This is a genomic window from Desulfuromonas sp. TF, from assembly GCF_000472285.1.
GTDB lineage: Bacteria > Desulfobacterota > Desulfuromonadia > Desulfuromonadales > ATBO01 > ATBO01.
In genome coordinates, this window is the sequence record NZ_KI421415.1 from 48427 (window position 1) to 95955 (window position 47529).

Sequence of the window (47529 nt, forward strand, 5' to 3'; positions counted from 1 at the left end):
GAGTTCGTACTGGTCGTAGCTTTCCAGGTCCATGAACACACCGTCATCTCCGGAAGGATAAAGAAACTGGCCCTTGCGCCGCTCGAAATCGGCTTCGTCTACCTTGTCCCCGGCCTTGAAGGTCTTTTCCAGGACCTGGCCGGTCAGGAGATTGCGGTACTTTGTCTTGACCAAGGTGCTGCCGCCCCGGGCCGAGGGAGACTGGGTGGTGAGGTCAACTACAATGCAGGGGGCCTGGTCGATCCGGATTACGAGACCGCGCTTCAGGTCGGCTGTGGTGATCATCTCTGAACTCCTCGAAATGGTTTTTGTTTCGTTGTGAATTTAGCATATCCCCGGCGTTCGACACAATCGCTCCTTGGCAAATTTTCGTGACAAGCCGGGAAATTTTGTGATTTAATGTAGTGTTTACCCCTGGTCGCAATTCCGATCGAAAAAAAAATCATAGAAGGAGAATCTCCCATGTATTCCTGCGCCGACCTTAAAAAGGGTCTCAAAGTCATGATCGACGGCGAACCTCACGTCGTCACCCAGTTCGATTTCACCAAGCCGGGCAAAGGCCAGGCCCTCTACAAGTGCAAACTGCGCAACATGATCACCGGCTCCCTTTTCGACCGCACCTACCGCAGCGGCGAAAGCTTCGAGCCGGCCAGTCTCGAAGAGCGGGACATGCAGTATCTCTACCAGGACGAGAACGGCTACGTCTTCATGGACAAGAAGTCCTACGAGCAGGTCCACCTTTCCGAGGAGACCCTCGGAGACGACAAGTACTTCCTGATCGACAACATGGAGGTAAGCGTCCTCATGCACGGCGACCGCGGCATCGGCATCACCCTCCCCAACTTCGTCAACCTGCGCGTCACCCAGTCCGACCCCTGGGTCAAGGGGGACACCGCCGCCGGAAACAATAAGCCGGCGACCGTCGAGACCGGCTACACCCTGCAGGTCCCCTCTTTCGTCGAGCAAGGAACCCTGATCCAGATCGACACCCGCACCGGCGAGTACGTCACGAGGGTGAAGGAGTAACTGCCGTGATCAGTGATCAGTGATCAGTGATCAGTGATCAGTGACCAGGGACTTGGGACTTGGGCGCGAGAATGACCATGGAAACAAATTGGGCGCTCGCCCGCAAAAGGCCGATACTTGAAGAGCGGGCCCGGATCGTTCAGGCAATCCGGGCTTTCTTCATCGAACGGGGCTATCTGGAGGTGGAGACCCCCCACCGCATCCCGGGTAACGCGCCCGAAGTACACATCGACGCGGCGGCCGCCGAAGGGTGGTTTCTCCACACCTCCCCCGAACTGGCCATGAAAAGGCTGCTGGCGGCGGGCTATCCCAGGCTGTTCCAGATCTGCCGGGTCTGGCGCCGGGAGGAGCGCGGGGGAAAGCACCTCCCCGAATTCACCATGCTCGAATGGTACCGGGCGGAGGTCGACTACCGGGCCCTGATGGAAGAGTGTGAGGATCTGCTGCGGAGCCTGATCCCGGACGGGTTCCTGATCTGGCAGGGGAAAAGGATCGAACTGGTTTCTCCCTGGGAACGGCTCACGGTCGCCGAGGCTTTTGATCGTTTTGCGACGGTCAGCCTCGAAGAGGCCCTGGCGACGGACCGCTTCGATGAGATCATGGCCTTCGAGGTCGAGCCGCACCTGGGGCGGGAAATCCCGACCTTCCTCACCGAATACCCCGCCGAACTGGCCGCCCTCGCCCGAAAAAATCCCGGCAATCCGAAGGTCGCCGAGCGCTTCGAGCTCTACATCGCGGGCCTGGAGCTGGCCAACGCGTTCTCCGAGCTCACCGATCCGATCGAACAGCGGCAGCGCTTCGAGCACGACGAGGCGGCCCGCCGGGCCGCCGGCAAGCCCCCCTACCCTTCTCCTGAAAAATTCCTTTCCGAGCTCGAAACCATGCCCGAAGCCGCCGGCATCGCCTTGGGCGTCGACCGGCTGGTGATGATCCTGACCGGCACCGAAAACATTGATCAGGTGGTAGCCTTCACTCCTGAATCGCTGTAGTCAGGCCGGCCAGCACCTCGCAGACCACCCTCCGCATCTCTTCCCACTCCCTCCGGTCGCCCGCCGGATGCTTCTGGTTCACCTCGATCTCGATTCCCAGGTAGGATGCCGGAGGAAACCGTCGGCGCAGGGTCGTCACCAAGCTGTCGGAAGTGCCCAGATAGGGATAGTTCCGGCGCACCCGGAGATGGGGAGCCGCCTGGCGCAGCCCCCGGTGGAGCTCAGCACAGAAATCAAGCTCACCCGGTCGGCGGGGGTCGTAAAGCAGCCCCAGGTCGGCCCGGCGCTCCATGCCGTCCCACTCGGGGGTGAAGGAATGGAGGGAGAGGTGAACGACCTGCGCGCCAGCCGCGATGTGAGCGGCGGCCTCCGCCGTCACCCCCTCCCGATAAGGGCGGTAGTATCGGGCCAGAATGCGCTCGCGCTCGGACTGCGGAAGATCCCGGGTGAACTCGGAGAAGAGGGTGCGGCTGCCGGGGGAGCGGTTCAAATCGACCAGGAGGCGGGTGACGGTCCCGGCATGGAGGGGGACCCCGAGCCTTTCGGCCAGCTCAGCGGCCAGGGGGAGGACGCCGATGTCCTGGCCGCGGTGACTGGCCAGAAGCTCCCCCGCTCCGGCGAACAGCTCTCCGTAGCGCTCCGGCACCCGGTTGCCGCCATGCTCGCAGCTCACCACCACCCGCCGCTCAGCCATGGAACATCTCCCCATTCTCCAGGCAATCGCAGAGACGTCCGTAGGTCTCCCGCAGACGTTCCGTCCCCGGGGTCGCCCCGAGGGCGGCGAGAAGGCGCCGGGCCAGCGTTCCCTTTTCAAAGATGGTTTCCAGAGCCGGCCGGTGTTCGTCCTCCGGCTTCAGGACCGCTTCCGCCAGATACCTCCACAGGTCGGCGGCGCTGCAGGAGCCGCCGGAGAACCCGAATAGTTCCAGATAATCTTCGTCCTCTATGACGGCATCTTCCCCTTGACGGATGGCCGCAAGGAGAATCCGCTCCAGGGCCGTGACCGGCCAGCGCTGCTGTTCGGCCAGGCTGCTCCAGCGCTCATCGGTCAGCGCCCGCACCACGGCGACGACGAGGGACGCTATCGCCAGGTCGGCCCGGGGACACTCCTGCACGTCGAGGACCCGGATCTCGATGGCGCTGCGCTCGAAGCGGGCGATGGCCCCCCGGGAGTTGAGCCACTCGCACTGCAGCACCCCCTGCGGATCGTGGGCGGCGATGTCCCGGTACATCGGCCGCAGGATGCGCTCCTCGTATTCAGCCCGGCTGAACACCGGCTCGGGGATGACCTGCGCGGCGATGGAGGGGATGCGCCGCTGGTTGTTGCGGTAGACCTCCAGGCGATTGTCGAGCAGGCCCGTCGGACGGCCGTCCATGACCGGAGAGGAGGCGGCCAGAGCCGGCAGGAGAGGAAGAACGAGACGGATGGCCGAATGCAGCCGGGCGAATTCGGCGTCGCCTGAAAAAGGCAGATTGATGTGCATGCTCTGCAGGTTGGCCCAGCCGTGGCCGTGGCAGCCGAAGATCCGGTCGTAGGCCTGGTAGATGGGGCCGTTGTCATGGGGCCAGAGGCGCATCTCGCGAATGGGGTCCATCCAGGGATGCATGGCGCCGGGCATCAGCCGGCCGCCCAGCGGTTCAAGCAGGGCATTGATCCTGCGGACGTCGGCCGCGAAGGAGTCCGCCAGTCCGGCCAACTTCGGCGCCGGGCCATTGGTCTTGAGCTCGATGACGTGCAGGACGAGTTCGTTGGACCAGGCCAGGTCACCCATCATCACCTCATCAACAAGCTCTCCGGCGGCCTTCTCCAGCACGGTGTCCGCCACCGGCAGGACGGCCAGAGAGCCGCTCTCCACGATCATATATTCCAGTTCGATACCGAAGCCCTCGAAGAGGCCCAGAGGTCTTGCCGAACTCATGCCCTTCTCCCCGCTTTTCTGCGCTCGATACGCTGCAGCATCACTCCCATGACCTGCCGGTACAGTCGATCCTTCTCCACCGCGTCTTCAAACCCGGCGTCGATGTTGGGATTGTCGTTGACCTCGATCACGTAGACCTTGCGCCCCACTGTCTTGAGATCGACCCCGTACAGCCCGTCGCCGATGAGATTGGCGGCCTTCAGGGCGGTGCGCAGCACGGCCGGCGGCACCTTTTCCAAGGGGAGGGTGTCGACATGCCCCTCGTCGCTTTTCTCTCCGCGGCTGTCCCGCTTGAGGATCTGCCAGTGCTTGCGCGCCATGTAATAGCGGCAGGCGTAGATCGGCTGACGGTCGAGAACGCCGATCCGCCAGTCGAAGGGAGTGGGGAGGAATTCCTGGGCGATGATCAGGTCCGACTTGTCCAGCAGCCTGTCCGCCGCAGTCTTCAGTTCCACCGGATTCTCCACCTTGACCACGCCCCGGGAAAAAGCGCTGTCGGGCTCTTTGAGAATGCAGGGGAGGGTCAGGGCGGACAGGATCTCTTCACGATTGCCCTTATGCACGATAAGAGTGCGCGGCGCCGGGACGCCGTTTCGCTCCAGAAGCTCGGCGAGAAACACCTTGTTGGTGCACCGGAGAATCGACTCCGGATCGTCCAGAACCACCAGCCCTTCTGCATCTGCTTTGCGGGCGAAGCGGTAGGTATGATGGTTGACGTTAGTGGTCTCGCGGATGAACAGGGCGTCGAATTCGGCCAGGCGCCCGAAATCCTCCTTCTCGATCAACTCGGCCGCCAGCCCCAGCTTCTCGGCCGCCTTGACGAACTTCTGCAGAGCCCTGGGATTGGAGGGCGCCTCCTCCTCCCTGGGGTCGACCAGGATGGCCAGATCGTAGCGGGCGGGCTTTTTTTTCGTCCCTCCACGGCGGCGGCCGCTGAAGTACTGCTGGGCGGCGTCCACCACGAAGTCCCTGTGGTCTTCTGGAATTTCGTTGGCGGAGATGGGGCCAAGGTGCTGCAGCTGCCATTTGCCGCTCTTCTCGTTGCAGACGAAATGGGCCCGCAGAAAGGGAGCCTGGAACATCTTGAACAACTGCAGGCTGAGCCGATCGTAACGCTTGGCCAGGTTGTGCCCGAAATAGACGCTGAGAACGAACTCGCGAGAAGCCAGAGGCGAAAGGCTCTTCTGAATCAGCTCGTCCAACTCATCGGCGACCCCCCGGATGATGCTCTGGGTCTTGAAATCCTGAATCGTCGCCACGCTGGGGAGGGGCTTGTGCCCGCGCGCCGCGGCCAGAAGAGAGACGTAATAGCCGAGACTCTGGTAGCGGTAGGAGCGGCAGAGGTTGAAGACCTTGACGAAGCGTATGGTCGAAAACTGAGGTTGGGTAAGATAGGCGCGCGCTGAGACCACCTCGACGTCGGGGATTTGGATCGGCCAGCGGGCCGGTTCATTGACGACGATCAGAATGGGCATGCAGGGAACCTCGTGAGCCCTTGCGAGGGCGGATAATGAGAAGATTGGCATCGTAGGTGAGCACCCCAAGCAGGATGGCGCCAATGGCCCGGTCGATACTGACTGGGTAATTCTGGACTTCCGCCATGGGATTGGGAAGCAGCGGATCGGCGATCAGTATGCTGCGCACCGTGCGGTCGTAGCCGTGCAGAACGACGAAGTGACCGGAAGGCTCGCCACGGATGTCGTCGAAATCTCCGTCGCGCCCGAATTCGCGGGGCGTACGGTAGAGGTAGGTGGCCGAAAGGCCGGTGATGATCGGAATGGACTTGCTGAGATGGCGGCGGATCAGGCTTCCGGTAAGGTCCTCGAAGCGCAGCTCCCCGCCCAGATCGAGAAATTCGAGGAAGGCCTCCGAGGCCACATGAAGCTTGGGATCAGGCTTGAAAGCCATCTGCCGGCGCAGCTTGTCCCTCAAGTCGACACCCGGCTCCACCAGCCAGGACGGATCGAAAAGCTGCAGTTTGTAGGTATAGATGGTGGCCCGGTAGCCGCGCCGCAGGGCGTGGCAGGCGAGAAGCACCGCCAGGGTCCCTCCCCCCTCAAGCATGGAAACCTCGGAGATGACGCGGGAGAGGGGAATATGGTCCTCGAAATAGGCATAGACTGCCTGCAGACAGGTCGGGCCGCAGGTGATCTCATCAGGCTGGGGCAGAATCCGAAACGGCAGACGGCTTCTCAAGGCGGCACCGCCAGGGGGGAATAAGGAAGACGCCGGGAAGGCGCTTCTTTGACTGCTTTTCATTATAACAAAAAGAAACCTGCCGGAGAAAGGTATTCCCCTAATCCTGAATGTCGGGATAGATCAGACGCTCCCCTCCGGGCGAAAGGATCTCGAGCCGGTCAGTCTCACTCTCGACGTAGTTCGGACCCACCGGCACTTTACCTTTGCCCCCGGGAAGATCGACGACATAATGGGGGATCGCCAGGCCGGAGACCGGCCCGCGCAGGGACCGCATGATCGCCACCCCGCACTCCAGAGGAGTGCGGAAATGGCCGGTTCCGGCGGTCAGGTCCATCTGGTGGAGATAGTAGGGACGCACCCGGATTCTGAGCAGCCCCTTCACCAACTCGGCCATCACCCCGGGATCGTCGTTGACCCCTTTGAGCAGGACGGTCTGGTTGCCGAGCTGAATGCCGGCGTCGGCGAGGCGGGCGCAGGCTTCGGCCGCCTCGGGAGCGAGCTCGCGGGGGTGGTTGAAATGGGTGTTGAGATAGAGGGGGTGGAAGCGCCGAAGCATGCGGCAGAGATTTTCCGTGATCCGCTCGGGGAGGGTCACCGGCACCCGGGTGCCTATGCGGATCACCTCCACGTGGGGGATGCGCCGCAAACGCTCGAGGATGTCCTCCAGGAGGAGATCGGACATCAGCAGGGGGTCGCCGCCGGAGAGGATGACGTCGCTCACCTGCGGGGATCGGGCGATGTAGTCGATGCCGGCGAGCACCTCGCCCAGGGAAACCCGCATCGAGGGGCAGCCGACCTTGCGCTTGCGGGTGCAGAAGCGGCAATAGGAGGCGCAGGTCCCCGAGACGAGAAAGAGGACCCGGTCGGGATAGCGGTGGACGATCCCCGCGGCAGGAGACAGGGCCTCCTCGTTGAGCGGGTCGATCGAGAGGCCGCCGTCGTCTAGTTCCCGGGGATCCGGGACGCACTGCCGCCAGATCGGATCGCCCGCTTCGCGGATCAATTCCAGATAGTGGGGGGTGATCCGCATGGGATAGCGCTCCGCCACCGGCGCCAGGGGGGCGGGATCGATGCCGAACCTCACGGCCAGATCGGCCGGATCGGTCAGGCTCTGCTTGAGGCTCTGCTGCCAAAGTTCCATCATAGGTCCAATAGGTCGTATAGGTCCCAGGGGACCTATAAAAAAAGGCGATTCTACCACAGCCGCCCCGTTCAAGTCGACGGCGGGAAAAAAGGGGCGTGATTCGAGGTGAACCACGGCGGAACGCGGTTGACGATCTCCCGCACCGCCGGTGATGCGAGCAGGCGCCGCCGGAGGAACCGGCGAGCCTCCCCCCTTCCCCATCCGGTGGCGGGCTCGAAGGAGCGATACAGCCCCAGGGGCTGGCCGTCGTCGAGGAGGGCCGAGGAACGGATCTCCGCCCCTCCGTCCTCCCCCACGAGAGACGATTCCCGGGGGAGATTCATGATGGAGATATTGAGAAAGGAGATCCTGGCCGCGTGCTCTTCCAGAAAATCCAGGGTACGCACGGCATCTTCCTCGGTTTCGCCGGGTGTCCCGAGCATCACATAGACGTAGGTGGAGATGCCGGCTTCATGGAGGCGCTCCAGAATCGCCGCCGCATCCTCCAGCCGCGTCCCCTTCCCCAAGCGGTCAAGGACCGCCTGCGATCCGCTTTCCAGCCCCAGCTGCAGCATAGTGCAGCCGGCGGCCGCCAGCCCTTCGGCCAGTCCGGAATCGAGGAGCGCCGGCTCGAAACGCACGAAACCATGCCAGAAAATCCCCGCCAGATCGGCCCGCCGGGCCGCCACCCGGCGCAGGGCGGCGACGGGAACGGCATTGTCGGTCAGATGGAAGCGGGTCGTCCCGTTGCGCCGCCGCAGATCCAGCAGCAGGTCGGGAAGGTCGGCGGCGGGATGGGCGGCGTACGGATGGGTCGGCGTCGCCGCCTCGGGGCAGAAGAGGCAGCGCTGCCAGTAGCAGCCCCGGCTGGCGCCGACCGGCAGGACCGGCAGGGGAGAAAAATAGTCTTTGAGATCGACCCGGTCGAAATCCGGGCGGAAGTCGATCTCGCTTCCCTCTTCGAGAAAGTAGTCCGGGCCGCCCTCCCCTGAGATGATCCGGGGCAGCAGTTCTTCCCCCGGCCCGAAAACGATATGGTCGAATGCCGAAAAACGCAGGTCCGCCTCCCGCAGCGTCCGCCGCCAGGAGGTGAACATCCCGCCGCCGCCGACGATGCGGAGCCCCGGCATCCACCGTCGAAGCAGCCCTGCCAGCTCGAACGCCGGCAGGACCTGGTGCCGGTAATTGACCGAGAGGGACACCGTACGCGGCTTCATCGCCGCCACCTGCGGCAGCAGCTCGTTCACGAAATAATCGTGAAAGAGGGTGGATTCTTCCCCGGCGGACAGCCGCTCCAGATCGGCGGGCGCGAATTCGGAGAGCGTGCCGTGGCTGTAATCCCCCAGGGAGAGTCGCTCGGCTCCTTCGCCATACACCCCGAAAGCGCGGTTGAGATGTTCGACGGCGGTGCGGTAACGGGGAAAGGAACCGAAGGCAGCCGGTGAGCGCAGCAGCGCCAGGGCGGCCGGAGCATGGCGGAGAGCGCGCTTTACGGCGGTGGAGGAGGCGGGTCCGGCGGCGGCCGCCAGCCGCCGCGGCTGCAACAGGTAAAGAAAAGCCTTCAGGTTGGCGTCGATCATCCGGGCGTCGATGCCGCGGCGGCGCAGGGCGGCAAGAAGGATGGCCGGGCCCAGGGGAGGCTCGGCCGGTTTCACCGCCGGGGGATGAAGCAGCAGGGTCGTCATCGCGGCGGGGCGGGCATCCGGCCCCGAAGGCCATAGGTAAGTACCACCAGGGCCATGATGCCGAAATCCCGAAGCAGAGCGACCCGGGCGCTTGTATGCCCCTCCCCGCCCGGATCGAAGCAGCCGCAGTCGATGTCCAGTCCCCGAAGATCCACCGAAGCGAGGGCCAGCATGAAGATGGCCGTCAGGACGCCGAGAACCAGAGCGGCCGGCCGCACCTTGCGGTTGGCGAGCAGAAGGAGGCCCGCCACCACCTCCACGTAGGGGAGAGTCGCCGCCGCCAGGTAGTTCCAGCTGTAGGGAAGGATCTGGTAGTTGGCCACGTCCCGGGCAAAGGCGACCACGTCATCGGCCTTGACTGCTCCGGCGTACAGGAAAAGGCCGCCGAGCGAAAGACGGCAGAGGTGATAGAGAAGGGCTGCGCCGCGGCTCACCGCTCTCCCCTTTCCACCGGCAGCCCGGCATCCGTCCATTCGGGGAAGCCTCCCTCGAAAACCCGCACGTCCCGGTACCCTTCGGCCAGAAGGATGATCCCGAGATCGAAGGAGTCGGGGCAACCGTAGCCGCTGCAGTAGAGGACGAGCACGGAATCCGCGGAAACCGCCTCGCGAAAGGAGTCGGGAAGGGGATCGGCTTCCCCCAGGGGAAGGGAGAGGGCGGAGGGAAGATGCCCTTCCAGATAGAGCTCCCGCGCCCGGGCATCGACCACTGCCGCTCCCTCGTCGATGAGCCGGCGCACTTCGTCAATTTCGACGGGATGGGGAAACTGATCGGCAACGGGACTTTCTGTCGCCACCGGCGCCGTCTGTTTGCCGCTGAAGGCGTTCATCACCAGGCGATAGTTGAAGGAGAGCCCCAGCACCACCCCCAGGACGAGGATGACGACGGCTTCCAGCAGGATGCGGCTGTTTTCGGCGGAGAGGGGCATTATTCGTCGGGGGATTCGGTGAGTTCCGGCGCCAGCGACTTCAGGGTATCGCGCAGGGTGCGGTTGTCCCGCTCCAGGGCGGAGATCCGGCGGCTGCACGCGGTCACCTCGTCGTTGAGTTCGTCGATGATGCGGTTCTGGTGGGTGAAGCGGGTTTCAAGCTCGATGAGACGTTCCTGCAGATCTTCCAAGGATTTTCCTCCTCTAGTGGATGCCGTCATGCTAGCAGAAGCGGCATCGCGGCGCAACGGGCTCCTGTTGCGGCATTGGGAAAATCCAAATCGGGGTGCAATGCCTGGTGGTCAAGGCTACGCACTTTTGGCAGATGTCCCCTGACGGCGGTTACCTCACGATCAGCCAGCTGCCGTCGGGCTGTCGGCAGGCGGTGCCGTAAGCCTGCTGATTCCGACCGCCGACGACCACCAGTTGGGTGTATTCCCGGCAGTACTGGCCCTGCCTGGTCTGGTAGGTCTCGACCGGGGTGATCGAGCCGTAGTTGCCGCTATCCGGGTTTCTCCAGGTGGTCGCCACGTTGGTCCGGGTATTTTCCAGGGCGTACTGGGCGTTGCGCTCCATCATCAGCTGGTCGGCGCGGTCGAGGGATTGACCGATCCCCTGCCCGATGAGGGCGCCGGCCAGGGTGCCGACGGCGACCGCGACCAGTGTTCCCCGTCCGCTTCCGATCTGGGAGCCGGCCAATGCGCCGGTGCCTGCCCCGAGCAGGGTTCCCCCTGTTTCCTTCGGTCCCATCGACGGGGCGCAACCGGCGAGGGCGAGCCACAGAATCAGAATAATCGCCAGAATCCTTTTCATCACCTTCTCTCCTCTGGTCGCAGTTGCCAACGGTGCCATTCTCGCTTCCAGTATAAACGACGGGCCTGCAGGCCATCAATACAATGCTTGTACAATGATGAATCAACCTGCTTCCCCTCTTCGCTTCCTTGTTCAGTGAACCGTCCGCAGAGTGTCAACCCGTCTTCCAAACAGCTGAACCGGCCAAGGGTTGAAGGCACCGGAAGCCTTCGGCGCAGCCGGAGGACGAGGTCGGGATGTTTCCGGCCGGAGCCTGGAACTTCCTGACGGCGACCTCGAATCGATCCGTGAGGTTCTCGATGCGGCCGGCTACCGCTTCTTCCTCACCCTGGAAAGCCCGGTCAGGGGTTGTCCAGGATCGGTGGGGGGATCGAGTCCGGGACGAAGGCATCCGCAAGGCTCTTCTCTCCGTCCTGCACGGCGATGACCCAAACCGTCTTCAACGGGACGTGGCTTTCGGAGCTGAACGAGATCGTCCCGGTAACGCCCTTGAACCCCTCGGTGTTCTCCAGGGTGCGGAAGAATTCGTTCTTGTTCCGGGAGCGCCCCAGAACGTCCAGCAGGAGCCGGGCGGCGTCGTAGCCGAGAGCGGCGAAGGCATTATTGGGTGCGCTGCCGTAGGCAGCGCGATACGCGGCCATGAACTCCTTCGCCTCGGGCGTGCCGGTCTGCTCCGAGAGCCAAACGTGGGTCGTGAACCAGACATCGTCGGTAGGCCCCGGGTCCCCCACGAGGAGATCGGTCGTATCCAGGCCATCGCCGCCGACGATGGGCTCCGTAACCCCGGCGGCCCGGAGCGAGGCCACCACGTCGCCGACGCAGTCGGGAAGTCCGGCGAGGTAGACGAACGACGGCTGCTGTGGAAGCCCTGCCACCTGCCGGCCCAGAGCGGTGATGTCACATCCGCCGTCGTAGGAGGCGTCCAGGAGCACGGTGCCGCCGAGCTCCACGAATCGCGTACGGAAATAGCGGGGCAGGGTTCGCGTGTACTGAGAGGTGGAATCCCAAAGGATCGCCGCTGAGCTTCCGAACTCCGACAGGCCGAACTCCGCGGCAGCCGCCGCCTGCGTGTTGTCGCCGAAGGGAGTCAGAAAGATGTAGTCCCCGACCATCTCCGGAAGCGCGGGATCGGTCGCTCCAATGGACAGGAACGGCACCCTCGAACGCTGGAAGAAGGGGCCCGCTATCAGGACGGAGTCGTTGTCCGTGAAGCCTGCAGCGAGCGACACGCTCGAGGCGATGTGCGAGGCGGCTGATTCGGTGGCTGCGGGATCCGATTGCGTATCGATGAGAGCGTAGAAGGGGATGGATCCGTCCTCGTGCCCCTGCTGGAGTCCGAGGACGAAACCGTTCATGGCCGGGCGGCCGAGGCTCGCCTGGGCTCCCTGAAGGTCAAGCAAAACGGCGACTTGGGATGTCCGCGCGTGACGATGTTCCATCTGGGCGGCAGCGACGGCCGGATCGATCCCGATCCAGAGAAGCGCAACAGCCAGAAGCACGGTTGCAGGGTAAGGGCGATGCATGCTGTCCTCCATTCAGGTTCTCGTTGGGGCCTGTGTTGATTGTACCCGAGCTTGCTCCCGAAAGTTGCCTCTCCTGCCAACAGGCGCAACGGAAGCTAAGAGTTGCATTTTCGTGAATAAATAGTATCCTTTGCGGGATTGCACCCCTTTCTCGAAAAACTCTCTCGACCAGGATCTAATCAAACCCGATGGATTTCTTTTCCGCATATCCCGGGAGTCGGAAGAAGGTCGCATTTCTTGCAACCCTCGCCCTTTTGCTGACTTTCTCGGAAACCGCCGCCGGACAAAGCGCCGATCATGAGAAGCATGGAGCGGGGCATTCTGAAGAGCCCGCGCAAGTCCACGTCCATCCCGAGACTTCGGCGCAGCCGGAGGCCGAGGTCGGGCTGGAGGAGCATCTCGGAGCGCGCATTCCCCTGGATCTTGTTTTCAGGGACGAGGCGGGGCAGCCAGTTACCCTCGCAGAGCTGGTCACCATGCCGACCGTCATCGCCCCGGTCTATTACGACTGCCCCAACGTCTGCAGCTTTCTGCAGGCCGGAATGGCGCGGAGCCTGCCGGAGGTGAAACTGAAGGCCGGTGAGGATTTTCGGGTCCTTTCGATCAGCTTCGACGAGACGGAAACACCCGAGAAGGCGAGGCGCAGCAAGGCGATTTACATGGACGCCATGCGCAAGCAGTTTCCGGCCGGAGCCTGGAACTTCCTGACCGGGGACCTCGAGTCCATCCGTGAGCTTCTCGATGCGGCCGGCTACCGTTTCAAGAGACAAGGGGAAGACTTCCTCCACCCCGTCGTCCTGTTCGTAGTCGACAAGGAAGGCCGGATCGTGCGCTACCTGCACGGCACCAACGTCCTGCCGATGGATCTCACCCTGGCCTTGGTGGAGGCCTCCGAGGGACGGATCGGGCCGACCATCCGAAGGGTGGCGCAATTCTGCTTCAGCTATGATCCCGAGAACAAGCGATACGTATTCAACCTTTTCCGGGTGTCGGCAACGGTAATACTGATCACCGCCGGCACGTTTCTGGCTTTTCTGATCTGGACCGGACGCAAGAAGTCCGATCTTTCGAGGTAACCATGGCAGCAAACGATTCGACCACCATCGACCGGGGTTTTCTCGCACCCACCGGCAACGGCCTCTTCGGCTGGATCTTCTCCACCGACCATAAGCGCATCGGCCTGCTCTACATGTACGCGGTGCTCACCTTTTTCATCGTGGGAGCGGCGCTCGGTGTCACCATCCGCCTGGAGCTGATGGCGCCGGGGGAGACGATCGTCTCGGCCCAGACCTATAACGCCCTGTTCACCCTGCATGGGGTGATCATGGTCTTTCTCTTCATCATACCGGGCGTTCCGGGAATTTTCGGAAATCTTTTCCTCCCCCTTCATCTCGGCGCCAACGATGTCGCCTTTCCCCGCCTCAATCTCCTTTCCTGGTGGCTTTACATCATCGGGGCCTGCATGGCCCTGGGCTCCCTCTTCAGCGGCGGCGGCCCCCCCGACACCGGTTGGACCTTCTATGTTCCCTTCAGCGTCCAGACCACCACGAACGTGTCGTTGGCAGCCTTCGCTGTCTTTGTCCTCGGCTTTTCCTCGATCCTGACCGGCCTCAACTTCATCACCACCGTTCACCGGCTGCGGGCGCCGGGAGTCACCTGGGGCCGGGTGACCCTTTTCGTCTGGTCGCTTTACGCCACCGCATGGGTTCAGCTCCTGGCGACACCGATCCTCGCCATCACCGTGTCGCTGGTCGTTCTCGAACGGATTCTGGGGGCCGGCCTCTTCGATCCCTCCAAGGGGGGGGATCCGATCATGTTTCAGCACCTGTTCTGGATCTACTCCCATCCCGCCGTCTATATCATGGTTCTGCCCGGCATGGGAATCATCTCCGAAATCATTCCGGCCTTCGCCCGCAAGCCGATCTTCGGCTACTGGGCCGTTGCCTTTTCGAGCCTCGGAATCGCCGCTGCGGGCTCCCTGGTCTGGGGGCACCACATGTTCGTCAGCGGGATGAGCGACATGGCCATTCTGGTCTTCTCGCTCCTCACCTTCATCGTCGCCATTCCTTCGGCGGTCAAGGTCTTCAACTGGGTGGCTACCCTCTACAAGGGGTCGATCTCCCTCGAGCCGCCGATGCTGTACGCCCTCAGCTTCATCTTTCTCTTTTCCCTGGGCGGACTGACCGGACTGATCCTCGGCTCGGCGGCCACCGACGTCCATGTTCACGACACCCATTTCGTCGTCGGTCACTTTCACTACGTGATGTTCGGCGGCACCGGTTTCGCCTTTTTCGGCGCGATGCATTACTGGTTTCCCAAGATCTTCGGCCGGATGTACAACAAAAAAATAGCCACCATCGCCTGGGCCCTCATGTTCGCCGGCTTCAATATCCTCTACTTTTCCATGAAAATTCTCGGCCTGCGGGGCATGCCTCGACGCTATTACGATTATCTGCCCGAGTATGCCGATCTCAACATGATCGCCACTATCGGCTCCTGGATTCTCGCTGCCGGCCTGGTGCTGATGTTCGTCAACATCATCCGCGGCTCCCGTTCCGGCCTGCTGGCGGGAGACAACCCATGGGGAAGCCTCACCCTGGAGTGGACCCTTTCCTCGCCGCCTCCGGCTGAAAACTTCCCCGACGACCTGGTGGTCGACCGGGGACCCTACGATTACGATGCCAGGGATTACAAGGCGCAAGAGGGCTGATCATGAAAGAAGCCGAACACGCGACCGTCCAGAAGGATTATGCCGGAGCCAAACTCGGAATGTGGCTTTTCCTCTACACCGAGATTCTCCTTTTCGGCGGGCTCTTTGTTCTCTATTCCGTCTATCTGCAGCGCTACCCCAGAGAGTTCGCCGCCGCGGCCGCGGACCTGAACATCGTCCTCGGAGCGGTCAATACGGTGATCCTGCTCACCGGCAGCCTGCTCGTCGCCATCTCGATAACCGCCCTGCGGCGGGGAAGCGTCAGACTGGCCCAGTGGATGCTCTGGGGATCGGTCCTCACGGGAATCGTCTTTCTGATCAACAAGTACATCGAATGGTCCGCGGAGATCAGCCACGGCATCTACCCCGGCTCTCCGATTCTGGACCAGAAGGAAAACGGCGAGATCATCTTTTTCGGCCTCTACTACATCACCCTCGGTCTTCACGGCCTTCACGTTCTGATCGGCGCCGTCCTGCTGGCCTTCATGGCCGTGTACGTGGCTACCGGTTCGGTGCACCGGGACGACTTCATAAAGCTCGAAAACACGGGGCTCTACTGGCATCTGGTGGACCTCGTCTGGATCTTTATCTTTCCGCTATATTATCTGCTGCTCTAAAAACAGGGACTAGGGGCTGGGAACCAGGGTTAGAGGAATTTCCAGTCCCCAGCTCCTTGTCCCTGATCCCCGGGAGGAGTGAAATGATCGAACAGGAATACGCCTATCACCAGCATGCCCCCGTCAGATACCGCACCTTCATCATTGTCTGGGTCCTTCTCCTGACGCTGACGACGATCACTGTGGCGGTCTCCCGGGTTCACCTCGGCGCCTTGAATATCTGGGTCGCGCTCTCCATCGCCTCGATCAAATCGGCCCTGGTCATCTTTTTTTTCATGCACCTGAAGTACGAGAACCTTGTATTCAAGCTCTTCCTGCTTGGCGCTCTGGTCACCCTGGCCGTCTTCATCGGCCTGAATTTCTTCGACGTGCTCTACCGGTGAGGTAAACCGTGAACCCTTCCGCCATATCGACAACCGAAGCCGTCGATGCCGTCTTTTATTATATTTTCGGCATTTCCATCGTGATGCTGGTCGGTGTCACCGCGATCATGTTGTGGTTCCTGGTGAAGTACAACCGCAAGCGCCACCCCCAGCCCAAGCCAAGTCCACGTTACAACCTCATCCTTGAGGCCACCTGGACGATCATCCCCACCATCATCGTCCTCTCCATGTTCTGGTACGGCTGGCAAGGGTATACCACCCTGACCAACGTGCCGAAAGATGCTCTGGAGGTGCAGGTTACCGCGCGCATGTGGTCATGGACCTTCACCTATCCGAACGGCGTAGCGGAGGACCGCCTCGTCATTCCGGCCGGGCGGGCCATCAGCCTGTCCATCACCTCCGAGGACGTCCTTCACAGCTTCTATGTCCCGGCCTTCCGCGTCAAGCGCGACGCGGTGCCGGGAATGACCACCCGGGCCTGGTTCCGGGCTCCCGAACCCGGCTCCTATGACCTCTTCTGCGCCGAATACTGCGGAGTCGGCCATTCGGCGATGATCACCACCGTCGAAGCGATGTCTGAAAAGGATTTCGAGGAGTGGCTCCGGCACGAAACCCTCGAGGGAGAAGGGGGCGAGAGCGAAAAGCTGCTGGCCCGGTACGGGTGCATCGGCTGCCATTCACTAGACGGTTCGAAGAGCGTCGGACCCACCTTCCAGGGGCTCTTCGGGCGAGAGGTGACGGTGGTCACCGAAGGGAAGGAGCGTACCGTCACCGTCGATGCCGAATACATCGAGAAATCGATCCTTCAGCCCCAGGCTGATCTGGTGAAGGGGTACCCGCCCGTCATGCCTTCCTTCGAGGGAAGGATTCCGCAGGAAGATCTGGAGGAGATCGTCGAATACTTCCGCAGGGGCGAGGTCGGGATGGAGAAGACGGAGACGGAAGGGAAAAACCTGGTGCAAGAGAAGGGATGCCTCGGCTGCCACTCCACGGACGGAAGCAAGAGCGTCGGACCGACCTTCCAGGGACTCTTCGGGCGAGAGGTGACGGTGGAGAAGGGGGGCGAAACGCAGACTCTTGCCGCCGATGAAGAGTACATCCGCGAGTCGATCCGGCAACCGAAGGCTGCAATCGTGAGGGGATTCCCGCCGGTCATGCCGGATTTTGCCGATCTGACGGAAGAGGAGCTGGAGGCGATCGTCAATTACATCAAGGAACTTCGGTGAGGCTTCGGCCTCGGAAGCGCAAGGGAGTCATGCGCCTGCTGCTGACATTCATACGGTACCGCTTGACGGCCATGGTCGCCGCCTCCGCCCTGGCCGGCTACCTTCTTCATCCCTGGAATCCGGGAGCATCGGGAGCTGTCGTTCTGACCTCGGGAGTATTTCTCCTGGCCGCCGGAGGATCGGCCCTCAACCAGGTGCAGGAGCGGACGACCGACGCCCTGATGGCACGCACCCGCCACCGCCCCCTGCCGGCCGGCCTGCTCTCCCCCCGTGCCGGTCTCGCCGTCTCCCTCGCTCTCTTCGCCTCCGCCCTGGCTCTACTTCTTACGACCGGTCCCGTGCCCACCGTTCTCGGAGTCTTCGCTATCGTCTGGTACAACGGCGTCTATACCCCGCTCAAAAAAATAACGCCGTGGGCCCTTCTCCCCGGCGCCCTGTGCGGAGCCCTGCCGCCGATGCTTGGGTGGACGGCCGCGGGCGGCGCCCTTTTCGATTACCGCATCGTTCTGCTGGCCGGGATCTTCTTCCTCTGGCAGATCCCTCATTTCTGGCTTCTGGCCCGGCGTTGCCGCTGCGATTACCGTCGGGCAGGCCTGCCGACTGTGGCGCGCCTTTTCACTCCCCGCCAGGCTCGCCGCATCACCTTTGCATGGATTCTGGCCCTGGCGGTCGGCACCTGCTGGTTCCTCGCCATCGGCCCGCTTCGTCAGGACGCCGCAAAATTCCTTTGTGCGACGTCCGGCGGCTGGGCCATCGTTTGCGCCGCCGCTGGGCGCCGCAGGAAGACGGCGGTCAGTTGGGAATTGTTGCTGGGTCGACCGGAGCCGTTCATCGCCATCTTCGTTACCGCTCTGCTGCTTGACGGTCTTCTTTCGGTCGGCGCTCCCTTGCTTCTGGCCATGCTGCGAGCCGCCAGCATCGGCTGAGAATCTCTTCTCAATGGCTAAGCAAAAACTTCCTCCTACAAGGCCTGGTGGTTTTCAGGGCATCAGTATGTCGAGGTCCTGAAAAAACGCGGTAACGCCGTAGGCGGACTTTTTGCAACGCCATCAAGCTTCCATCAGCAGAATCGCCTCGGCCACCTCCTTGAGACTCTTGCGCTTGTCCATGGCGATCTTCTGCATCTTTCGATACGCCTCCGGTTCTGAAAGGCCGTTTTTCATCAACGTTCCCTTGGCCTTTTCGATGAGTTTGCGAGTCTCCAGAGTCTCCTTTAGACTGGCGACCTCCTCGCGCAGGCTGGATACTTCGACGAAGTGATGAATGGCCAGATCGACGGCGGCGTAGACCTGTGCTTCGCGAAAGGGTTTCACCACATAGCTCATCACACCCGCCAGGCGGGCCCGTTCGACCGTTTCCGCATCGGCGGTTCCGGTAAGAAGAACTATGGGAGTCGGGTTCCTTTTGCCTATTTTATCGGCAGCCGTGATGCCGTCGAGAACAGGCATGGAGACATCCATGACGATCAGCAGGGGCTTGCGGACGGCGGCCAGATCGACCGCCTCTTTTCCGTTTTCGGCCTCGATGATTTCCTCAAACCCGTATCGGATAAGGGTTTCCGCCACCTGACGGCGGATCATCGGTTCATCATCGACAACAAGTGCGGTTCGCATGGGCAATTACCTCGTGCTAGACGTTGGAAGGTTTGAGGGTGAATACGAAAATATATTCTGCACAAAAAATGCCGCCGCCCTCAGAAAGGGCGGCGGCTTGTCGACAGGAGGCAAATCTATCGACAAAAAGCCGATCAGAAGTTGAAGGCAATGGATAGACCGGCCACCGTTTCATCCTCGATCGCGCCGATATCCTCGGCATCGTCGCTCAGGGCGTCTGAATAGAGGAAGGAGGCGCTCAGCCCGAGGTTGTCGCTCAGGGCATAATCGAGGCTGGCGCTCAGTTCGTAGTTATGGAAATCGCTGTAGTCCCCCAGGAACGGGCTTTCCTGATTGTAGCTGGCCAGGGCTCCGAGGGTCAATCCAAGGGAATCGCTTAACTCAAAGCCGTGCTCAATGGCGGCCGTGTAGAACAGGCCATCGAGATCGGCTTCGTTGGCAGCATCCCAATCATAGTAAACGGTGAAAGAGGGGGCCAGAAGGGTGTTCAGCGATGCTCCGAGGTAGAGTTCGTGCGTGGAACCGGGAACGTTGAAGGTATAGTAGATGTCCCCGATGCTGACCGAAAGCAGGTCGTTGACATCGAAGCTGTAGTCGAGGATGATATCGGTCTCCGTTGCTTCGTCACCATCCAGAACGGAGGTGTCGTTAATGCCATCCCCATCGGTATCGATGTCACCCTGGGAGCTATGGGAGAGCTGAACATTGGTCCAGTAGCTGACAGTGAATCCCTTTGCGCTCAGATCCACGCCTCCCTGCAGAACAGGCTGGCTTCCGCTGAGATTGATGCCGCGCCAGAGATACTTGTCATACACGCCGACATAGACGTCGCCTTCGACTTCCACCGCCTGCGCGGCGGGCACCATGGTGGTGGCGGCAAACACCAGAACAGCAATCAGCAAAACACTCCACTTCTTCATTTCAACTTCTCCTTTTCTTTCGGTTTTGAGGGATTTCCCGGCGGGGCTTCCCCCGCCGGGCGACATATCACACCAGATTTATCAGGATTGCTCGACCGTCTTGGCAACCACACCTGCCACACCGTGGGTCGGGATGCCGGGGACACCGATTCCGGAACCGCCGATGTGGGTAGACTGGAAGTCGGGATAGGCTTCCATGCCGATCTCGCTGACATCCAGGCCGCGCATTTCGTCTTCCTCGCTGCAGCGGATGCCGACGGTGTACTTGAGGGTCACCCAGACGACCGAGGTGGTGATCACCACGAAGGCGCCCGTCGCCGCAACCCCGATGAATTGGGTCACGAAGCTGGCTTCGCTGTCGGTGAAGGGGACCGCCATGGTGCCCCAGATGCCGCAGACCAGGTGGACCGAAAGGGCTCCGACCACATCGTCTATCTTCAACCTGTCGAAGAAGGGAACCGCCAGGACCACCAGCACGCCGCCGACGGCGCCGACCAGGACGGCCGCACCGAGGGACGGAGTCGCCGGGCCGGCGGTGATGGAGACCAGACCGGCCAGGGCGCCGTTCAGACTCATGGTGACATCGAGTTTTTTGTAGAGAATCTGCACCATGATCATGGCCGCGATCATCCCGCCGCAGGCGGCCAGGTTGGTGTTCACGATGACGTTGGACATTTCGATGGCGCTGGCGGCATCGCCGAGAGCGAGGACCGAGCCACCGTTAAAACCGTACCAGCCCATCCAGAGGATAAAGGTTCCGAGGGTCGCCAGGGGGATATTGGAGCCGGGCATGGGATTGATCCGGCCTCCTTTGCCGTACTTGCCTTTTCGGGCGCCGAGAATGATGGCGCCGGTCAGGGCTGCCCAGCCACCGACGGAGTGGACGATGGTAGAGCCGGCGTAGTCGGCAAAACCCATTTCGGAAAGCCAGCCGCCTCCCCAGCCCCAGGAGCCCTGGATCGGGTAGATGATACCGGTCAGGATGACGCAGAAGGCGAGAAACGACCAGATCTTGATACGCTCGGCGACGCAGCCGGAGACCACCGAGCAGGCGGCGCCGCAGAAAACCATCTGAAAGAACCAGTCGGAGGCCGCGGCATAATTGCCGGAATAGTCGCCGGCCAGGGCGGCTGCGTCATCGGCGGACCAGAGCCCGAAGGAGCCTAGGAAGCCGCCGTCCACCCCTGAATACATCAGGTTGTAACCGACCACGTAGTAGAGAATGCCGGCGATGCCGAAGAGAGAGATGTTCTTCAGGCAGATGGTGGCGACGTTCTTGGAGCGCACCAGACCGGACTCGAGCATGCCGAAACCGGCAGCCATCCACATGACCAGGATGCCCATGATCAGGAAGGAGAAGGTGTTGAGGATGTAGGACATCTCCGATACGGGAGCGTCCTCGGCGAGGGCCAGGGCGGGCAGGAGCAGGACCAGCGCCGCCGAGATGAGGGAAACAATCCGTTTCATTTTAATACCTCCTGGGTGTTGACGATTGTTTTAAAGGGAATCGGGACCGTTTTCACCGGTTCGGATGCGGATCGACTGCTCGACGGGGGTGACGAAGATCTTGCCGTCGCCGATGCGGCCGGTACAGGCTTCCTTCTGCACTGCAGCCACAACCTTCGCCACCATGTCGGCGGGAATCACCAGATCGATCTTGACCTTGGGAATGAAGTCGATCTGATATTCGGCGCCGCGATAGAGTTCGGTGTGGCCCTTTTGCCGGCCGAAACCGCGCACCTCGCTGACGGTCATCCCCGTAATCCCCAGGTCCGTCAGCACGCTTTTGACGTCATCGAGCTTGAAGGGCTTGATGATGCATTCGATCTTTCTCATAAGCTGTCTTCTCCTTTCCAGAGTCCATAAAAAAAGCGCCCGTCCTTCCTGTCTGGAAGGGGGGCGCCGTTGCCTGTCTTTTCGCGGTCCTGAGCGAGACGTCATTGTCCCCGGAACCGATTGATTTTTTTGTCCTGCTTTCTGGCTTATCCATTTAGCACGGTGCGTGCCAAAACAGCTTCCGCTTTAAATCCGGCAGCTTGAGACGACATCCTTTCCCATCATGCCTGTTTTTTATGCACCCCGAGGTGATCCTGACGTTTCTGCAGTCAGTCCAGGGAATGAGTTGGCAGCAGAAGACGAAAAGCGGTTCCCTTCCCTTCCTCCGTCTCCAGAAAGAGGCGACCGCCATGCTCGGCTGCGATATTGCGGCAGATGTAGAGCCCCAGGCCGGTACCTTCCCCCTCCGCCTTGGTGGAAAAAAACGGCTCGAAGATGTGCTCCCTGACAGCGGCGGGAATACCGGGGCCGGTATCGGCAATGGATACCTCCACCCAACCCTCTGCGGAACGCCGTGTGTCCACGCGGAGGATTCCCCCTTCTTTCATCGCCTGGGAGGCATTGAGAATCAGGTTGATGAAGACCTGCTTGAGTTTGTTGGGATCGGCATGCACCGGAGGAAGCTCGTCGTACGTCTCCTTCAGCTCGATGGCATGCCGGCTCACCTCGTAGCGCACCAGGCGCAGCACATCCCTGAGGATCTCGTTGAGATCGGTCCAGTTCCCGACCGTTTCCCGGGGGCGGGAGAAGGAAAGGAGTCCGCCGGTCAGGGACTGGAGACGTTCGGATTCGCCGGCGATGCGTTCGACCAGTTCCTTCTGGAAGGATGAAAGGCTCTCCTCGCGCAGCAGCAGATCGGCCCCATAGGCGATGACCGCAAGAGGGTTGTTGATCTCATGAGCGATACCCGCCGAAAGCCGGCCGACCTCCGCCAGCTTTTCCGACTGGATGATCTGATCGAGAAGACGCCGAAATTCGGTGATGTCCTCGACGATCACCACCACCCCCACCGTCTTCTCCCCCTCGATCAGTGGGGCCAGGCGTCTTTTCTGAAAACGCAGGTCTCCCCGCTGGTCGCGATGCGCCAGGCGCATCTTTTCTGCTTCTCCGGTCTGCAGGACCTTGCGGAGCCGGTCGGCGAAGCCTTCTTTTTCGAGCATGGGAAAGAGTTCGAAGAGAGGCCTTCCCATGGCATCCTCCTCCCGGACTCCGCTCATCTCTTCGATTTTGTGATTCCATGAGGTGATATGCATCCCGTCGTCGACGGTGTAGATTCCCAGGTTTGCACTGCGCAATATCCGGCTGTTGAACTGGTGCAGCTTGCGGTAGCGTCCGGAGATCGTCCTGAGATTTTCATACAGTCGGGCGTTTTCGATTCCGATAGCCGCCTGGGCGGCCATCGTCATGAGCGGGGCGATGTCTTCCCGGCGGAAGGCGTCGGGTAGGGGACTTTCGACGTTGAAGACCCCCACCACTTTTTCCCTGGCCACCATCGGCACCGCCAGTTCGCTGCGCGCGTCATGGATCCCCGGCACGTAGTCGGGGAGGATGGCAAGATTGCTGATCAGGATCGGCTTCCCGGTCTGCGCGACCTTGCCCATGACTCCGTGACCCAGCTTGATCTCCGGCCGAATCACCGCTTCGTCATAGCCGTAGGCTGCGGCCGTCACCAGGGTCTGGCGATCCGCATCAAGCAGTCGGATAATGGCGTTCTCAAACCGGAAAACCTCCCGGGAAATCCGCAGGATCCGATTCAGCAGCTCGTCTAGTTCGATGGTGGAGGCCAGCTCCTGCCCGATATCAATAAGGGCCTGCAGCAGCTTCTCCTGCTCTCCATGTGATCTGGGCGCCATTTTTTCTCCTTGCCGACAGTTCCGTATGTTTAAGGCATAAGACGTGCCAGCCATGTCTCAGCGAGCAAAAGCGGTCGAAAACAGCCGTCGAGGCCGTTGGCCCGTGTATCCGAAGACCCGGCTCTGCTCACCTTTTGTCATCATGTGCCTAAATTCAGGGCAGAAAAAGATTGACTGGAAACTGTTGCGAATGCCGGTCGCCTTGCTAGAATGACATGCGATACGGATAATTTGAAAATCGGAGGGCGGATTCATGGAACAGGTGACTTGTGCATGCTGCGGGGAGAAACGGCAAAAGCAGGCGATGATCCGGCGGCGCCTGAACGGCAGAGAACAATACTGCTGTTCGCTGCGCTGCGAGGTCAGATGGGAAAAGATAAACCTTCTGGGCGTTTGCGGCTGACCGAGCGGGAGAAGAGATTTTCTCTTGCCCGCGCTCCATCTTTCTCCTATACTGAGGACACAAAAAACGGTGTGCTCTCTACCCTGCAGGTGAGGTCACCATGCCCAGGCGGAATAATATTGCAAAGGGATTTCTTCAGGGGCGTTGTGTGCCAGCCCGCCCAAGAGTGGGACGCCTGATATGCTCACAAGAGATCCCACCTCACTTAGATTCGCTGTGAGGCCCAGTAGATCCACGGCAGGCGTGGAGAGCCGTTGCAAAAAGGCGTCGGATTATCCGACGCCTTTCTGCCGTCATTGGAGAGGGGAAAATCCTGACCACCTTTTACCGCCAGGGCCACTCCTCTTTACTCCGACTCATCTCTTCACACTCGTGATAATCCCAGCAGCGTTTCTCTCCCGTGCTGGTTTCCACTGTCACATAGTCATCGGAGTAACTCAGGACACGCCCTTCCTCCCGGGTTGAGGGATGGATCACAAAGGCGTCTATTCCGGCCTCGACATCCTGGCGGACGAAATCGAAACGCTCTTTTCTCATGATTCACTCCTTTCTCGGCATCTCTTTACAATAAAATTATATCACCGAATCAATATCTTCGAGACCGACCCCTTGCATAGGCGAGTGTCGGCAAATCCGCAATTAGAACAAAAGGCTACTTCCAGGAAAGCGCGGTATGCTATGATGCGCTTTGAACTTTGAAGGAAAGAAGACTTCGATGAGCGATCAGCCCTCTTCAGACATCCAGCGCATTTTTCTCGACGGGAAGGAAATTATTCTGGTCGGGACGGCCCATATCTCCCAGGATTCCGTGGACACTGTCCGTCGGGTCATTGAGGAAGAGTCCCCCGACACCGTCTGCGTCGAGTTGGATTTCCAGCGCCGGCAGGCCCTCAAGGATCAGAGTCGCTGGGAAAACCTCAACCTCATACAGGTCATCCGAAACGGACAGGCTCCCTTCCTTCTGGCCAACCTGGCCCTCGCCTCTTTTCAGAAAAGGATGGGTCTGCACACCGGAGTCAAGCCCGGGGCGGAACTGGCCGCCGCCGCCGATGAGGCCGAAAACCGGGGGATGCGGGTGGAACTGGTGGACCGGGAAATCCGCACCACTCTTCTTCGAGCATGGCGCAAAACCGGCCTCTGGAAAAAGCTGAACCTCGTTTCGACCCTCGTGGCCAGCCTCTTTGAAACGCAGAAACTCGATGAGGAAGAGCTTGCCCGTCTCCGTCAGAGCGATACTCTTTCGGCCATGCTGGAAGAGATGGGCCAACTGCTGCCTTCGGTCAAGACCATCCTGGTGGATGAGCGGGATCTGTATATGGCTCATCATATCCGCAACGCTCCCGGCAAAAGGATCGTGGCCGTCGTGGGAGCCGCGCATCTGCCCGGAATCGTCCGACAGTTGCCTGAAGATGTACCCTCGGAACTGATGGCGGAAATTTCCACCATTCCTGAAAAGCCTCGGATGTCCAAGGTCCTTCCCTGGATCATCCCGGCGGTCGTCGTCGCACTGTTCGTTGCCGGATTTTTCCTCGGCGACCGGGAGCGGATCGCCGGCGCCGCCCTGGCCTGGGTTCTGGCCAATGGCCTGCTCTCCGCCCTCGGCGCCATTGTCGCCCTCGGCCATCCTCTGACCGTCGCGACCGCTTTCGTGGCGGCGCCCATCACTTCCCTCAATCCCACCGTCGGCGCCGGAATGGTCACCGGTCTCGTTCAGGCTTTCATCGCCTCCCCCACCGTCAGGGATCTCGAAAGGGTGGGAGACGACCTGGTTTCCTGGAAAGGGTGGTGGGGCAACCGCATGACCCGTGTTCTGCTGGTATTCGTCTTTTCCTCCCTGGGCTCCGCCGCCGGTACGATCGTCGCCTTCGGATGGCTCAAGAACCTGCTGTAAGCATCTTTCCGGACTCGGATTTCGTCTTCTCCAGAGACCTGATCAGGGCCAATTCCAGATCAAGGTCGCGCAGGTAGAAGTCGTCGCGGAACTGCAGCGTACCCTCTTCGTCCACCCAGGCAGTCCAGTAGAGGATATGGATGGGCCAGGAGGCGGGCAGGTTGACCGTCAGCGGCTCGTCCGCCTCCAGTGCGTTCAGGATCTTATCACAATCCCACTCCGTCGCTTTCTCCAGAAGATATTGAGCCAGATCCAATGGCCGCTCCACCCGAATGCACCCCGAACTGTAGGAGCGGATGTCTCTCGCAAAAAGGTACCTCTCCGGAGTATCGTGCAGATAGACGGCGAAGCGGTTCGGAAACATGAACTTGATCCTCCCCAGCGGATTCTGCGGGCCTGGCTTCATGCGCAGATTGCCCGGGAAGGTTCTCGCCTCCACCTTTTTCCAGTCAATCACAGCGGGATCGATGATTTCCGTGGTTTCCCCAGACCAGGGAACGATCTCATAATTGTGTCGCGTCAGCCAGCCGGGATCCTTCTTTATCAGGGGGAGCTTGTCTTCCCGCAGAATGGTCGAGGGAACCGTCCAGTAGGGGGCGAACTCCAGATAGGTCATACGGGCGGAGAAAACAGGCGTTTTCCGGTAAGAGGTCCCAACCACCACCGGCATTGACATGACGCTTCGCCCCTCCTCCACTACCTCCAGCGTGAAATCAGCGATATTGACCATCAGATAGCGGTTCCCCAGGTTCTGCCGCATCCAGCGCCAGCGCTCCAGGTTGATCTCAATCTGTCGGATACGCTCCTCCACCGGAATATTGAGCGCCGCCCAAGTCTTCGGTCCGAGAACTCCATCCGCTGACAGGCCGTGGCGGGATTGAAAACGTATCAGACCTTCCCTGATCTCGCCGTCGAAGAAATTTTCCGGCTCAGCTGGAGTCTCCGTCAGATCGCCGCTGAGCCGAAGCCGGGCTTTCAGCAGGGAAAGACGCCAGTCGCGGGCTCCCGGTCGAAGCACCGGACCCGCCGGGATCGCCTGCCATCCGCCCAAGGCGGAGATCCGGCGGTAGTCTTCCAGCACCTTCCGCAGCCGCCGGTATCCCTCGTGGGGGGGGGCGAGGGAATCCAGGACCGGACTCACCCCCCTGCCGCTCAGGGCTTCGCGAAGCAGCCTGGACAGGTCAGGCGGCCGCGGCCTGGCATGCCACCCTTCGTGGATAGCTTCCGGGTCGACACGTCCCTCCATGAGATCCGAGCCATAGAGGAAGAAGGCGTCGGTGAGGAGGAGGTCGAGGCGGGCCATGTAGCCGGGATCGAAGAGAATTCCGTACGGACGATAATCCTTCTCCAGGCCGACCAGCGGTTCGATCTCCAAAAGGTGATAATCTTCCGGACATAGACCTTCAAAGCCGGCACTCCTGATGAGGTCGAGCAGTTCCCATGCCGTGGGGGTAAGACCGAGGTCACCGATCCACGCCGGCCGGAAATTCCGGTCCCTGTAGAAATCGGGAAGCAGTTGATCATTGAGATAGACGGGACTCCCCAGGATGAGACGGGGCGGATGTGGTGCGGCCAGGATGGTCCGGATCTCCTCGGTCACCTGGCTCGAAAGAGACATTCCCGAAGCCGAAGGGGGCGACACGGCGCATGCCATGAGGATCAGCAGCGCGGCGGTTGAATTTAAAATATTAGGCGACGGTCTGAGCATTGTGAACTTTCCTTCCTTGCAGGCTCTTTCTTTAATAAAGAATACCTGAAAAGGGAAAAGCAGTCGACCCGCCGCCGAACATATTGATTTTTAGTTCTCCTAAAGACACAGAAAGAGTCTCTTGTTTTTTTATCGGGCTCTGCAACTCTGTGCTTCTGTGGCTGATTTTTTACGTCTTCATCGTTCCCGCTCAAAAAGGAAATGGGGCGCCGTTATGACGCCCCACCCCGTGGAAATCTTACTTTTAAATGTATTTCTCTGTGTCTCTGTGCGTCTGTGGTTGGTTCCGATCAGCCCAGATCGGCCACCGCCTGCAGGAGGTCCTCCAGGGAGAGGCCCTGCCGGATCGGTTTTCCGAAGCCTTCTCCTTCCCGGCGGTAGAAGTCGAACAAGGGCCGGCGCACGCCATCCTCCCCCTTCAGACTCTTGACCGCCAGGATGCCGAAATCGGAAAGCTGGGGCTGGGCGCAGGAGTTGGAGCAGCCTGAAATCGCCCAGGAACGGGTGCGCCCCCCGCTCCCCAGGGTGGCGAGGACTTCCCGCGCCACGTCCCGGGTCGGACACAGCCCCATACGGCATTCGTGATTGCCGGGACAGATGCGGAAAACGGTCTGCTCTTCCGGTGTGTCGCCGGCAAAGCCCGCTTCGGCAAGGGCCTTCACGGCTTTTTCTTTCCTGCTGGGATCGGATAGTAGAAAAGCCACGTTCTGATCGGCGGTAGTGGCCATGTACCCATCGGCAAGGTCGCGGGCGATCTTGGCCAGGCGGCGGAATACGGAGGTGGTGATTTCGCCGGCGAAGACGGCCGCTTCGACCCGTACACCGGGTCCGCCGTGGGACAAGGGCGTCAGGCGCTTTTCAAATCCGTCTGCCAGATCCAACTCGGTTGTCTGCTGCAGATGCTCGTCGAGCAGATGGCGGAACTTTTTCTCGCCGATGTCCTTGACCAGGTGCTTGACCCTGCGCCCGAGGGGGGTGTGGGCCTTGTGCACCCGGACGGCCGCCTCGATCAGGGGGATGAGCCGCGCTTCGGGAATCCGCTCTTCCAGAAGAAAGCCCTCCATCGGCTCGCGCCCGAGACCGCCGGCCGCCCAAACGTCGTATAGGTCGACTCCGATCTCGGTGCCGACGTAGACGAGTCCGATGTCCTGGATCAGGTGCCGGGAACCGGCGTATCCCGCATCGACGCCTATTTTGAACTTCTTTGGCAGTCCCTCGAAGTGAGGATTGCCGGCGAAATGCCGGTGCAGCTTACGGGCCAGCACCTGGGTGACGGCGAACCCTTCGGCGAAGGTGGTGCTGCAGACGACTCCTCGAACAGCACCGCCGCAGGCTCCGCGAGTGGTAAGCCCGACGGCGGCCAGCATCCGCTGGGCCTCTGAGAGATCGCTGTACTCCAGCCAGTGAAATTCAATGCTGCCGCGGGTAGTCAGGTGGAGGATTCCGTTGGAGAGACGGTCGGAGATATCGCAGACCTTGAGAGCCTGTTCGGTGGAGAGGACCCCTCCAGGGACCTTGACCCTCAACATGAGGTGCCCTTCCTCGTTCTGCTTATAAACCCCCTCGACGCGAAGCCGGTTGTAGTCGATCGTCATACTCGTACACCTTTCAGCCAAAATAGTGCTCCCTTATACCCCATCCGAAAACCGGGGTCAAGGCATTAGATTCCACAGCGTCCTAGTAAACTTAATTCATGATCAGTTCTAACGGAAAAACCCCCGGTCCAGCCGAGGGTTTTTCCGTCTTCCGTCTTCCGTCTTCCGAATCATTTCACCCAAATGGTCTGGATATTAACGAACTCCTTGATTCCGTAGTGGGAGAGTTCCCGGCCGTAGCCGGAGATCTTGACTCCGCCGAAGGGGAGCCGCGGATCGCTCTTTACCAGTCCGTTGACGAACACCGCACCTGCTTCCACCTGCCCGGCCACGGCCTCACCCCGGGCGCTGTCGGCCGTCCATACCGATCCGCCCAGACCGAAAGGGGACGCATTGGCCACTTCCACCGCCTCTTTTTCGTCCCGCACCCGGATCACCGAGGCCACCGGCCCGAAAAGCTCCTCATGATAGGCCGCCATCCCCGGCTTCAAATCAGCCAGGATCGTGGGGGGATAGAAGTAGCCTTTCCGGTCAAGAGGAGCCCCGCCCAGGAGGACGCTGGCACCCTTCTCCACCGAGGCCTCCACCTGGCTGTGAAGCTCGTACATGAGGTCTTCCCTGGCCTGAGGGCCGACCTGCACTCCTTCTTCCAGGGGATCGCCCACCTTCAGGGCGGCCATGGCCTCCTTGAAGCGCGCGATGAACCGATCGTAGACGCCGTCAACCACGATGAAGCGCTTGGCGGCGATGCAGCTCTGTCCCGAATTGATGCAGCGTGCCTTGGCCCCCACCGTCGCCGCCTCTTCGATGACGGCGTCCTCCAGGACGATAAAGGGGTCGCTACCGCCCAGTTCCATGACGGTCTTCTTCAGCATCTGCCCCGCCTTGGCCGCCACCTTGCGTCCGGCGATGTCGCTGCCCGTGAGGGTGACCGCCTTGATACTCTCATTTTCGATGACGGCTTCGACCTGGCCGGAGCCGATCATGAGCGTGCGAAAGACGTGAACGGGAAAGCCGGCCTGACGAAAGACGTCCTCAATAGCCAGGGCGCAGCGCGGAACATTGGAGGAATGTTTGAGCACTCCGGTATTGCCCGCCATGAGAGCCGGGGCGGCGAAGCGGAAGACCTGCCAGAAGGGGAAATTCCAGGGCATGACGGCCAGCACCGTGCCGATAGGGCGAAAGGCGACGTAAGCCTTGGAGCCGTCACTTTCGGCGGGCTCGTCAGCCAGGAAACTTTCCGCGTTGTCGGCGTAAAAATCACAGACCCAGGCGCATTTTTCCACCTCGCCCCGGCCGTCTCCGATCGGCTTCCCCATCTCAAGGGCCATGATTCGGGCGTATTCCTCTTTGTTCCGCCTGAGCACGGCGGCGGCTTCGTGCATAAGCTCCGCCCGGCGGGCGAAAGAGGTGCGGCGCCAGGACAGCCAGGCTTCATCGACCTCCTCGATCACCCCCCTGGTTTTCTCCTGCGACCACTCCTCGAAGGCTTCGATAAGTTCGCCGGTTGCCGGATTGATCGATTCCAGTGCCATCAGTTCTCCTCTCAAATCGCAACAGGGATTAACATCCATTCTCCTCGGTATATGGCTGACAGTTTGCCTAATTCTGCGGCCCATTTCAAGTTTTGTTAATGCTAAGCCCGCGTATCCGCAGATGACGCAGATGAGCGCTTGCCCCTCCCCCTCTTTTCTGCGATAGTTTCGTTTTATTAAGGATGGCCTCGCAAAAAGCAAATTTTCCCCAGAGGACGCCGAGTTCGCGGAGAAAAACTATTGATCTTAGAATGTTTCCTCTGCGATCTCTGCGGTGAGAAAACGGTTTTTGCAATTTCATCATCAAGGGTTGGAAGGAGCGCTCATTGAATACACTCCCTTTTATCGACTACCTCGCGAACCCCCGCTGGCAATGGCGAGTGCAACGCTGGCAGCGCAACGCCAGAAGCTTTTTCGATGACGTTCGCAACCCCGGACGGGGCAGCGGCGCGCTCACCAAGAGCCTCATTTTTCTCAATCTCATTTTCTTCACCCTGATGATTCTTCAGGGGACCGCCGCCGGCCTCGGAATGCGGCCGCTCCTCAATCCCGACCCTTACCTCCTGATCCACGCCGGCGCCCAGTACTGGCCGCTGGTTCTGGTTGAAGGGGAATGGTGGCGCTGCATCACCTACGCCTTCACCCATGGCGGACTCATTCACCTCGCTTTCAACATGGTGGTTCTTTACCAGGTCGGCCCCCTCCTTGAATTCGAGGTCGGCGCCGGAAGGTACCTCTTTCTCTACACCCTGACGGCCCTCACCGCCACGATCGCCGGTTACTTCTGGCACCCGGCCGTACCGGTGGTCGGCGCTTCCGGTTCCCTCTTCGGCCTGATCGGATTCGCCGTCGTCTACTTCCACCGGATGGGGCCGGCCGGGATTCAGATCCGCAACTTCATGTTCCAGTGGGCGCTCTTCGCTTTCATCTTCGGGCTGCTCGTCGGCGCGGACAATGCCGGCCACCTCGGCGGCGCCCTCGGCGGCGCTGTCCTCGGGCTGGTTCTTCCCCTCTCGGTCCGGGCACGAAAGACCTTTGATCCGATTTTCAATGTGCTGGGCAGCATCAGCCTGGCGGCAATCGTCATCAGCCTGGCGATGCTGGTGTTGTCGTGGTTCGGGAACTGAAGACGGAAGATAAAATACAAGGAGTTTCATCCATGGCCAAGGAGAAGTTTCCCGTCACCCCGGCGATCCGGGTGCTGCGGCAGGAAAAGGTCGACTTTACCCCTCACCTCTACATCTACGAGGAGCGTGGGGGCACGGCCGTCTCCGCCCGGGAGCTGGGAGTGGACGAGCACTGCGTGATCAAGACGCTGGTCATGGAGGATGAAAACAAACAGCCCCTCATCATTCTGATGCACGGCGACATGGAGGTGTCTACGAAACAGCTCGCCAGAACCATCGGCGCGAAGACCCTCTCACCCTGCACCCCCGAGGCCGCCAACCGGCATTCAGGCTACCAGGTGGGAGGGACCTCCCCTTTCGGCACCCGCCGGAAGATGCCGGTCTACATGGAGGAGACCATTCTCGGTCTGCCGGCGATCTACATCAACGGCGGGGGACGCGGTTTTCTGGTTGAGATCGATCCGAAGGAACTGATGCGTGTTCTCGAACCGGTACCGGTAAAGGCAGGACAGTAGGGCGCCCCCCCTGTGTTCGCCCGGGCCGGAATCCGCTCTGCCAAGGTGGAAGTTTCAGGGCCGGAAAACGCCATAAAATTTCGATTGTTTTTTGCCGCGCTTTCGGATATCTAGATGCATCTTTTCCGTATTCTCTCACCGGAGGGTGCTCCATGGCAGGTTCCCTGTCCGAAGACCGGCGGCAACGTCTCATCGCGGCCAACCGCGACGAATACGACGAGTCCTATTCCCTTCTGAAATTTGCCGATCCGGAAGCGCTCCGTCAGGCCGCCTCGCGCCGAGAGGAACTTCTCGATTCATTGTCCGGACGGGTTGAGATTGGCTGCCGCGGCAGTAAGCTCGACATGCGCCGGCTCTCCCCCGGCTGCCGCCTCTGCGCCGAGGGCGCCTGGTCGTGCCTCTTCATCAACGGTCGCTGCAACGCTCGATGCTTCTACTGCCCGACGGAGCAGGAGGATACAGGGCTGCCGACCACCAATACCTTCACCTTCCGCACCCCCGCCGACTACGTGGCCTACCTGGAGCGCTTCGGCTTTCGCGGGGCGAGTTTCTCCGGCGGCGAACCCCTGCTCACCCCCGAACGCACCATCGACTTTCTGACGGCCGTCAAGCGCCGGTTCGGCGCAGATCTGCACACCTGGCTCTACACCAACGGCACCCGGGTCGACCGGGAGATCCTGCTGCGCCTGCGCGACGCCGGCCTGGACGAGATCCGCTTCGACATCGGCGCCGTAGGCTATTCGCTGACCTCCGCAAGCCTTGCGGTCGGAATCATCCCCACAGTCACTATTGAGATCCCCGCCGTCCCGGAGGAGGCGGAGCGGCTCAAAGGTCTGATTGCGGAGATGGCCGACTCCGGAATCGACCACCTCAACCTGCACCAGATGCGCCTCACCCCCTACAATCTCCCCCGCCTCACCGGACGACCCTACACCTTCCTGCACGGCGAGAAAGTCACCGTCCTGGAATCGGAGCTGACCGCTCTCGAACTCCTCCGGCACGGCCTCGACCGCGGCATTGATCTGCCGGTCAATTATTGTTCCTTCGTCTACAAAAACCGCTTCCAGCGGAGCGCCGCGCGGCGCCGCGGAGGCGGAGTCATGATGAAGGGGTACGAGGACCTGACCACCGCCGGCTCTATCCGCGCTCTCGCCCTTGCCGGCGATTCCGCCGACCTGGTCCGGCAGGCCGACATCTTCCGATCAGCAGGAGCGGCAGGGGAATCGTGGGCCCTCAGCAGCGCCCGCGACAGGCTCTTCTTCAGAGCCGCCCTCTGGCCGCTGATCGACTTCTCACCCTTCCGACTGCTGGTCGGCTACGGTGAGGCAATGATGCGCGAGTCGGTCAGCTACCGCAACGCCTTTACCGAGGTGAAGCTGTCAACCGGCAGGAAGGTTGTGGTCGAGCGCTGGCGAACCATGGTGGAGAAGGAAATGACAGGGGAAGAGATCGGGCTCTTTGCCGAACGATACCTGCAAGGGGAAGGGGAAACCCGGGAAGCCGAAGAGTCCGGGCCATGGGCTGATATTCATTGCTGCGAGTTCATTGCCGCGGGGCTGCAGGAGTATTTCTAGGGCGGGGCGGCCGGCCGCAGCCTGGCACGGGTCAGAACCACATCCTCACTACTTGTCATCAGGACCTTTTCCCCCTCGATTTCCGGGGCCATATCGTCCTGTTCGTCAAAGTTTTTTTGTAGATGGTTCCATTCCCATCGGATTTCTCCGACACCGCGTTTTTTTCCGGTTGCTCCTATCCGCTTATGCGGATATATTCAAAGCAGAAGAAAACGAGAAAGACCGGTCCGAGAAAATTTTTTAGGGGGGGCGCGATAATTTGATTGTTTTGCCGAATCAATCCGCTCATGCGGATACTAATAACGAAAAGAGAGCGACAAAGTGAAGAAGAAAGTCCTGTTCCTCTGCACCGGCAACTCCTGCCGCAGCCAGATGGCCGACGGCATCGCCAATCACGATTTCGTCGGCCGGCTCGAAGCCTACTCGGCCGGCACCGAGCCGCATGGGCTCAACCCGAAAGCGGTGCGGGTGATGGCCGAGGTCAGCATCGACATCAGCGGCAACAGCTCGGAGCACCTCAGCACGTACGAGGGGCAGCCTTTCGATTATGTCATAACTCTCTGCGGAGATGCCAACGAGAAATGCCCCCTCTTCTTCGGTGGAGTGAAGCGCCTGCATATGGGTTTTGAAGATCCGGCCAGCGCGCAGGGGACGGAAGAAGAGGTCATGAACGCCTTCCGTCGAGTGCGGGATGAGATTCGTCGGCAGATGCGGGAATTTTTCGAGAACGAATTGGCGTAGGGGGACGGTTTCCGCGCCCGTGCATCACAATCTGAATCAATGGAGGATTAACCATGTCTTCAGGTGTTTCAAAAAAACTCTCCTTTCTCGACCGCTATCTCACTCTCTGGATCTTCGTCGCCATGGCGGTGGGGATCGGAGCCGGCTGGCTCATCCCGGGGGTCAAGAATTTCGTCAATCTCTTCACCGTCGGCACGACCAACATCCCCATCGCCCTCGGCCTGATCCTGATGATGTACCCGCCCTTCGCCAAAGTGCGGTACGAGGAGATGCCGGATGTCTTTCGCAACAAGAAGATCCTCGGTCTCTCCCTGGTGCAGAACTGGGTGATCGGCCCGATCCTCATGTTCATCCTCGCCATCGTCTTTCTCCAGGGGTATCCCGAGTACATGGTGGGCCTGATCATGATCGGACTGGCGCGCTGCATAGCCATGGTCATCGTCTGGAACGAGCTGGCCGAGGGGAACAGCGAGTACGCCGCCGGACTGGTCGCCTTCAACAGCGTCTTCCAGGTCCTCTTCTTCAGCGTCTACGCCTGGTTCTTTATCAGTGTCCTGCCTCCGCTCTTCGGACTTGAAGGAGCGGTGGTCGACATCACCATCGGCGAGATCGCCGAGAGCGTCTTCATCTATCTCGGCATCCCCTTCCTCGCCGGGGCGCTGACCCGGCTGGTCGGCGTCAAGATGCTGGGGCGCGAGCGCTACCACGCCGTGGTGGTGCCGAAGATCAGCCCGATCACCCTCATCGCCCTGCTCTGCACCATCGTCGTCATGTTCAGCCTCAAGGGGGAGCTGATCGTCCAGATCCCTATGGACGTGGTGCGCATCGCGATTCCGCTGTTCGTCTACTTCGTGGTGATGTTCCTGGTGTCGTTCTACATGGGGAAAAAAGTCGGCGCCGACTACAGCAGGACCACTACCCTCGCCTTCACCGCGGCAAGCAACAACTTCGAGCTGGCCATCGCCGTGGCAATCGCCGTTTTCGGTATCAACTCCGGCGCGGCCTTCGCCGCGGTCATCGGACCGCTGGTCGAGGTGCCGGTGATGATCGGTTTGGTGCACGTCGCCTTCTGGTTCCAGCGGAATTATTTCGCCGTCCAGACGCAACCCTCATCTCTGAGCTGAACAGGATGCGCACCCTCTCTGGATCTTCCTCAAAACCAGGAGCTTGGTGTGGAAACAAACGGCAGGCACCCATACCGTACCTTCAAGAAATCGATCTTTCGAAAGGCAGCCAATTGGGTCTGTCCACCATTCTGTCGTGCCATGCAAATTCGTTGCGGGACGGGATTGGAACTACCGTGGATTTTTCTTTATCTGATTCTTACTCCTCTTCCTCGCCAAGCGAGGTGGGGACCCTACCGCAGCAGCCGCGCCAGGTAGAGGAATGTCCCACCGACGGAGATGCCGGCCAGCAGATTGCCGATGTTGCCGACGACCACCGAAAGTTGATAGCGGAAAGGATACTGACCGGACAGCTCGGCGAGATCGTATACTTGGATGTAGAGTTCCGACCCCTTCCATAGAAAGATGAAGACGAAGACTCCGATAAATGCCACAAATCCCCTGCTGATGGGACTGCCTTTGACGTTGCCGTGGATCTTGCGGATCATGTCGATATTGATCAGGGAGAGGAAGACCCAGTTGGCGTTCTGTATCACCGCGATGGTCCGCAGGGTACCCTTGCCCGGCTCGGGGTTGATCAGGATGAAGACCACCGATCCGGCCAGCACCGCGAGGGTTCCGAGGTAAACGTTAAGCTTTTTCCCCTCCAGCTCCAAGGTGCGGGAAAAAACGTAATATTCCATGAACCCGTGGGTCATGACCATGATGGCGATCGTGCCGACAATATAGCCCATGGCCTGGACCTGGGGAATATCGACGCCGGGCAGAAAAGGAAGAGCGCGGGGAATGATCTCGCCGACCAGGATGAGAAAGAAACCGACGGCGATGCTGGTCCAGACCCGGGCGTTGCCGAGGCTGAAGTAGAAGGAAACGAGGCCGGCGATCACCCAGAAGAGAACCTGCAATACATTCCAATCCATCCGAAAATCTCCTGAAGTCCTAATATCATGACAATAGCAGGGCTTTGATGCCCCTTTTCATATCCTCGATCATGGCAGCAACCTTGGAAGGGCCGGCCACCAGCTTGGCCCCCCGCGTCAGTTGTTCGTAGAAGGCGGCCAGGTCCTCGCCGGCGACCGCCCCCTGCCCCGCGGCCCTGTCGAATTCCTTTTCCACCAGCGACACGCCGATTCTTCCGATATGCCGCTCGGCGGTTCCCCGCAAAAAGGAGAGAACCTTCTGCCCTTTTTCCTTCGCCCGCTGCTCCCGAGAGTCGTTGGCTTCCGACTCTGCCATCCGGCGCTGCCGGATCACAAGCTCCTTCGACTGCCCCCAAAGAACGGGCAGATCGTTCAAATCGGCGAGGTCCTCAAGGGTTTCTTCCTCGGAACTCTTCATCGCCAGGATATCGATTTTGGCCCCGGGAAGACGGGCCACGGACATGGAGGTGTCAGCGGCGGTTTCGATCTCCGTCGAACCGTCGTGAAAAAAGCCCAAGGGCTCACCGTCCCGATAAAAGATAAGGGCAATATGATCGTCGGTATAGATGCGCAGGCACCCGTTCAACCGATCCGTCTTGAGCCGGCGGAGCAGGGATTTGATATCGATAAGCTTGAGCTCCTGCCCCTGGAAAAGCACCTTGCCGTGCAGCAGCGCATGAATGCTCAGGGCCAGCTCGGATGACAACCGGTAGATATCGAGCCTGACGCCTCCTGCAAGAGAATGGGTAAAGATGCGGGCGAGGGCGCCGCGGGCGGTCAGTCGATCCCCGGATCCCTCGAAAAGCGCGCTGATCATCTTTCCCCGGGCATAGATGACGATGGCCTCCCCGCCCCGGCCTTCGAATCGCAGATACCCGGAGAAGCCGCTTCCACTCAGTTTTGAAAAGGCATCGGGTAGATTAATCCGGCTGGGATCGATATTCTCTTTTACGGGATTTCCCCGGGGGAGCAGGATCATGGACGAACCTCGGACAGTCGCAATGGATTCAAGGAAATAATCTGAGGTTATTAATGTATTTGCTTCTCCTTGTCAAGAAATGATCCGGCCCGGCGGTCCAATCTCAGCGAGGCCGGCGAGCCAGGACCACCCCCGTATCGTCACTCACCTTGAGCACGTGCGGCTCCTCGAACCCCTGCTCGGCCATCCACCCGGCGATCTCCGGGCCGCTGTAGGACCGTCCCCCTTCGGTCATGACCAGCATGTGCACGGCAAAGAGAGCGGCATTCATCGGTGAGGTCTTCTCTTCGTCGAGGAGAAACTCATGGACCATCAGCTGTCCGCCGGGATTCAGAGCCCGCCAGGCCTTCTCGATCAGCATCCGGCACCCTTCCTCGTCCTGGGAATGGAAGACCTGGGAGATCCAGATGGCGTCAATCCCGCTCCCCAGTTCGTTGCGGTGGAAATCCCCGGGGAGCAGACGGACCCGGTCGAGCATCCCCCTGGACGCGAGTTTTTCCCGTCCGACTTCCAGGGCTCCCGGCAGGTCGAAGAGGCGCACCTCCCGCAGGTTCTCATGGGCCTCGAGAAACGCCGCGGCATAGGTGCCGGGGCCTCCTCCTACGTCGAGCAGGACGCGGGCCTCTCCCAGGTCCAACTGCCGCACCACCTGGGGCGCCAGGTCCCGGGTGACGTCGTCCATGCCGCGAATGAAGTCGCGGGTCCACTCCTCCCTCTCCCCGAGGATGGCGGCCTCCCGTGACTCGGCGGGTCGGCCGGTGCGCAGCACCTCGGGGAGCCCGTTCCAGGCCTCCCAGCAGTGATGGATATGCTTGAAGATGCTGCCGCGGTATCCTGCCCCGCCGGCAAGAAACTCTTCGGCGACGGGGCCATTCAGGTACAACTCTCCCTCCTTGCGCAGGAGGTCCAGCGCCACCAGGGCGTTCAGCAGGAGACTCAGCGCCCGCCCGTCAACCTGGAGCTCATAGGCCAGTTCGGCCGCCTCTCTCCCCTTCTCCAGCCTGGAGAAGAGATCCAGGTCATTGGCGGTGAAGAAAACCTTCGCCATCTGAAACCCGTGGGCCAGGCGCTGCAGGTCGCGAAACGATTCGATCTTCATGGGACCTCCATTTCGATAAAATTAATACAAAAAATGAAAATCTAATTGAACGCGGATCAAATCGGATAAAGGCGGATTTAAGACAAGAATGCCTTTATCCGATTTTATCCGAATCGGATCAGATTTTATCCGCGTGCAGGTTTTTCAGCTTTTTTACCTTGCCGACATCTCCCGTAGAACCCGCTGGCGCAGCTCGGCGAAGCGGGCCCGCCCCTCCCCCGCCAGAAAGTGTTCCACCAACCCAGCTTCCAGGGAAACCAGGAGAGTTTCCCGGTAGAGCTCAGCGAAGGGGCGTCCGGCGGCGCCGCTCCAGAAATCTTCGTAAAGACCTTCCATCGCCCCCATCCGCTCGGAGGCGATCTCCTCCCCCGCGCCGTCGTAGAGCGAAAGAATCCCGTCCGCCTCCGGTCCCAGCAGGCCCGAGCCCCGGAGGGTGAAAGCGAGGATTCCTTCCTGCGCCATCAGGGTCTTCAGCTCCGTCTCCCGGAGGAGGGCTCTCAGGCATCGGGGGTGCAGAACCCCCCGGCGGCGGCTGCGCTGATCGAAGAAGAAGTGTCCCCCCTCCCGGAGCGTTCCCTTGCCGCAGGCCGGACACTCAGCGGCCAGCCGCCGCGGCTTTCCGAGAGAACTGTCGGAGGTCCATCCGCCGGAAGAAGTCGGTCGAACCCTCATTGTTCCGGCGGCATCGAAGCGCTGCAGGACGAAATCGGCCAGTTCCCGGAACTGGCGGTGCACCGCCGTGGAGCGGGCATGGGTGAGAACCGGGTAGACCCGGCTGGTCAGGTTCGTCGCCAGCCCTTCCACCTTGGGACTTTTGGCGATACAGGTTTCCACCACCTGGTAGCCCCTCTCCCGGGCGGAGAAGACCAGGAATTCCCGCAGGCCGAGATTGTCCCGAAGGCGCAGACGGGCGTCGATAAGGCTGGGGATGAGCCACATCCGGGCTGGGTCGCCTGCCCCCTCCAGAATGGCGCTCTGAAGGGAGGCGGCATTGACCAGCGAAGGCCGGTCCTTGACCGGGGCGAGAACCAGATCGGCGGCAACAAGGGCATTGCGGGTGAAGTAGTCGAGGATGGGGCGGGTATCCAGAATGAGGATGCCGGAAAGAGCCGAACGGTCCAGAGCCCGCCTCAGATGATGAGGGTCGTCGTCGGGGGGCGACAGGGAGCGGTCGGAAGCGAGGAACTGCACGCCGTATTCCCCCATGGAAGCCAGCTCCGCGGCGGGAACGCCGGCAAAGAGACCGGCGACCGACGCGCCGCGCCGACGGCCGATGGCGAACATGCTGTCGACGCTGAAGTGATTGTCGAAGGAGGCGATGGTGACCGGAAGGTCCTCGCGCAGGGCCTTGAGATAGACAGCCAGATTGGTGGCGATTGTGGTCTTTCCGACCCCTCCCTTTTCGCTGGCTACGGTGATCACGAAGGGTGAAACAGGTTCCATGCGTTCCCCGTAGGGGCGAATTTCGTGCCCGCCCGCCCGTAGGGGCAATTCATGAATTGCCCCTACATCGCATCCGTCAATTGTCCCACCATCCAATCAACCGGTCTCGGCCAGTTGCAGTTCTTCCCAGCGACTGTAAAGACGGGTGATTTCCTCTTGAAGATCCCCATGGCGCAGCGACACCTCCCGCCAGCGGTCCCGGTCCTGGTAGAGCTGCGGATCGGCCATTTTGCGCTCCACCTCGGTCAACTCCGCTTCCTTGACCGTTATGGCCTCCTCGACATCGGCCAGTTCCTTCTGTCGCTTGCGTTCGGCGCGCTGCTCCTCCTTGCGCTCGAGATGCGCCTGGCGGCGATCTTCCTTGTCGAGTGGAGCCGGGACCTCTCCGGCTGCGATCTTCAGCTCTACCCGGCAGCTGCTGTGACTGTCGTCCCCGGCAGCGGCCTTGGCCCGTAAGAAATCCTCATAATTGCCGAGATGGGAGTCGGCCCGGCCGCCGCCGACCTCGATGATCCGGGTGGCCAGGGCGTCGACGAAATAGCGATCGTGGGAGACGAAGACCAGAGTTCCCTTGTAGCTTCGGAGGGAGTCGAGCAACACCTCCTTGGACTGGAGGTCGAGATGGTTTGTAGGCTCATCGAGCAGCAGCAGGTTGGCCGGCCGTAGCAGAAGAATGGCCAGAGCCAGGCGGTTGCGCTCTCCGCCGGATAGAACCGCCACTTTTTTCTGCACCTCGTCGCCGCTGAAGAGAAAGGCGCCGAGGATGTCGCGCACCTTCGGCACCATGGCAAAAGGGGCGGCAACGGTGATCTGCTCGAGGACCGTCTTGTCGGAATCGAGAACCTTCGCCTGGTCCTGGGCGAAATAGGCGAGTTGCAGATTGTGCCCTTCCTCGCGCCCTCCGCGGCGGGGAGCTTCCGCTCCGGCGAGCAGACGCATCAAGGTCGATTTGCCGGCGCCGTTGGCACCCACGAGAGCAATGCGCTCTCCCCGCTCGACAGAGAGATCGATCCCCTGAAGAACGCTCAGATCGCCGTATCCCTGTTCCACCCCCTTGAGTTCCACGGCAAGACGAGCTCCCTTGGGAGGGTCGGGAAAGCGGAAGGCGATTTTTTTCCGTTGCGGCGGCACCTGGATGCGTTCGACCTTCTCCAGTTGCTTGATGCGGCTCTGAACCAGCGATGCCTTGTTGGCCTGATAACGGAAGCGGCTGATGAAAGCCTCTGTCTTGGCGATTTCCTCGTTCTGGCGCTCCTTGGCGTCCATCAGGGCGGCGACGCGACGCTCGCGCTCTTCGAGATAGCGGCTGTAGTTGCCGGGATACTCGGTGAGGGCGCCGTTCCAGACCTCGACGATGCGCCCCACCACTTGGTCGAGAAAGAAACGGTCATGGGAGACGAGGACAACGGCAAAGGGATAGTTGGAGAGATACCCTTCGAGCCAGTCGCGGGCGGGCAGGTCGAGGTGGTTGGTCGGCTCATCGAGCAGCAGCAGGTTGGGGCGCTGCAGAAGAAGACGCGCCAGGGCGATACGCATCTGCCAGCCGCCGGAGAATTGTTCGCAGGGCTTCTCCCAGTCCTCCTCGGCAAATCCCAGGCCGCGCAGCACCTTGGAAATCTCCGCCTCCGTGGTGTAGCCGCCCCTCTGGCGAAAAGCCTCCTGGACCGTGGCATAGCGGTCCATGGCCTCAACGTCGTGGTGCTCGGCGATCTCCTGCTCCAGTTGGCGAAGCTCCTCTTCCATCCGGAGAAGCTCGCCCAGGGCGGAGCGGACCTCGACGAAGAGGGAGCGGCCGCGGTGCTCAAGGCCGTCCTGAGGGAGATATCCGAAGGTCGTCCCCTTGGCCGCCTGCACCTGACCGTCGTCCGGTGTTTCTCTTCCCGCCAGCATCTTCAGGAGGGTGGTCTTGCCGGCGCCGTTTTCGCCGCAAAGGCCTATGCGGTCGCTGGGGCGGATATGCCAGTCGATGCCGGCAAAAAGACGCCGACCTCCGAAATCCTTGATGACTTTTCTCAGCTGCAACATGCGCCATTTATACCACAACCCCCCGTCGTCTTAAAACCACGAAATCGGCAGAGTGCTTCGACAATAGATTGCGCTATTCAAAACTCCTATTTACTGCTATAATTAGAGCGTTTTGAGGGCTTCAGCAACAGCCCCTTTCCTTTATCTGCACCGGGCCCTTATGGCTCTGGATATAGAACATCACAGCGGATCCCGCCCGGGGTCGGCGCCGCCGCATCCTTTGAAATGCTTCCCTGAAAAGAGCACGCAGAGACGGCGGAAGGCAAACCGGGCACCGGACCCGCACCGGCAGGGCGTCGTGCCTTGCCGTAAGACCATTTAGGGCCGTCCCGCGGGGCGGCCGGAAGGACATTGCATGAGCAAAAAGATGCTGATCAACGCCACCCACCTCGAGGAGAACCGGGTGGCAATCGTCGAGGACGGGATTCTAAGCGAACTCGACATCGAAATCGCCGGAAAAGAACAGACACGGGGGAATATCTACAAGGGAACAGTCGTCCGGGTCGAGCCAGGTCTGCAGGCCGCCTTTATCGATTACGGCGGCGAGCGGATGGGCTTTCTCCAGATGGGCGAGATCCACCCTTCTTACTTCAAGGCCGCCGAAAAAAACAACGAAAGCAAGGGACGCCTGCGCATCTCCGACGTCTTGCGGCGGGGGCAGGAACTGCTGCTCCAGGTTGTCAAGGAGGAGCGCGGCACCAAAGGGGCGGCCCTCACCACCTTTCTTTCCCTCCCGGGGCGCTACATGGTGCTGATGCCCGAAAGCGACACCAAGGGGGTTTCCCGTAAGATCGAGGAGGAAGCACAGCGCAGAAAACTCAAAGAGGCCATGGCATCTCTCGACCTGCCCCCTAATCTGGGCTACATCGTGCGCACCGCCGGCATCGGCCAGACAACGGAGGAGCTGAAAAGGGATTTCGACTACCTGGTTCGCCTCTACCAGAACATTCAGAAAATGGGAGAGGAGTCGAGGGCGCCGGCGCTGATCTACAAGGAATCGAACCTGGTCATCCGCTCCATCCGGGACTATTTCAGCTCCGACATGGATGAGGTCCTGGTTGATGACCCCAAGGTTTTCCAGGAAGCCAAGGACTTCTTTCAACAGGTCATGCCCGAGTACGCCCGGCTTGTCAAGCTTCACCAGGAACGACGCCCCATCTTCTCCCGATACCAGATCGAGGAGCAGATAGAAACCATCAGTAAGAACAAGGTCCCTCTTCCATCCGGCGGCTCCATTGTCATCGACCAGACGGAGGCCCTTGTCGCCGTGGACGTCAACTCGGGTAAAATGGCATCCGAGCAAGGCGTGGAAGCGACCGCCTACAAAACCAACCTGGAAGCTGCCGCCGAGGTCGGCCGTCAATTGCGCCTGCGGGACCTGGGCGGATTGATCGTCATCGACTTCATCGACATGCGCGACCGCAAGCACATCCGGGAAATCGAGAAATCACTCAAGAACGCCCTTAAAAACGACAAGGCCCGGGTCACGGTGGGACGCATCAGCCAGTTCGGCCTGATGGAGATGAGCCGACAGCGAATCAAGGCAACCCTGGCGGAAGGCGCATATCTGACCTGCCCGCACTGTTTCGGCAGCGGCAAGATCAAGAGCCCCGAGGCACAGGCGGTGGCCTTTCTGCGAAAGGTCCAGTCCGGAGTGGCCAAAGGGAGCATCGGCCTGGTCGAAGGGGAAGTCCCCCTTGACGTGGCCATCTACCTGCTCAATTCCAAGCGGGAAGAGCTTCACGAAATGGAGCGGCAGCGCAACCTTTCCATTTTCATCAAAGGCCATCCGAACTTCGTCGCAGGCCAGGCTGAGCTGACGTTCCACAAGAGGGAAAAGGAAAGACTGGAGCCCGAGTACGTCAGCGCCGCCTCCGCGGTTGCCATACCGGAAATCGAGTCGGAACCCGAATCAGTCGTCAAGATTTCTCCGCAGGAGGTTGCGGCAACCGAAGAAGCCGCCGAACCCTTCGAACTTCAGGAAATTCCTGAAGCCGAAGGCGCAGCTGAAGGCGCTGTCGAGGGGGAGGGGAAAAAGAGGCGTCGCCGGCGTCGCCGGCGGAAAAAAGGCGAACAGGAAACAGGAACCCCGGAGGAAGAGGCGGCAGCAGAGGCCCGATCATCTGCCGAAGCGGTCGAGGAAGCCATTTCGACGGCTCCCGAAGCGGTCGAGGAAACGATCGCCTCGGCGCCGTCCAGCGAGGGGAGGACCAAACCAAAGCGCCGCCGCAGCCGAAAAAAGAAACCTGCTGTTGCAGAAGCATCTGCCGGTGCGGAAGCTCCGGCAGCTCAGGCTGAAACCGGTTCCTCGGGAACCCCGGCCGAAAGTGGGAGTGCGCGCGAGGGAGCGTTCTCCGAAGAAACTGCATCTCACTCGACTCCTCAAACCACTCAGGAGAGCAAACCGAGGCAGCATCGGCCCCGGGAAAAGCCCTCCATGGTCGAGGAACCGGTGAAAACGGCCGCGGCGCAAGCCGTGAAGGCCTCACCAGAAGCCGAAAAACAAGCCGGCGAAGGACCTGCGCCGACCAAGAAAGGGAATCCGGTGTCATCGCCCAGCACACGCGGCCGGTCCCGGAAGAAAACTCAGCCGGAAAAATCCATTGAGGAATCTGCCTCTGCAAGGATGGCGGAAGAGGGAGAACCCGTCGAAGAAGCCCGGCCTGCCAAAGCAAAGCCAAAGCGCACGGTCAAAAAGAAAGAACCCGCCAAAGTTGCCGCCCCCGCACCTGAGGGAACCGAACTCACGGCTGCCGGATCCTCTGAAAAGATCGGGAAGGAAGATCTTGGCGCGAAATCCGAACGCTCCTTGGACACTCCGGAGGAAAAGACCGCAGCGGAGCAGAAGCCGAAGAAACGTGCTCCGCGCAAAAAGGCTCCTGCCGCCCAAAAGGAGGAAACCAAGGAGACCACGGAATAGCCTGATCGACAAAGGCCGGGATCTCACGATCCCGGCCTTTTCATATCCTCTTCGACTTCCCTGTCAGAAACACCACCAGCGCCCCTTCGCCGCCGTACCGACGGGGAGCCCTCCCCCATTCGCTGACCCATTCTCCAGCCCCGGTGGCAAGATATTGCTCAACTTCGGCGCGCAGCACCGGCTCACCTCCCGAGCCCTTGCCCCTGCCGGTGACGATCAAAACCGTCTTTTTCCCCTGGTAGACAGAATCTTCAAGAAAATATCCCACCTTCGTCCGCGCTTGCTCCCGCGTCAGGCCGTGGAGGTCTATTTCAGCCTCCGGCGCCAGACGCCCCTGCCGCAGCAGCTTCATACGCCGGGGCAAAGCCTGCTGCAGAACTTCCTCATCCGGCGGGAAGGCATCTTCGAAAACAGTATCCATTCCTTTGAGAGCATCCAGAAACAGCTCCCGATCGGTGGCGGCAGGCACTGATGCAGCGACATCTTCTTCACCGGACACCTTCTCAGGCGGTGCGCTCTTCTCTTCCTTGCCCCGTTTCACGCCGAGCCGGCTCATCTCTTCGGCAAAAAGGATTGCATCGTCCTCTCCTGCCGGCGGAGGAGCCGCAGTCTTACCTTTTTTCTCCAGGTCCTTTTCCGGCGGCGCAGAAGCAGCAAACCCCTTCAGTTTCTTGAAGGGGTTTGCCTGAAACGACTTGGTGCCGTCGACCGAATTATCCCTGTTCTTCCTGGCGGACACGTCTAGCGCCTCACTATCTTGCGCCGCCCCTGGATGGCTTTTGTCTGCTGCTTGATCATGGCCCCCTGGCTCTCCAGATGGAAATGGTACCACAGGTCGCCGTAGGCTTTCATCTTCATTTTCCTTCCCTCTTTCAGGGCTTCGAGATTGGCCTGCAGCCGCTCGTCAGAGATTTTCTTAAGTCCCTTTTCCAATACGGAAACGGCCTTCTCCTTCTCGCCCACCTTCTCAAGGCAGTACGCGTACAGGTTCCAGAGGAGCGGCTCTTTTTTGCTGACGGTCACTGCCTTGTCGAAGGTCTCGATCATCTTGCCGGCCTTGTTGCGCTTCATGTAACAGATGGCGAGCATCCCCATGGCCATCCAGTGACGCACGAATCCTTTCTGCAGGTATTCGAAAGCCTCGGTAAAATCACGCTTCAGGTAGAGAATCATGCCGATCTGTGAATTGATCTGGCCCTTAATGTAAAATTGCCAGTTGGAATACTTGTATCCGCTCTGCAGGGTCTTGATCGCTTTTTCCGTCCGCCCGGCCTGGATGTCTCGCTGCGCCGTCTCCATGAGTGCGGTAATCTTCTTCATGACATAACGGATCAGAAGAACGTAGACGGCGGTGAAAACGGCCAGAGAAGCCAGGATGGCAATCCAGTAATCGAGACCGGCAAGAGTGCTCAAAGCAACGGCAACAATCGATGAGACAAGCAGGGAAATGAGGAGATTGAGCATGCGAAGGATGGTCCTTTCGGAGAATATTCAGCGGAGGGAGTTTAGCAATCCACCCGATAAATGTCAAAGCAATATCCGGCGGCTTCTGAGCAGCCTCTCGGGCGGAGGCAGCCAGCAAAGAGGATGCTCCACCTCAGCCTTTGTGGCCGTCACCCACCAGGAGAGTCAATTTGTCTCCTGGCCGGAGAATATGATCCTTGGACAGCTTATTCCAGTCCATGATCTGCCGGGTCGCCACATTGAATTGCCGGCCGATATCCCACAGCGTGTCTCCGGAACGGACCAGGTAAACGATCTTGCGCACGTTCGATGTCTTGGCCGAATTCTGCGAAGGTTTGGCCGAGCCGGTGGATGAAACCATCAGCTTCTGTCCGGGGCGGATGACATTGTTCCAGCCCAGACGGTTCCAGACCCGTAGTTCCTTCTCCGTTACGCCGAAGCGGCGGGAAATGCTCCACAGGCTGTCTCCCCTGCGCACCGTATAGGTCTGTCTGCGGGTGCGGACATAGTCATCCTTGAGGCCATCAGGGGGACGATTGTATCCTTTTTTCAGCGGGAGGATGAGATCGCTGCCGATTCTCAGAGCGCGCGGATTGCTGATTCCGTTCAGTGCGACGATGTCAGCCACCCGGATATCGTGGCGTTGGGCCAGAGCGAGGAGAGTGTCCCCCTGCTTCACCTTATGCCGCTGATAATTGGCTCTGTCCCGCTCCGGTATCCGGGAATATTTTTCAGCGAACCCTTCTGAAGTGCCGACAGGGATGCGCACCTGATAGTTTTTGAGCCCGGGGGGGGTGCACCAGCGCTTCAGTTCAGGATTGAGATTCTTGACCTCGTCATAAGAGACGCCGCAGAGTTCGGCCACAACCTCCAGGTCGGTCGTGGTGGAGACCTCGACCACGTCGTATTCAATAGGTTGGTGATACTCCAGGCCGATGAATCCGTATTTTTCCGGTTCCTTTGCGATCAACAGCGTTGCCAGAAGCTTGGGCACATAGTTTTTTGTCTCGGGCTGCAGATATTTACCTTGTTGCGCTTCATGTAACAGATGGCGAGCATCCCCATGGCCATCCAGTGACGCACGAATCCTTTCTGCAGGTATT

43 protein-coding genes, 1 other RNA gene and 1 pseudogene are annotated in these 47529 nt (G+C 60.5%); 16 read left to right on the forward strand and 29 right to left on the reverse strand.

Annotation, left to right across the window (positions count from 1 at the left end; translation table 11 throughout):
• Positions 1 to 285, reverse strand: a pseudogene (locus DTF_RS27100) (elongation factor P); the annotation flags it as partial.
• A gap of 177 nt (positions 286 to 462) precedes the next feature.
• On the opposite strand from DTF_RS27100, the gene efp reads away from it, so the two are divergent.
• The gene (gene efp / locus DTF_RS0105975) at positions 463 to 1026 is read left to right on the forward strand and encodes an elongation factor P (RefSeq protein WP_027714589.1); all 564 of its coding nucleotides are present in this window, start codon (positions 463 to 465) and stop codon (positions 1024 to 1026) included.
• Positions 1027 to 1103: 77 nt separating this feature from the next.
• Entirely contained in the window at positions 1104 to 2015 is a 912-nt protein-coding gene (gene epmA / locus DTF_RS0105980) for an EF-P lysine aminoacylase EpmA (protein WP_027714590.1), read from the forward strand.
• Here the strand turns inward: epmA and DTF_RS0105985 are convergent.
• The 11 genes from DTF_RS0105985 to DTF_RS22145 all read right to left on the reverse strand — a co-directional run bounded on the left by DTF_RS0105985 (position 1996) and on the right by DTF_RS22145 (position 12205).
• Positions 1996 to 2709: an N-formylglutamate amidohydrolase gene (locus tag DTF_RS0105985; protein ID WP_027714591.1), complete on the reverse strand. Its 714-nt coding sequence runs from the start codon at positions 2707 to 2709 to the stop codon at positions 1996 to 1998. The genes epmA and DTF_RS0105985 overlap by 20 nt on opposite strands.
• Entirely contained in the window at positions 2702 to 3934 is a 1233-nt protein-coding gene (locus tag DTF_RS0105990; RefSeq protein ID WP_027714592.1) for a glutamate-cysteine ligase family protein, read from the reverse strand. The genes DTF_RS0105985 and DTF_RS0105990 overlap by 8 nt, the downstream gene beginning before the upstream one ends.
• Positions 3931 to 5409, reverse strand: coding sequence for a RimK family protein (locus DTF_RS0105995; protein ID WP_027714593.1), 1479 nt, complete (start codon positions 5407 to 5409; stop codon positions 3931 to 3933). Before DTF_RS0105995 ends, DTF_RS0105990 begins: the two co-directional genes overlap by 4 nt.
• Complete coding sequence (locus tag DTF_RS0106000; protein ID WP_027714594.1) at positions 5384 to 6130, reverse strand: hypothetical protein; 747 nt, start codon at positions 6128 to 6130, stop codon at positions 5384 to 5386. Before DTF_RS0106000 ends, DTF_RS0105995 begins: the two co-directional genes overlap by 26 nt.
• Before the next feature lie 100 nt (positions 6131 to 6230).
• Positions 6231 to 7274 carry a KamA family radical SAM protein gene (locus DTF_RS0106005; RefSeq protein WP_027714595.1) on the reverse strand — a complete coding sequence of 348 codons (1044 nt, stop codon included), beginning with the start codon at positions 7272 to 7274 and terminating at the stop codon, positions 6231 to 6233.
• Positions 7275 to 7345: 71 nt separating this feature from the next.
• The gene (locus DTF_RS0106010; protein ID WP_027714596.1) at positions 7346 to 8941 is read right to left on the reverse strand and encodes a B12-binding domain-containing radical SAM protein; all 1596 of its coding nucleotides are present in this window, start codon (positions 8939 to 8941) and stop codon (positions 7346 to 7348) included.
• On the reverse strand, positions 8938 to 9375 hold the full coding sequence (locus tag DTF_RS0106015; protein WP_027714597.1) for a DoxX family protein: 438 nt from the start codon (positions 9373 to 9375) through the stop codon (positions 8938 to 8940). The genes DTF_RS0106010 and DTF_RS0106015 overlap by 4 nt, the downstream gene beginning before the upstream one ends.
• Complete coding sequence (locus tag DTF_RS0106020) at positions 9372 to 9869, reverse strand: rhodanese-like domain-containing protein (RefSeq protein WP_035055943.1); 498 nt, start codon at positions 9867 to 9869, stop codon at positions 9372 to 9374. Before DTF_RS0106020 ends, DTF_RS0106015 begins: the two co-directional genes overlap by 4 nt.
• The gene (locus tag DTF_RS22140; protein ID WP_035055945.1) at positions 9869 to 10060 is read right to left on the reverse strand and encodes a SlyX family protein; all 192 of its coding nucleotides are present in this window, start codon (positions 10058 to 10060) and stop codon (positions 9869 to 9871) included. Before DTF_RS22140 ends, DTF_RS0106020 begins: the two co-directional genes overlap by 1 nt.
• A gap of 151 nt (positions 10061 to 10211) precedes the next feature.
• Positions 10212 to 10682: an RT0821/Lpp0805 family surface protein gene (locus DTF_RS0106025; RefSeq protein ID WP_027714599.1), complete on the reverse strand. Its 471-nt coding sequence runs from the start codon at positions 10680 to 10682 to the stop codon at positions 10212 to 10214.
• Positions 10683 to 11023: 341 nt separating this feature from the next.
• Complete coding sequence (locus DTF_RS22145) at positions 11024 to 12205, reverse strand: ABC transporter substrate-binding protein (RefSeq protein ID WP_162148597.1); 1182 nt, start codon at positions 12203 to 12205, stop codon at positions 11024 to 11026.
• A 188-nt stretch (positions 12206 to 12393) separates the two neighbouring features.
• Here DTF_RS22145 and DTF_RS0106035 point away from each other — a divergent pair, with 188 nt between their 5' ends.
• The 6 genes from DTF_RS0106035 (at position 12394) to DTF_RS25235 (ending at position 18067) form a co-directional block, all read left to right on the forward strand.
• Complete coding sequence (locus DTF_RS0106035; protein WP_027714600.1) at positions 12394 to 13281, forward strand: SCO family protein; 888 nt, start codon at positions 12394 to 12396, stop codon at positions 13279 to 13281.
• Positions 13282 to 13283: 2 nt separating this feature from the next.
• Positions 13284 to 14915 carry a cbb3-type cytochrome c oxidase subunit I gene (locus tag DTF_RS0106040; protein ID WP_051360987.1) on the forward strand — a complete coding sequence of 544 codons (1632 nt, stop codon included), beginning with the start codon at positions 13284 to 13286 and terminating at the stop codon, positions 14913 to 14915.
• Between the two features lie 2 nt (positions 14916 to 14917).
• Complete coding sequence (locus tag DTF_RS0106045) at positions 14918 to 15532, forward strand: cytochrome c oxidase subunit 3 family protein (protein ID WP_027714602.1); 615 nt, start codon at positions 14918 to 14920, stop codon at positions 15530 to 15532.
• Between the two features lie 83 nt (positions 15533 to 15615).
• Entirely contained in the window at positions 15616 to 15915 is a 300-nt protein-coding gene (locus DTF_RS0106050; protein WP_027714603.1) for a cytochrome C oxidase subunit IV family protein, read from the forward strand.
• Positions 15916 to 15923: 8 nt separating this feature from the next.
• Positions 15924 to 17141, forward strand: coding sequence for a cytochrome c oxidase subunit II (gene coxB, locus DTF_RS0106055; protein ID WP_027714604.1), 1218 nt, complete (start codon positions 15924 to 15926; stop codon positions 17139 to 17141).
• On the forward strand, positions 17138 to 18067 hold the full coding sequence (locus tag DTF_RS25235; RefSeq protein WP_051360989.1) for a protoheme IX farnesyltransferase: 930 nt from the start codon (positions 17138 to 17140) through the stop codon (positions 18065 to 18067). Before coxB ends, DTF_RS25235 begins: the two co-directional genes overlap by 4 nt.
• 123 nt (positions 18068 to 18190) lie before the next feature.
• Here the strand turns inward: DTF_RS25235 and DTF_RS0106065 are convergent, their stop codons facing one another.
• The 5 genes from DTF_RS0106065 to DTF_RS25995 all read right to left on the reverse strand — a co-directional run bounded on the left by DTF_RS0106065 (position 18191) and on the right by DTF_RS25995 (position 23363).
• Positions 18191 to 18754 carry an ANTAR domain-containing response regulator gene (locus DTF_RS0106065; protein ID WP_027714605.1) on the reverse strand — a complete coding sequence of 188 codons (564 nt, stop codon included), beginning with the start codon at positions 18752 to 18754 and terminating at the stop codon, positions 18191 to 18193.
• 134 nt (positions 18755 to 18888) lie between these two features.
• Complete coding sequence (locus DTF_RS0106070) at positions 18889 to 19674, reverse strand: TorF family putative porin (protein WP_027714606.1); 786 nt, start codon at positions 19672 to 19674, stop codon at positions 18889 to 18891.
• A gap of 81 nt (positions 19675 to 19755) precedes the next feature.
• Positions 19756 to 21141 carry an ammonium transporter gene (amt, locus tag DTF_RS22155; protein ID WP_081702822.1) on the reverse strand — a complete coding sequence of 462 codons (1386 nt, stop codon included), beginning with the start codon at positions 21139 to 21141 and terminating at the stop codon, positions 19756 to 19758.
• Positions 21142 to 21171: 30 nt separating this feature from the next.
• On the reverse strand, positions 21172 to 21510 hold the full coding sequence (locus DTF_RS0106080) for a P-II family nitrogen regulator (protein WP_027714607.1): 339 nt from the start codon (positions 21508 to 21510) through the stop codon (positions 21172 to 21174).
• 269 nt (positions 21511 to 21779) lie between these two features.
• Positions 21780 to 23363, reverse strand: coding sequence for an ATP-binding protein (locus tag DTF_RS25995; protein WP_162148598.1), 1584 nt, complete (start codon positions 23361 to 23363; stop codon positions 21780 to 21782).
• A 475-nt stretch (positions 23364 to 23838) separates the two neighbouring features.
• Here DTF_RS25995 and ssrS point away from each other — a divergent pair.
• Positions 23839 to 24020: non-coding RNA, 6S RNA (ssrS, locus tag DTF_RS26000), on the forward strand.
• Positions 24021 to 24090: 70 nt separating this feature from the next.
• Here ssrS and DTF_RS0106090 read toward each other — a convergent pair.
• A complete protein-coding gene (locus tag DTF_RS0106090; RefSeq protein WP_027714609.1) occupies positions 24091 to 24303 on the reverse strand; it encodes a hypothetical protein in 213 nt (70 codons plus the stop codon).
• Positions 24304 to 24481: 178 nt separating this feature from the next.
• Between DTF_RS0106090 and DTF_RS0106095 the strand changes: the two genes are divergently transcribed.
• On the forward strand, positions 24482 to 25657 hold the full coding sequence (locus DTF_RS0106095; RefSeq protein WP_027714610.1) for a TraB/GumN family protein: 1176 nt from the start codon (positions 24482 to 24484) through the stop codon (positions 25655 to 25657).
• Here DTF_RS0106095 and DTF_RS22160 read toward each other — a convergent pair.
• The 3 genes from DTF_RS22160 to DTF_RS0106110 form a co-directional block, all read right to left on the reverse strand.
• Positions 25641 to 27365: a murein L,D-transpeptidase gene (locus tag DTF_RS22160; protein ID WP_051360993.1), complete on the reverse strand. Its 1725-nt coding sequence runs from the start codon at positions 27363 to 27365 to the stop codon at positions 25641 to 25643. The genes DTF_RS0106095 and DTF_RS22160 overlap by 17 nt on opposite strands.
• 290 nt (positions 27366 to 27655) lie before the next feature.
• The gene (locus DTF_RS0106105; protein ID WP_027714611.1) at positions 27656 to 28960 is read right to left on the reverse strand and encodes a nitrite/sulfite reductase; all 1305 of its coding nucleotides are present in this window, start codon (positions 28958 to 28960) and stop codon (positions 27656 to 27658) included.
• A gap of 170 nt (positions 28961 to 29130) precedes the next feature.
• A complete protein-coding gene (locus DTF_RS0106110) occupies positions 29131 to 30495 on the reverse strand; it encodes an NAD-dependent succinate-semialdehyde dehydrogenase (RefSeq protein WP_027714612.1) in 1365 nt (454 codons plus the stop codon).
• Positions 30496 to 30821: 326 nt separating this feature from the next.
• Between DTF_RS0106110 and DTF_RS0106115 the strand changes: the two genes are divergently transcribed.
• The 5 genes from DTF_RS0106115 to arsB all read left to right on the forward strand — a co-directional run bounded on the left by DTF_RS0106115 (position 30822) and on the right by arsB (position 35576).
• Positions 30822 to 31622, forward strand: a complete 801-nt coding sequence (locus DTF_RS0106115; protein WP_027714613.1) for a rhomboid family intramembrane serine protease — start codon at positions 30822 to 30824, stop codon at positions 31620 to 31622.
• A 32-nt stretch (positions 31623 to 31654) separates the two neighbouring features.
• On the forward strand, positions 31655 to 32137 hold the full coding sequence (ybaK, locus tag DTF_RS0106120; RefSeq protein ID WP_027714614.1) for a Cys-tRNA(Pro) deacylase: 483 nt from the start codon (positions 31655 to 31657) through the stop codon (positions 32135 to 32137).
• Between the two features lie 152 nt (positions 32138 to 32289).
• Positions 32290 to 33711: a radical SAM protein gene (locus DTF_RS0106125; RefSeq protein ID WP_027714615.1), complete on the forward strand. Its 1422-nt coding sequence runs from the start codon at positions 32290 to 32292 to the stop codon at positions 33709 to 33711.
• Positions 33712 to 34032: 321 nt separating this feature from the next.
• The gene (locus tag DTF_RS0106135; RefSeq protein WP_027714616.1) at positions 34033 to 34452 is read left to right on the forward strand and encodes an arsenate reductase ArsC; all 420 of its coding nucleotides are present in this window, start codon (positions 34033 to 34035) and stop codon (positions 34450 to 34452) included.
• A gap of 53 nt (positions 34453 to 34505) precedes the next feature.
• Positions 34506 to 35576, forward strand: coding sequence for an ACR3 family arsenite efflux transporter (arsB, locus tag DTF_RS0106140; RefSeq protein ID WP_027714617.1), 1071 nt, complete (start codon positions 34506 to 34508; stop codon positions 35574 to 35576).
• A 233-nt stretch (positions 35577 to 35809) separates the two neighbouring features.
• On the opposite strand, the gene DTF_RS0106145 is transcribed toward arsB, so the two are convergent.
• From DTF_RS0106145 to DTF_RS0106165, 5 genes are all read right to left on the reverse strand, one after another.
• Positions 35810 to 36496 (reverse strand): hypothetical protein, encoded by a 687-nt coding sequence (locus DTF_RS0106145; RefSeq protein ID WP_027714618.1) that lies wholly within the window; start codon positions 36494 to 36496, stop codon positions 35810 to 35812.
• Between the two features lie 25 nt (positions 36497 to 36521).
• The gene (locus tag DTF_RS0106150; protein ID WP_027714619.1) at positions 36522 to 37475 is read right to left on the reverse strand and encodes a hypothetical protein; all 954 of its coding nucleotides are present in this window, start codon (positions 37473 to 37475) and stop codon (positions 36522 to 36524) included.
• Between the two features lie 103 nt (positions 37476 to 37578).
• A complete protein-coding gene (locus DTF_RS22165) occupies positions 37579 to 38574 on the reverse strand; it encodes a methyltransferase (RefSeq protein ID WP_051360994.1) in 996 nt (331 codons plus the stop codon).
• 153 nt (positions 38575 to 38727) lie between these two features.
• On the reverse strand, positions 38728 to 40017 hold the full coding sequence (locus DTF_RS25240; protein WP_051360996.1) for a ParA family protein: 1290 nt from the start codon (positions 40015 to 40017) through the stop codon (positions 38728 to 38730).
• A gap of 96 nt (positions 40018 to 40113) precedes the next feature.
• Positions 40114 to 42042 carry an ABC-F family ATP-binding cassette domain-containing protein gene (locus tag DTF_RS0106165; protein ID WP_027714620.1) on the reverse strand — a complete coding sequence of 643 codons (1929 nt, stop codon included), beginning with the start codon at positions 42040 to 42042 and terminating at the stop codon, positions 40114 to 40116.
• A gap of 355 nt (positions 42043 to 42397) precedes the next feature.
• Between DTF_RS0106165 and DTF_RS0106170 the strand changes: the two genes are divergently transcribed.
• Positions 42398 to 44962, forward strand: coding sequence for an Rne/Rng family ribonuclease (locus DTF_RS0106170; RefSeq protein WP_027714621.1), 2565 nt, complete (start codon positions 42398 to 42400; stop codon positions 44960 to 44962).
• Positions 44963 to 45002: 40 nt separating this feature from the next.
• Here DTF_RS0106170 and DTF_RS25245 read toward each other — a convergent pair whose 3' ends face one another.
• From DTF_RS25245 to DTF_RS26425, 3 genes are all read right to left on the reverse strand, one after another.
• On the reverse strand, positions 45003 to 45701 hold the full coding sequence (locus DTF_RS25245) for a Smr/MutS family protein (protein WP_051360998.1): 699 nt from the start codon (positions 45699 to 45701) through the stop codon (positions 45003 to 45005).
• 2 nt (positions 45702 to 45703) lie between these two features.
• The gene (locus DTF_RS0106180) at positions 45704 to 46426 is read right to left on the reverse strand and encodes a M48 family metallopeptidase (RefSeq protein WP_027714622.1); all 723 of its coding nucleotides are present in this window, start codon (positions 46424 to 46426) and stop codon (positions 45704 to 45706) included.
• A gap of 133 nt (positions 46427 to 46559) precedes the next feature.
• On the reverse strand, positions 46560 to 47396 hold the full coding sequence (locus tag DTF_RS26425; protein ID WP_162148599.1) for a LysM peptidoglycan-binding domain-containing protein: 837 nt from the start codon (positions 47394 to 47396) through the stop codon (positions 46560 to 46562).
• Between the last annotated feature and the right edge of the window lie 133 nt (positions 47397 to 47529).

Bases quoted from the DNA above. Each gene is read 5' to 3' on its own strand.
- DTF_RS0106010 (WP_027714596.1), bottom strand. From the start codon at position 8,941: ATGACGACCCTGCTGCTTCATCCCCCGGCGGTGAAACCGGCCGAGCCT.
- epmA (WP_027714590.1), top strand. From the start codon at position 1,104: ATGGAAACAAATTGGGCGCTCGCCCGCAAAAGGCCGATACTTGAAGAG.
- DTF_RS0106170 (WP_027714621.1), top strand. From the start codon at position 42,398: ATGAGCAAAAAGATGCTGATCAACGCCACCCACCTCGAGGAGAACCGG.
- DTF_RS25240 (WP_051360996.1), bottom strand. From the start codon at position 40,017: ATGGAACCTGTTTCACCCTTCGTGATCACCGTAGCCAGCGAAAAGGGA.
- DTF_RS0106050 (WP_027714603.1), top strand. From the start codon at position 15,616: ATGATCGAACAGGAATACGCCTATCACCAGCATGCCCCCGTCAGATAC.
- DTF_RS0106125 (WP_027714615.1), top strand. From the start codon at position 32,290: ATGGCAGGTTCCCTGTCCGAAGACCGGCGGCAACGTCTCATCGCGGCC.
- DTF_RS0106150 (WP_027714619.1), bottom strand. From the start codon at position 37,475: ATGATCCTGCTCCCCCGGGGAAATCCCGTAAAAGAGAATATCGATCCC.
- DTF_RS25995 (WP_162148598.1), bottom strand. From the start codon at position 23,363: ATGGCGCCCAGATCACATGGAGAGCAGGAGAAGCTGCTGCAGGCCCTT.
- DTF_RS0106070 (WP_027714606.1), bottom strand. From the start codon at position 19,674: ATGAAGAAGTGGAGTGTTTTGCTGATTGCTGTTCTGGTGTTTGCCGCC.
- efp (WP_027714589.1), top strand. From the start codon at position 463: ATGTATTCCTGCGCCGACCTTAAAAAGGGTCTCAAAGTCATGATCGAC.
- DTF_RS22165 (WP_051360994.1), bottom strand. From the start codon at position 38,574: ATGAAGATCGAATCGTTTCGCGACCTGCAGCGCCTGGCCCACGGGTTT.
- DTF_RS0106095 (WP_027714610.1), top strand. From the start codon at position 24,482: ATGAGCGATCAGCCCTCTTCAGACATCCAGCGCATTTTTCTCGACGGG.
- DTF_RS0106035 (WP_027714600.1), top strand. From the start codon at position 12,394: ATGGATTTCTTTTCCGCATATCCCGGGAGTCGGAAGAAGGTCGCATTT.
- DTF_RS22145 (WP_162148597.1), bottom strand. From the start codon at position 12,205: ATGCATCGCCCTTACCCTGCAACCGTGCTTCTGGCTGTTGCGCTTCTC.
- DTF_RS0106045 (WP_027714602.1), top strand. From the start codon at position 14,918: ATGAAAGAAGCCGAACACGCGACCGTCCAGAAGGATTATGCCGGAGCC.
- DTF_RS0106040 (WP_051360987.1), top strand. From the start codon at position 13,284: ATGGCAGCAAACGATTCGACCACCATCGACCGGGGTTTTCTCGCACCC.
- amt (WP_081702822.1), bottom strand. From the start codon at position 21,141: ATGAAACGGATTGTTTCCCTCATCTCGGCGGCGCTGGTCCTGCTCCTG.
- DTF_RS0106065 (WP_027714605.1), bottom strand. From the start codon at position 18,754: ATGCGAACCGCACTTGTTGTCGATGATGAACCGATGATCCGCCGTCAG.
- DTF_RS0106145 (WP_027714618.1), bottom strand. From the start codon at position 36,496: ATGGATTGGAATGTATTGCAGGTTCTCTTCTGGGTGATCGCCGGCCTC.
- DTF_RS0106180 (WP_027714622.1), bottom strand. From the start codon at position 46,426: ATGCTCAATCTCCTCATTTCCCTGCTTGTCTCATCGATTGTTGCCGTT.
- DTF_RS0105995 (WP_027714593.1), bottom strand. From the start codon at position 5,409: ATGCCCATTCTGATCGTCGTCAATGAACCGGCCCGCTGGCCGATCCAA.
- arsB (WP_027714617.1), top strand. From the start codon at position 34,506: ATGTCTTCAGGTGTTTCAAAAAAACTCTCCTTTCTCGACCGCTATCTC.
- DTF_RS0106090 (WP_027714609.1), bottom strand. From the start codon at position 24,303: ATGAGAAAAGAGCGTTTCGATTTCGTCCGCCAGGATGTCGAGGCCGGA.
- DTF_RS0106080 (WP_027714607.1), bottom strand. From the start codon at position 21,510: ATGAGAAAGATCGAATGCATCATCAAGCCCTTCAAGCTCGATGACGTC.
- ybaK (WP_027714614.1), top strand. From the start codon at position 31,655: ATGGCCAAGGAGAAGTTTCCCGTCACCCCGGCGATCCGGGTGCTGCGG.
- DTF_RS0105985 (WP_027714591.1), bottom strand. From the start codon at position 2,709: ATGGCTGAGCGGCGGGTGGTGGTGAGCTGCGAGCATGGCGGCAACCGG.
- DTF_RS0106110 (WP_027714612.1), bottom strand. From the start codon at position 30,495: ATGGCACTGGAATCGATCAATCCGGCAACCGGCGAACTTATCGAAGCC.
- DTF_RS0106005 (WP_027714595.1), bottom strand. From the start codon at position 7,274: ATGGAACTTTGGCAGCAGAGCCTCAAGCAGAGCCTGACCGATCCGGCC.
- DTF_RS0105990 (WP_027714592.1), bottom strand. From the start codon at position 3,934: ATGAGTTCGGCAAGACCTCTGGGCCTCTTCGAGGGCTTCGGTATCGAA.
- DTF_RS0106020 (WP_035055943.1), bottom strand. From the start codon at position 9,869: ATGCCCCTCTCCGCCGAAAACAGCCGCATCCTGCTGGAAGCCGTCGTC.
- DTF_RS0106165 (WP_027714620.1), bottom strand. From the start codon at position 42,042: ATGTTGCAGCTGAGAAAAGTCATCAAGGATTTCGGAGGTCGGCGTCTT.
- DTF_RS22160 (WP_051360993.1), bottom strand. From the start codon at position 27,365: ATGCTCAGACCGTCGCCTAATATTTTAAATTCAACCGCCGCGCTGCTG.
- DTF_RS0106025 (WP_027714599.1), bottom strand. From the start codon at position 10,682: ATGAAAAGGATTCTGGCGATTATTCTGATTCTGTGGCTCGCCCTCGCC.
- DTF_RS0106105 (WP_027714611.1), bottom strand. From the start codon at position 28,960: ATGACGATCGACTACAACCGGCTTCGCGTCGAGGGGGTTTATAAGCAG.